This is a genomic window from Shimwellia pseudoproteus, from assembly GCF_016415625.1.
In the GTDB taxonomy this organism is placed as follows: Bacteria; Pseudomonadota; Gammaproteobacteria; order Enterobacterales; family Enterobacteriaceae; genus Shimwellia; species Shimwellia pseudoproteus.
Genome location: NZ_WBXP01000032.1, coordinates 1 through 44,072, shown reverse-complemented (window position 1 = coordinate 44,072; position 44,072 = coordinate 1). Strand labels below are relative to the sequence as shown.

The 44,072-nt window shown below is 56.9% G+C and carries 35 protein-coding genes and 2 pseudogenes; 27 read left to right on the top strand and 10 right to left on the bottom strand.

What is annotated here, in order from left to right:
- Positions 1–565 precede the first annotated feature (565 nt).
- The 12 genes and pseudogenes from F9C28_RS13955 (at position 566) to F9C28_RS13900 (ending at position 15,517) form a co-directional block, all read left to right on the top strand.
- Positions 566–1,702 carry an ABC transporter substrate-binding protein gene (locus F9C28_RS13955; RefSeq protein WP_233149080.1) on the top strand — a complete coding sequence of 379 codons (1,137 nt, stop codon included), beginning with the start codon at positions 566–568 and terminating at the stop codon, positions 1,700–1,702.
- A gap of 102 nt (positions 1,703–1,804) precedes the next feature.
- On the top strand, positions 1,805–2,704 hold the full coding sequence (locus tag F9C28_RS13950; protein WP_199015968.1) for a branched-chain amino acid ABC transporter permease: 900 nt from the start codon (positions 1,805–1,807) through the stop codon (positions 2,702–2,704).
- Complete coding sequence (locus tag F9C28_RS13945; RefSeq protein ID WP_199015967.1) at positions 2,704–3,753, top strand: branched-chain amino acid ABC transporter permease; 1,050 nt, start codon at positions 2,704–2,706, stop codon at positions 3,751–3,753. The genes F9C28_RS13950 and F9C28_RS13945 overlap by 1 nt, the downstream gene beginning before the upstream one ends.
- Complete coding sequence (locus tag F9C28_RS13940; protein WP_199015966.1) at positions 3,740–4,522, top strand: ABC transporter ATP-binding protein; 783 nt, start codon at positions 3,740–3,742, stop codon at positions 4,520–4,522. The genes F9C28_RS13945 and F9C28_RS13940 overlap by 14 nt, the downstream gene beginning before the upstream one ends.
- Positions 4,515–5,210 carry an ABC transporter ATP-binding protein gene (locus F9C28_RS13935; protein WP_199015965.1) on the top strand — a complete coding sequence of 232 codons (696 nt, stop codon included), beginning with the start codon at positions 4,515–4,517 and terminating at the stop codon, positions 5,208–5,210. Before F9C28_RS13940 ends, F9C28_RS13935 begins: the two co-directional genes overlap by 8 nt.
- A gap of 545 nt (positions 5,211–5,755) precedes the next feature.
- The gene (locus tag F9C28_RS13930) at positions 5,756–7,519 is read left to right on the top strand and encodes a hypothetical protein (RefSeq protein WP_233149079.1); all 1,764 of its coding nucleotides are present in this window, start codon (positions 5,756–5,758) and stop codon (positions 7,517–7,519) included.
- Between the two features lie 13 nt (positions 7,520–7,532).
- On the top strand, positions 7,533–10,946 hold the full coding sequence (locus tag F9C28_RS13925; protein ID WP_199015964.1) for a hypothetical protein: 3,414 nt from the start codon (positions 7,533–7,535) through the stop codon (positions 10,944–10,946).
- A 256-nt stretch (positions 10,947–11,202) separates the two neighbouring features.
- Positions 11,203–12,204 carry a D-cysteate sulfo-lyase gene (gene cuyA / locus F9C28_RS13920; RefSeq protein ID WP_199015963.1) on the top strand — a complete coding sequence of 334 codons (1,002 nt, stop codon included), beginning with the start codon at positions 11,203–11,205 and terminating at the stop codon, positions 12,202–12,204.
- Positions 12,201–12,918 (top strand): annotated as a pseudogene (gene cuyB / locus F9C28_RS20480) (cysteate racemase). Before cuyA ends, cuyB begins: the two are co-directional and overlap by 4 nt.
- Positions 12,919–12,978: 60 nt before the next feature.
- The gene (locus tag F9C28_RS13910) at positions 12,979–13,962 is read left to right on the top strand and encodes a taurine ABC transporter substrate-binding protein (RefSeq protein ID WP_233149082.1); all 984 of its coding nucleotides are present in this window, start codon (positions 12,979–12,981) and stop codon (positions 13,960–13,962) included.
- Positions 13,959–14,732, top strand: a complete 774-nt coding sequence (locus F9C28_RS13905) for an ABC transporter permease (RefSeq protein WP_199015962.1) — start codon at positions 13,959–13,961, stop codon at positions 14,730–14,732. Before F9C28_RS13910 ends, F9C28_RS13905 begins: the two co-directional genes overlap by 4 nt.
- Positions 14,729–15,517 carry an ABC transporter ATP-binding protein gene (locus F9C28_RS13900; RefSeq protein ID WP_199015961.1) on the top strand — a complete coding sequence of 263 codons (789 nt, stop codon included), beginning with the start codon at positions 14,729–14,731 and terminating at the stop codon, positions 15,515–15,517. Before F9C28_RS13905 ends, F9C28_RS13900 begins: the two co-directional genes overlap by 4 nt.
- Positions 15,518–15,554: 37 nt before the next feature.
- On the opposite strand, the gene F9C28_RS13895 is transcribed toward F9C28_RS13900, so the two are convergent.
- The gene (locus tag F9C28_RS13895; RefSeq protein ID WP_199015960.1) at positions 15,555–16,838 is read right to left on the bottom strand and encodes an MFS transporter; all 1,284 of its coding nucleotides are present in this window, start codon (positions 16,836–16,838) and stop codon (positions 15,555–15,557) included.
- 260 nt (positions 16,839–17,098) lie between these two features.
- Between F9C28_RS13895 and F9C28_RS13890 the strand changes: the two genes are divergently transcribed.
- Entirely contained in the window at positions 17,099–19,501 is a 2,403-nt protein-coding gene (locus F9C28_RS13890) for a DUF3772 domain-containing protein (RefSeq protein WP_199015959.1), read from the top strand.
- Between the two features lie 701 nt (positions 19,502–20,202).
- On the top strand, positions 20,203–21,483 hold the full coding sequence (locus tag F9C28_RS13885; RefSeq protein WP_199015958.1) for a citrate synthase: 1,281 nt from the start codon (positions 20,203–20,205) through the stop codon (positions 21,481–21,483).
- A gap of 52 nt (positions 21,484–21,535) precedes the next feature.
- Here F9C28_RS13885 and acuI read toward each other — a convergent pair whose 3' ends face one another.
- From acuI to F9C28_RS13860, 5 genes are all read right to left on the bottom strand, one after another.
- Entirely contained in the window at positions 21,536–22,516 is a 981-nt protein-coding gene (acuI, locus tag F9C28_RS13880; RefSeq protein WP_199015957.1) for an acrylyl-CoA reductase (NADPH), read from the bottom strand.
- A 33-nt stretch (positions 22,517–22,549) separates the two neighbouring features.
- On the bottom strand, positions 22,550–23,203 hold the full coding sequence (gene acuR, locus F9C28_RS13875) for an acrylate utilization transcriptional regulator AcuR (RefSeq protein ID WP_199015956.1): 654 nt from the start codon (positions 23,201–23,203) through the stop codon (positions 22,550–22,552).
- 88 nt (positions 23,204–23,291) lie between these two features.
- The gene (locus tag F9C28_RS13870; RefSeq protein ID WP_199015955.1) at positions 23,292–23,834 is read right to left on the bottom strand and encodes an NUDIX domain-containing protein; all 543 of its coding nucleotides are present in this window, start codon (positions 23,832–23,834) and stop codon (positions 23,292–23,294) included.
- 49 nt (positions 23,835–23,883) lie between these two features.
- Positions 23,884–24,543: a CatA-like O-acetyltransferase, family 1 gene (locus F9C28_RS13865; protein WP_199015954.1), complete on the bottom strand. Its 660-nt coding sequence runs from the start codon at positions 24,541–24,543 to the stop codon at positions 23,884–23,886.
- 132 nt (positions 24,544–24,675) lie between these two features.
- Positions 24,676–25,542, bottom strand: coding sequence for an oxidoreductase (locus F9C28_RS13860; RefSeq protein WP_199015953.1), 867 nt, complete (start codon positions 25,540–25,542; stop codon positions 24,676–24,678).
- 82 nt (positions 25,543–25,624) lie between these two features.
- On the opposite strand from F9C28_RS13860, the gene F9C28_RS13855 reads away from it, so the two are divergent.
- From F9C28_RS13855 to F9C28_RS13845, 3 genes and pseudogenes are all read left to right on the top strand, one after another.
- Positions 25,625–26,272: a TetR/AcrR family transcriptional regulator gene (locus tag F9C28_RS13855; RefSeq protein WP_199015952.1), complete on the top strand. Its 648-nt coding sequence runs from the start codon at positions 25,625–25,627 to the stop codon at positions 26,270–26,272.
- A 262-nt stretch (positions 26,273–26,534) separates the two neighbouring features.
- Positions 26,535–27,455: a DMT family transporter gene (locus F9C28_RS13850; RefSeq protein ID WP_199015951.1), complete on the top strand. Its 921-nt coding sequence runs from the start codon at positions 26,535–26,537 to the stop codon at positions 27,453–27,455.
- Between the two features lie 61 nt (positions 27,456–27,516).
- Positions 27,517–28,140 (top strand): annotated as a pseudogene (locus F9C28_RS13845) (oxidoreductase); the annotation flags it as partial.
- 140 nt (positions 28,141–28,280) lie between these two features.
- On the opposite strand, the gene F9C28_RS13840 reads toward F9C28_RS13845, so the two are convergent.
- The 3 genes from F9C28_RS13840 to prpR form a co-directional block, all read right to left on the bottom strand.
- Positions 28,281–28,694, bottom strand: a complete 414-nt coding sequence (locus tag F9C28_RS13840) for a type II toxin-antitoxin system HicB family antitoxin (RefSeq protein ID WP_199015949.1) — start codon at positions 28,692–28,694, stop codon at positions 28,281–28,283.
- A 39-nt stretch (positions 28,695–28,733) separates the two neighbouring features.
- Complete coding sequence (locus F9C28_RS13835) at positions 28,734–28,916, bottom strand: type II toxin-antitoxin system HicA family toxin (protein WP_199015970.1); 183 nt, start codon at positions 28,914–28,916, stop codon at positions 28,734–28,736.
- 79 nt (positions 28,917–28,995) lie between these two features.
- A complete protein-coding gene (prpR, locus tag F9C28_RS13830; protein ID WP_199015948.1) occupies positions 28,996–30,597 on the bottom strand; it encodes a propionate catabolism operon regulatory protein PrpR in 1,602 nt (533 codons plus the stop codon).
- A gap of 263 nt (positions 30,598–30,860) precedes the next feature.
- Between prpR and prpB the strand changes: the two genes are divergently transcribed.
- From prpB to prpE, 4 genes are all read left to right on the top strand, one after another.
- The gene (gene prpB / locus F9C28_RS13825; RefSeq protein ID WP_199015947.1) at positions 30,861–31,754 is read left to right on the top strand and encodes a methylisocitrate lyase; all 894 of its coding nucleotides are present in this window, start codon (positions 30,861–30,863) and stop codon (positions 31,752–31,754) included.
- 57 nt (positions 31,755–31,811) lie between these two features.
- Positions 31,812–32,978, top strand: coding sequence for a bifunctional 2-methylcitrate synthase/citrate synthase (gene prpC / locus F9C28_RS13820; protein ID WP_199015946.1), 1,167 nt, complete (start codon positions 31,812–31,814; stop codon positions 32,976–32,978).
- Between the two features lie 83 nt (positions 32,979–33,061).
- Entirely contained in the window at positions 33,062–34,513 is a 1,452-nt protein-coding gene (locus F9C28_RS13815; RefSeq protein WP_199015945.1) for a bifunctional 2-methylcitrate dehydratase/aconitate hydratase, read from the top strand.
- A 42-nt stretch (positions 34,514–34,555) separates the two neighbouring features.
- On the top strand, positions 34,556–36,442 hold the full coding sequence (gene prpE / locus F9C28_RS13810) for a propionate--CoA ligase (RefSeq protein WP_199015944.1): 1,887 nt from the start codon (positions 34,556–34,558) through the stop codon (positions 36,440–36,442).
- A gap of 38 nt (positions 36,443–36,480) precedes the next feature.
- Here the strand turns inward: prpE and F9C28_RS13805 are convergent, their stop codons facing one another.
- A complete protein-coding gene (locus F9C28_RS13805; protein WP_199015943.1) occupies positions 36,481–37,353 on the bottom strand; it encodes an AraC family transcriptional regulator in 873 nt (290 codons plus the stop codon).
- A gap of 230 nt (positions 37,354–37,583) precedes the next feature.
- Here F9C28_RS13805 and F9C28_RS13800 point away from each other — a divergent pair, with 230 nt between their 5' ends.
- The 6 genes from F9C28_RS13800 to F9C28_RS13775 form a co-directional block, all read left to right on the top strand.
- Complete coding sequence (locus tag F9C28_RS13800) at positions 37,584–39,422, top strand: DUF2264 domain-containing protein (RefSeq protein ID WP_199015942.1); 1,839 nt, start codon at positions 37,584–37,586, stop codon at positions 39,420–39,422.
- The gene (locus tag F9C28_RS13795; RefSeq protein WP_199015941.1) at positions 39,419–40,699 is read left to right on the top strand and encodes an oligosaccharide MFS transporter; all 1,281 of its coding nucleotides are present in this window, start codon (positions 39,419–39,421) and stop codon (positions 40,697–40,699) included. Before F9C28_RS13800 ends, F9C28_RS13795 begins: the two co-directional genes overlap by 4 nt.
- Positions 40,700–40,712: 13 nt before the next feature.
- The gene (locus F9C28_RS13790; RefSeq protein WP_199015940.1) at positions 40,713–41,903 is read left to right on the top strand and encodes a glycoside hydrolase family 88 protein; all 1,191 of its coding nucleotides are present in this window, start codon (positions 40,713–40,715) and stop codon (positions 41,901–41,903) included.
- A 20-nt stretch (positions 41,904–41,923) separates the two neighbouring features.
- Positions 41,924–42,487, top strand: coding sequence for a DJ-1/PfpI family protein (locus tag F9C28_RS13785; protein WP_199015969.1), 564 nt, complete (start codon positions 41,924–41,926; stop codon positions 42,485–42,487).
- A 151-nt stretch (positions 42,488–42,638) separates the two neighbouring features.
- Complete coding sequence (locus F9C28_RS13780) at positions 42,639–43,589, top strand: helix-turn-helix domain-containing GNAT family N-acetyltransferase (protein WP_199015939.1); 951 nt, start codon at positions 42,639–42,641, stop codon at positions 43,587–43,589.
- 379 nt (positions 43,590–43,968) lie between these two features.
- Positions 43,969–44,072, top strand: a 104-nt coding sequence (locus F9C28_RS13775) for a transposase (protein WP_199015938.1), incomplete at its 3' end; no start/stop codon positions are given.

The window sequence follows — 44,072 nt, the reverse complement described above, 5'->3', positions numbered from 1 at the left end:
TTTGAACTTTTGCTTTGTCACAGGATGTCGCTACAGGGTCAGGAGTGTGGTGATCTGATCCTAATTTCGGCTAAAAGTTCGATTTATTCAACAAAGCCACCCGCCGCTATAACACGGGGCGTTTTTTACCGGGATTGTTATGGATAATAACGGGCTAAAAGATAGCGTTCTCTGCCATTAATTTGGCTGTTCTCTGGTGTTATATACTGGGGCGGCGATTTTTTATTGTGATAAACACACTTTTTTGGCCGCTCCCTTCCGGTAATATTCCGTTATTTAGTGTTCCTGCCACCAGATACTGACTGCGCTAATGGTTTATCAGGGGCGTATTTTTATTTCCGTCTGGCTTTAGCGATTCAGGTATTAATTTTCTATTTTGCATAAGAATCCCCAATGGTAAACCGGTAACTATTAGTTGTTTTCCTGGCGCTTTTGGTTAATAAAAATAAAAAGGAAATGTTGCTGAAATAATTAACATTAACGGCGCTTCTGCACGTGGCCTTTATTATCCCTGTAAGTCATATGGGTAACCGTCATTACATAACAAGCACAGAGTGAGGTAATAATGAACAGCGTTTGCGGGAAATTGTCTGCCCTGGCAGTGTTGCTTTCCGGCGCAGTGAGCGCCTCGGGTGTTGCCGCGCAGGAGATTAAAATAGGGGTGGTGTTGCCCCTGAGCGGGGCGCTGAGCGGCTACGGCCAGCCCTCTCAGAAAGGACTGGAGCTTATCCAGAGCCTGACGCCGACCCTGAAAAATGGCGACACCATTAAGCTGATTATTATTGATGACAAAAGCGATAAAGTGGAAGCGGCCAATGCCATGCAGCGCCTGGTGTCCAGCGATAAAGTCGATGCGGTTATTGGTGAGGTCACCTCCACCAATACCCTGTCGATGACCAAAATTGCCGACGATACCCAAACCCCGTTAGTGTCGCCCACCGCTACCAATGACCGGGTTACCCGCAACCATCCGTATGTGAGCCGGGTATGCTTTTCGGACAGTTTCCAGGGGGTGGTGGGGGCCAATCTGGCCTCGCGGGATCTGAAAGCCAAAACCGCGGCGATTATTTTTGACAGCAGTAACGACTACTCCGTCGGGCTGGCAAAAGCCTTCCGTAATCAGTTTAAGAAGAACGGCGGTGAGATCCCGATTGAGGTTCAGGCCCCCACCGGCAGTAAAGATTTTAAAGCCCAGCTGGCCAGCGTGAAATCCCACAATGTGGATATGATCTATATGCCTATCTATTACACCGAAGGGGCGCTGGTGGCGGTCCAGGCCAAACAGATGGGCCTGCAAAAACCGGTGGTCGGGGGGGATGGCCTGGCAGCGGATCAGGTATTTTTTGATGTCGGTAAAGACGCCGTAAACGGTTATATGACCACCGATTATTATTCACCTAATGCCAAAGAACAGACCCCGGCCGGAGAGGCATTTATTAAAGCCTGGGAAGCTAAATATAAACAACCAACCCACACCTGGGGGGCCATGTCGGCGGACGCATATAATGTCATTGTTAACGCCATGAACCAGTGCAGTAATCCTAAAGATCGGGTGTGTGTGAATGATAAAATTCGCGCTACCAAAGATTTCCAGGGGGTGACCGGTACCCTGACACTGAATAATGGTGATGCGGTACGCAGTGCAGTAATTAATGAAGTACAGGACGGCAAGCTGGCATTTAAAACAGTGGTTAATCCTTAATAATACAAACTAATAATGGCCTGCTTCGGCAGGCTATTTTAGTTACCGTTCTGGCACGAACCAGAGCGCTTATAAATAATAACACCGGTGGGACATGCGCTAATGGATGTATCTCTGTTTTTACAGCAGGTGGTGAATGGCATGAGTCTCGGCGGAATGTATGCCCTGATCGCCATTGGCTACACCATGGTATATGGCGTGCTGCGGTTGATAAATTTCGCCCATGCCGATGTGATGATGGTCGGTGCTTTCGCCACCTTGTTTTTATTTTCTGCCGTGGGGTTACCCTTCTGGCTGTCCATTTTTTTGACCCTGTTACTGTGCGGCCTGGCCGGGATGTTGATTGACCGTATCGCGTACCGGCCACTGCGCCAGGCTTCGAAAATCTCCATATTGATCACCGCCATCGGGGTGAGCTTTTTCCTTGAGAACACCTTTAATGTGCTGTTTGGCGGCAGTACGCGCTATTTCTCTTCCCCGGATTTTTTTAACCAGACCCGGGATATTGCCGGGATCGTGGTCACCAATGTGGCGCTGATCATGCCGGTTATCACCGTGCTGTTGTTACTGGCGTTGCTGTGGCTGCTCTACCGCACCCGCTATGGTATTGCCATCCGGGCGGTGGCGTTTGATGTCAATACGGTGCGCTTGATGGGGGTGGACGCCAACCGGATTATTTCACTGGTGTTTGCCCTCGGCAGTAGCCTGGCGGCACTGGGCGGGGTGTTTTACGCCATCAGTTACCCGACGATTGATCCGCTGATGGGGGTGCTGATTGGGCTGAAAGCCTTTGCGGCGGCGGTACTCGGGGGGATTGGCAGTGTCACCGGCGCGGTGCTGGGGGGATTTATCCTCGGCTTTACCGAGGTGGTGGCGGTAGCGCTATTCCCGGAACTGGGGGGCTACAAAGACGCCTTTGCTTTTCTGTTTTTGATTCTGGTGCTGCTGTTTCGCCCGGTGGGCATTATGGGTGATGAACGTCTGGAAAGGAGCCGTTTCTGATGATAAACGCCACCACGACAATAACGGCACAGTTACGTAACCTGCTGATTATTATCCTCTGCATTGGGCTGCTGATGGCCATTAATGCGCTGTTTAATGACTATATTATTCGTGTCACCAGTACCATCTTTGTTTTTATGATCCTCGCGGTGAGCTACAACCTGATTAACGGGGTGACCGGGCAGCTCTCTCTGGAGCCGAACGGCTTTGTGGCCATTGGCGCTTATGTCACGGCTATCTTGATCCTCAGCAGCGACAGTAAGCTGGATATGTATGAAATGGCCACCCCCAGCGCCGTGGTGCTGGCGGTACATGCGTCATTTTTACCGGCACTGTTGCTGAGCGGGATCTGTGCGGCGCTGGTGGCGGTGTGCCTGGCGTTTCCGGTGTTCCGGGTGCGGGGGGATTATCTGGCGATTGTCACCCTCGGCTTCGGCTTTATTATTAAAATCCTCGCCATTAATAACCCGCAAATCACCAACGGGGCCATCGGGCTTAATGATATTCCCCAGCAACCGCATCTGCTGTTCTGGTGTGGGCTGAGTGCGCTGCTTGCCACGGGTCTTGTCCTGCAACTGGTGTGGTCCAAATACGGGCGGATGATGAAAGCCATTCGCGATGATGAAGACGCCGCCATTGCCATGGGGGTTAACACGTTCCGTATTAAAACCTGCGCCTTTGCCACCAGTGCCTTTTTTGAAGGTATCGGCGGTGGGCTGATGGCCTCCCTGCTGACCACCATCTCCCCGGGGCTGTTCGATTTTATGCTCACGTTCCAGTTGCTGATTATTATTGTGCTTGGTGGGCTGGGCAGTACTACCGGGGCGCTGCTGGGGACGGTACTGGTGGTGGGCAGTGCAGAGTGGCTGCGCTTCCTAGATCAGCCTTTGTCGCTGTTTGGTTACGATCTGGGCGCCTTCCCGGGGCTGCGGATGGTGGTGTTCTCACTGGTGCTGCTGATAATTATGCTGTTCGCCCGGGAAGGGCTGCTGGGTAAGAAAGAGGTGTGGCAATTACGCCGTAAAGGGGCCCCGTATGACAGTAAATAACCCGGTGTTAGCCATCGATAATATCGCCATGCAATTCGGCGGGCTGAAAGCCATCGACGGGGTGAGTTTTGAGATCCAGCCCGCGGAAATTTTCGGCCTGATCGGCCCGAACGGTGCCGGGAAAACCACTCTGTTTAACGTGATAACCGCCCATTACCGGCCTACCGGCGGTGAGGTACGGCTTAACGGGCGCAGTATGCGCGGGCTGAAGCCCCATAAAGTGGTGCACGCCGGGATCGCCCGGACGTTCCAGAATATCCGTCTGTTCCCCAGTATGTCGGTACTGGAGAACGTGATGATCGGCCTCGACAGCCGTAGCCGCTACTCCCTGCTGGAGGCGGCGCTGCACATCGGGCGCTACTTCCCGGCGGAGCGGGCGGCCAGGGCAGAGGCGCTGGCGATCCTCGACTATATCGGAATTGCCCAATTTGCCGATACCCCGGCCACCGGGCTGAGTTATGGCAACCAGCGGCGGGTAGAAATTGCCAGGGCGCTGGCCACCCGGCCCAACATCCTGTTGCTGGATGAGCCCGCCGCCGGGATGAACCCCAAAGAGACCGAGGATCTGGCGCGGTTAATTTTCCGTATGCGTGAGGATCACCAGTTGAGTGTCTTACTGATCGAGCACGACATGCCCTTTGTGAACACCCTGTGTGAGCGGGTGATGGTGCTGGAGTACGGTAAACCGCTGTTTAGCGGCTCAATGGCCGCCGCAATCAACGATCCGGCGGTGATTTCTGCCTATCTGGGGGACCTGAAGTATGCTTAATGCCCGGCAGTTAAACGTCTTTTATGGGGTTATCCAGGGGCTGAAAGGGGTCGATATTGAGGTGCGGGACCGGGAAATTGTCACCCTGATTGGCAGTAATGGGGCAGGGAAGACCTCCACCCTGCACGGGATTGTCAATCTGGTGCGCTCCACCGGGGAGGTGCGCTTTCTCAATGAGGATATTTCCCGCCGCCAGACCCACCAGATTGTCCGCCGGGGCCTGGCCCTGGTACCGGAAGGCCGCCATATTTTCACCAACCTGACCATTGAAGAGAACCTGCGTATGGGGGCGTACCATAATCAGGCGGGGTTCGGGCCCCTGCGGGACAAAATGTTCAGCCTGTTTCCGCGCCTTAAAGAGCGGCGCGGGCAGCTGGCGGGCACCATGAGCGGCGGGGAGCAGCAGATGCTGGCTATCGCCCGGGCGCTAATGAGCGAGCCGGTATTACTGATGCTGGATGAACCCAGCCTCGGGCTGGCCCCGCGCATTGTCGGGGAGTTGTTCGCCACCATTGAACAGCTCAGGAATGACAACATCACCATTTTGCTGGTGGAGCAAAATGCCAGCGCCGCCCTGCGGATAGCGGATCGGGCCTACGTGCTGGAGAACGGCAAAACGGTGCTCTCCGGCCCGGCCCGGGAGATGCTGGACAACCCGGAGATCAAACGCATGTACCTCGGGGGATAGTGGTTGCACACGGTGTGAGGGGGGTTGCCGCTTACACCGTGTTGCCTGCTAGTCGTTGCCCATATACTTGCCCGTAATGACGTTATCTTTCCTGTATTTATTTCCGGCTGGGGTTGTTGATTGTCTCTTGAGATTATATTCGCAACGGCAGCCACTGCTTGAATATTATTGTGGATAAGCCCCTGATCTATACTTGTTATTATCAATAATAACCCAGGCTAAAAAATAATCTTGTGTGTGAACATCCGGTGTTCTACACTTCATTTACCCGTTCAAATAACACTCAATGTGATGTTCACTGGTTTATTTTGATTTATATGGCATTATTTCTGTTTTTATGGAGCAAATTTTTATTTGTCTTCTTTTATTTTATTGGGTTTATTATGAAAATTATTTATACAAATCATATGTCTGCTATTTTATCTGCCCGATTTTATGGCGGATTTTTATTGTTATATACATGACTATTTTATAAACAAATCATGCGGTAATTGTTGGCGCCACAATTTATTGATTGTGAATTATGCTATTGCCTATTTTATGCAATGGCTATTTATTATCACTCCACAGCACGGCGCTCATTTTTTGACATTAGCGCTGAGAAGGTGTTTATAATGAGTTCAAATCAATCTGATTTATCCAATGCCCATTATGGTTATGATTTTGTGGTGGCCGCCACCCAGGCCAGTATTAATGCAACAATGAAAGAGTATTTATATAATTCGGTCTTCCCCACGGTCAGGATGTACTGGAATCAGGATGCGCAGGGCAATCCTGTTGCCATCTCTCAGGCGGATTTGCTTAAGCAAACAAATGGCGTTGACCCTTTGCTGGTACCCTCATGGAACGACAGTGAACCCATGACGCCAGATATTGAAAATATCAACCAGAGTGATTTTTATTTTGCCTTTGAAGCCGCGATAGGCATTCCTGCGGATATGCCAGCGCAAAACATTCCCGATATTGTTACGTTCCAGGCGGCCAGCCAGTCAGTTATTTTTAATCTTATCTGCGCACAGTTTACTGTCGTGACTTGTAATTTTGGCCGCCACGGGCTGACCAGTTTTTTTAGCGCCAGCCAGCCTGCGGATTCGCCCTGGCTATTTACCTCAATCGTTGCGCTGAGGCAAATTATTGATAACACCAACTTGCCTCCTGACGTTCAGGAGCAGTTAAACAACCTCGGACCTGCGGCATTCAGCGTTCAGCAGTTATTTTTTGACCTCGATAATGCCGCACTCGAATCAACCCCGACCATCAGTGGTATCCAGCCGGGCACGCCGCTGTATACCTTGCTGTCGTCAGTATTCCTGGGGGCTTACTTCTCAGCAATGAAGGCCAATGCCCAGCCGGTGCTTAACTATTCTATTTTGCAAAATGTGCCCGCTAATGATAGTTCGACCTTAACGTTAACCAAAATGGAACTGGAGGTTAGCCCTTATACGCCCGTATCTCCTGCCACCGATAGCTTTAATACCTTAAATTATTTGTGTGAGGTGAATGGCGGTAACCTTCCGCCACCGGTACCTTTCCCGTGGAACTGGCTGGAACCAGGCGACCAATCCAATTTTGATGGGGTAATTTCGATTAACCGAAATACGTTTGCCAACTATTTTAAAGACCAGTTAGCCGGTGCTGTGGCGAACAATTGTTATAAGCCGTGGGTACGGGTCTGGCTATCCGGGTTTCTGGATGCAACGGTAAATTATAGCTGGTCGATGACTCCCCGGCAGACGCCCACGGTCACCGTGACCGATAATGGCGATAATGTGCTGGTATTTTCATACAGCGGATCCGCAGAGGACGATGCCGGATTAAATGGGGATATGGGGAAAATGAGCATCAGCACTACTTATAATGCGACGGTGACATTTAGTGGTAGTACCATTGTTATTACGCAAAATTATCTGGTGGCCATTTATATCCGTATTATGCAATCTTCAGAAAGCTGGAATGCTATTAACAATACAATAACGGATACCTATACTCTGGCAATAGATCAAACCGGCCACCTGACCGCCAGCCTGAATACTGTCACAAAAGATAATTCGGATTCGACACCCAGTACCAACTGGTTTATCGAACTTTTTACCGGGCTAAATGATCTGGTTGGTGATGTTGCGGACTGGGCCAAAGATTTTGAGAAAACATCCTTTCACAGTATGCCGCTGAACGCCGCACAACGTTTTGTGTTCCCGGGCGGGAAAACATTTGCTTTTAACGATGTTGCGTTTTCTGACTACCAGGACATGGTGTCACATATTACCTATACCCAACCGGGGCTGAACTGCAAACCGGCACAATTCTGATGAGAGGCATATTATGTCTGCACCTACAATAAGCATCTCCGTTGAGTTAATGAAAAATTATAAACAGACACTATTAATGTCACCGGAAAAAGATTTTGAAGCATTGCAAACCAATAATGGCCATTCGCTGTTTTTTTCGATTGGCACCGATAATGTGTTCTATCTGACAAGTGAAGCCCCCGGGCACGATACCGGATGGGAGAAAAATGACCTGAGCAGTAAACAAATCGCCGCCAGCTTTCCGGGCCAGCAAAATATGGCCTGCAAACGGTTTGCCGTCGGGCAAAGCGTTGTTGATGGCACTATCGGGCTGGCCCTGGTGATCAGTGATGGCCATTACGATCACCTGTTTTTAAGTGTGGGCAACGCCAGTGGTGACACCGACTGGCGACAATCGCCGGTGTGGGTTCACTACCCCTTCGATAATCCAGCTAAAGATGTGGTTATCGAAGGGGTTTTTATCAGTGAGACGGCGAATAACACGCAATTTATTGTGGTGGATATTCTCCGGGACCCGGCCAGCGATGAGCCATTAATTTCTCGCTACTATATTGACCAGCAGCATACACCGGCCTGGCAACCTCATGATGTCGCGATCGATCTGGAGGCGAACCGTTATACCAGTTGCCTCGGGCGGCAATATCTACCAAACAGCCCACACCAGCCCACCATTGATGGCCTGTATACCTGTGGCCAGGTCGATGGGGCTGCCCAACTGATATTTCAGCCGCTGTATAACGTGTTCAATCCGGCCATCCCGGCAGCGGTGGCCCGCTTACAATTACCGGGAAATACCATTGCTGATTGTCTTGCCAGCTGTCGCAACAGCAATTTGTCCAGCGATTTGTACGTCTGCGGCGGCGGTGGGCTCTACTATTTTGCCAGCGCTAATCAAGCCGATAGCGCGACGGGGGTGTTGCTCATGCAAAATTCGCTGTTCAACGGCGTAAGAAAAATGTACGCCGCCCAGTCGAATCAGCGCACGGTGGTGTGGGGCCTGAACAGTAATAACCAGATATTTTATGTTTCCTGTCCGCAGGGGCAGGAGGCCGCGACCCCTCCGGCCTGGAGTTACCCATTGCCGATTGTGACCGGGGTGGACCTGTTCTCGCCGTATCTGAACCAGATAGATGACGGTAATACCTTTTTTGCCGTGGCCGGGGGCACGCTGCAGAAATGGATAAAATCCACCGACAGTACCTTGTGGAATGCCCAGTACATTACGCTACCGTCCCCGGATACGACGGATACCCAGCAATACAGCTCGTATACCACGCGGATCCAGCTCACCGATGACAGCAACCAGCCGCTCAGCCATTTACCGGTGGTGATCAGCGCCCCCGGCCGTACCGGTGTTTATATCAACCATCTCTATTACGTGATTGATGCGACTGGCGTGGAGGTGTGCTCCGATGATCTGGGCAGTATTACGGTCATTGAATGGGTTAATTCTCTTACCGGCACACGGCTGAGCGTGCGCGATGCGTCCGGTAATACAGCCGCAGTGGATCCGATGGCAAAACCGATGGCCAAACTTGCCCAGTTGAATAGCGTTTCCGGCTTGCGAAGTGCGGTTATCACCGGGGATGATGGCACAACAACGCCGCTGGTGAGCAGCAGCGTATCAGACGCTGACTTACAGGCGGTCGCCACCGCGAATGGGCAACTGGGGACAGTTTATCATTCACTGGCAGCGCGTTCGGTTGGCCAACCTCAGCGGCTGCTGGCCACCCCTGTGCCATCCGCGCTGCGGGTCGCGGGTATTGATGCGATTATTGTTGACCTTGGCGATCTGGTGAGTTGGCTGGCCTCCGGCGTGGAGGCGATTATTCAGATTGTTAAGGACGCCGCCACCGGGGTGTGGAACTTTGTGGCCCGTATTGCGGGCAGTGTTTACTCTGCGGTGCTGGATGTGGCAGAAAAAGTGGTGGCGGCGGCAGAGTGGATCTTTACTACGATTAAAACAGCGATTAAGGATCTGATCCTGTTCCTTGAATTTTTGCTCAATTTTAACGATGTGCTGGTGACGCATCGCGTAATGAAAAATGTGTATATTCAACTGGTGAAACACAGCATCGCCAGTATTGCCGATCTCAAGGCTGATGTTATTTCGACATTTACCACTTTACAGAATGATGTAAATAAATGGGCGGATATTCCCGGTTTTGCCCAGACCCCAAAAAGTACCGGTGCCGCCAGCCCACCACTGAGTGGCCAAAATAGCGCCCCGGCCCAGTTGGGTATCCACCATTTTCAGGGAAATATGAGTAACGCGGCGGCAACGGTGAATGCCCCTGCGGTGACAACGGCGTTATTTGATGATTTAGTCAATTTTCTGAATAACGAAGGGGAGACGTTCAGCGCCGCCTGTGGTGCCATCAAAACCGATATTATCGATAACTTTGATAACCTGTCGGTAACGCAAATTATCCAGAAGTTTACGGCGATTGTTGCCGATACGCTGCTACAGACGACGGAAAATATACTCTGTGCGGTGATTGATGTTTTTACCCAGCTGGCCGGAGGCTTTCTGGATCTGTTAACCACCACTATTGATATACCGGTTATTTCCTGGCTGTATAAAAAGCTGACCGGGGATGATTTGTCGTGTCTCGATTTATTCTGTTTTATCGCGGCAATACCGGCGACCCTGGTATATAAAATTATTAATGGCAAAACACCGTTCAGTACTGGCGATGGGTTTACCGACGGATTACTGGCCGCGCAGAATTTTGACCAGGTGCGCAGCCAGTTCTTCACCGGCACGATTTCATCTGCCAGGGGGGAGTTAATGCTGGCGGCTACGGCACCGGTGCTTGATGATAACCGCCTGAAAGTGTTTGGCTTCGCCTCGGGTTTCTTTGCCCTTGCCGGGAGTGTGGGGCTGATTGTTATCACCGCGATACAGCGGGTACTGGATCTGATCCCCGGGGATATTTTACTTGCCGGGCGCATCAGAATGCTGGCGCTTGCCGGGGCGGTGGCGAATATCGCCTATGTATCACCGAATATTGCCACGCTGATTAATGCGAAAACGGCCACCTGGTGGCAGCAAATGAATAATGCGCTGACCGGAATCAGTATCCTGAAAGGATTTGCTAATATCGCCCTGTCTTCGCAGTCGTCCACCCAGGTGCTGCCCAGAGTCTCCGCTTTTGTGGAGTCAACAATTAATATCGCATGGAATGTCCCTGTTATTTTAAATATTATTAATAATAAAAGTAAATGGAATACAACATATAAATCGCTGATCCCAGAGTCGATTGCCAATTTTTCATTTAATCTTGGCGGAACGCTGGAATTTCCCATCGCCATGACCCAGGATATCAAAGTGAAAGCTATCGAATGTGCCGTACAGTATGCGTTTATGCTGACCTATGGTGGGTTAATTGTTGTTGCCGGTAGTATTAATGAGGCCACCAACTGACGACTGATAACCGGTGATATCCCCCTCAATCGCGCCCCTGTGAGCCACAGGGGCGCGGGTGTTTTTATGGGGCGCGCCACAATAAAAAGCGATGCCGTAAGCAGATAATAACGCTGAATACCCGCTTAGATAATTTACGCAAATGGTTTTGCGGTTTAATTGGTTTATTGTCGGTGCCCGGCATCAGTATAGTAAATACCAGATTAGTTATAGCGAATAACTTTTAACTATATTGCGGCACTTTCAAGGAGCCCTTATGCATTTAGCGCGTTTCCCCCGGCTGCGGCTGGGCCATTTCCCCACGCCACTTGAACCGCTGGAAAATTTATCCCGCCTGCTGGGGGGCCCGGCCATCTGGATCAAGCGGGACGATGCCACCGGGCTGGCTACCGGGGGGAATAAAACCCGCAAACTGGAATTTTTGCTTGCCGACGCTCTGGCGCAGCAGGCGGATGTCATTATCACCCAGGGGGCGACCCAGTCGAACCATGTCCGCCAGACCATTGCCGCCGCCGCGGTGCTGGGCCTGCCCGCGAAGGTTTTCCTCGAACAGCGGGTTAGCGGATTTGGCGACGAATACCAACAGTCGGGCAATGTGCTGCTGGATAAATTGCTCGGCGGTGAGATTGTGGCCCACTTGCCTCCCGGCACCGACATGCAGCAGGTGATGGAGGATTACGCCGCCACGCTGCGCGCTCAGGGGAAAAATCCCTATGTTATCCCGGGTGGCGGCTCTAACCCCATCGGCGCACTGGGCTATGTGGCCTGTGCGCAAGAGCTGCTGTACCAGTCCTCCCAACAGCGGCTGCGAATCGACCACGTGATCCACGCCACCGGCAGTACCGGCACCCAGGCGGGATTAGTGGCCGGTTTCACCGCCACCAACAGCCATATTCCGGTACTGGGGATCAGTGTCCGGGCCCCCAAAGCGCGCCAGCAGGAGAATGTCTGGCAACTGGCTTCCCGCACCCGGGCGCTGCTCGGTGTCCCCGGGGAGCTGCCGCGCAGCGCGGTGGTGGTCAACAGCGACTATGTGGGGGATGGCTACGGTTTACCCACCCCGGCGATGCAGGAAGCCGTAGAACTTCTGGCCCGTCATGAAGGGATCCTGCTGGACCCGGTATACGCCGGTAAAGGTATGGCCGGGCTTATCGATCTGGTCCGCCAGGGGCAGTTCCGCCCGCAGGATAACCTGGTGTTTATTCACACAGGCGGTGCCGCCGGGTTATTTGGTTACCGCCAGGCACTGGCGCCATGAGCCAGCGGTTTCTACTCGGGGTGCTGGGCGGCATGGGGCCGCTGGCCACCCTCGATTTTTTGCAGGCGCTACTGGAGGCGTGCAGCGCGGCGACGGATCAGCAACAGATCCCCACAGTGGTGTGGAATGTGCCCCAGATCCCGGATCGCCAGGCGGCACTGGCGGGGCGGGGCCCGTCGCCGTTACCGGCATTACTGCACGGTATCCGCCAGCTCAACCAGGCCGGTGCCAGCCATATTGCCATCCCCTGTAATACCGCCCACCACTGGTATCAGGCGCTGTGCGACGCAAGCCGGGCCCGGGTGCTGCATATTGCCCATACCGCGCTGGCCGCCATTGCCGCCGGGCATCCCCCGGGGGGCAGTGATTGGCATCATCGCCACGGCGGGCACCCTGCAGGCAGGCTGGTACCAGCAGGGGCTGCGCCAGTTGGGGATGTCTGCGCTGGTGCCCGATGACGATGCGCTGGCGCGCTGGTTTGTGCCCGGCTGTTATGCGGTAAAGCGTGGGGATCTCTGCGCGGGCGGCGTGGCGTTAAGCCACCAGGCGACGCAGTTATTTGAACAGGGCGCCAGCCAGTTGATCCTCGCCTGTACGGAAGTGCCGCTGGCCCTGCGGGCGGTCAATGCCCCGTTTATGGCCCGCACCCTGGACCCCACCCGGCAGCTGGCGCGCCACTGTGCGCAATTGTGGCAGGAAGCCCGTCACCAATAACAGAAACAACAAGACAATCACCACAGGATAATGATGATGAATAGAATCACCGCCACACTGATGATCAGCGCGAGCTTATGGGCCATTGCCAGCCAGGCGGCAGTGCCGCCGGAAGTCCGCATCGCCTATAGCGGCGGCTCGCAGGTTATTATGCTGGCCAAAGCGGATGGCACCCTGGAAAAGGCCCTGCACACCAACGTGAAGTGGGTGCAGTTTGCCAGCGGGGCGGACGCGCTGAATTATTTCGCCAGTAATAGCATTGATATTGCTAATTTCGGCTCCAGCCCGGCCACGGCGGGGCTGGTGCGTAAGTTGCCGGTAGAGATTATCGGCATCTCCGGGGTGATTGCCACCTATGAGCGCCTGATTGGCCGCAGCGATATTAAAAATATTCACGATATTGAAGGCAAGCGGGTGGCGTATCCGCCGAACTCCACCGCCCAGTACGCGCTGGAAGCGGCTATCAGTGTCAACCACCTCGACCGCAGTAAAATCACCTTATTACCGCTGCGCCCGGCAGAAATGGTGGCGGCCTGGCAGCGGGGGGATATTGATGCGGGCTACGTCTGGGCGCCGTTTGCCCAGCAACTGGAGGCAGACGGTGGCCACCAGGTGTTTACCACCAGGGAGCTGCAAAAATCGGGCTATCTGATTTACAACAACTACGTGGTGCGCAAAGCCTTTGCGGAGCAGTATCCCGAGGCGGTGACCGCATTTTTAAACGTGCATCAGCAGAAAGTGGACGCCTTCCGTCAGGATCCGCAAAAAGCCGCGGAGATCGTCGCCCGGGAAGTGGGCGCGCCGGTGACCACCGCCACCAATACCCTTGCCGGGCTGGAGTACCCCAGCCTCAGTGAGCAGGGCACCGCCGCCTGGCTGGGTAACGGTAGCCAGACCACCCAAAGCGGGATTGGCCAGGCGTTGACCAAAACCGCCGGGTTCCTGGCGAGCATTGGCGAGCTGCGCCAGCGCGATATTCCGGCGAACTGGGATTCTGCCATCAATAGCCAGTTTGTCCGCCGCGCCGCGCAGAGCAAACCATGAAAGCCAGTCGCCATATTGCCATCAGCGCTGGCGCTGTCGCGGTGGTGTTGATCCTCTGGCAGGTGGCGGCGGTGCGCCAGTGGATCAACCCACTGTTACTGCCGTCGCTGACTGATATTGCCGAAACCGCCCGGGAGCTGATGGCCGAAGGTTATCGTCAGGTGCCACTGCTGGTGAATCTGTGGGTCAGCCTGGCCCGGGCGCTGAGTGCGTTCGCGGTGGCGATTGTGCTGGGTATTCCCCTTGGCCTGTTAATGGGGATGTCCCCGGAGCTTTCCGCGGCGCTTAATCCGTTTATTCAATTCCTGCGGCCGATACCGAAAATTGCCCTGATCCCGCTGGCGGTGGTGTGGCTGGGGATTGGTGAAGCGAGCAAATTTTTTCTGATTTTTATTGCCACCTTCCTGACGGTGGTGGTCGGGGCTAATGCCGCCGTTAGCCGTATTAGCGCCGCCCGGTTGCGGGTAGCCCAGACCCTGGGGGCCAGCCGCTGGCAGCTTTTTACCAGGGTTGTGCTGCCAGATGCGGCGCCGGAGCTGTTCACCACGGTGCGCCTGGCCATCGGTATTGGCTGGACCTCGCTGATTGCTGCCGAAATGGTGGCCGCCACCGCCGGCCTGGGGTGGATGGTGATGAATGCCAGCGCCTATTTACGCACCGATATCGTGATGCTCGGTATCCTGATGCTGGGCGCTGTCGGCTATTTACTGGATCTATTATTGCTTGGGGTACAGCGTCTGCTGGTGCCCTGGGCCGGGAGAGAGGCATGACGGCACAAATTGCTATTGAGGACGTTTCACTACGTTTTATCAGTAAACAGGGGCCGCTACAGGTGCTGGATAATGTCTCCTTAACCCTGCACCCCGGGGAGTTCGTGGTCCTGCTGGGGCCTTCCGGTTGTGGCAAATCCACCATTCTGAACATGGCCGCCGGGTTTCAGCAGCCGGATACGGGCCGGGTTAGCTGCAAGGGGGTACCGGTTTCCCGGCCTCATCCCTCCCGGGGGATGGTATTTCAGCAGTCGCACCTCTTCCCGTGGCTGTCGGTGCTGGAGAATGTCACCTTTGGCCCGCGGCTGGGCAAGCATGATAAAGCGCAGCTGGATAAACAGGCCAGAGAATGGCTGGCCCGGGTGGGGCTGGAGGGGTTTGAACATCACGCCCCCTGGCAACTGTCCGGCGGGATGAAGCAGCGGGTGGCGCTGGCCAGGGCCTGGTTACCCCAGCCGGATGTGCTGTTGCTCGATGAGCCGTTTGGTGCCCTGGATGCCCAGACCCGGATGATGATGCAGGAGTTGCTGCGCGGGGCCTGGCTTACCACCGGCACCACGGCGCTGTTTGTCACCCACGATGTGGATGAAGCCCTGTTCCTTGCGGATCGGGTGCTTATTATGTCGGCCCGGCCCGGGCGGATTGTGGATCAGGTGGTATTGCCTTTTGGCCGGGAGCGGGATATTGACACCCTTGCCCGGCAACCGGATTACCAGCAGATCAAACATCAGGTGTTACAGCGGGTGCGGGAAGAGGCGAAGCGGCACTGGCAGCCGGTGCTGTGATGTGTACCTGGCCCGGTGCCCGGGCCAGGTACATGGGCTATACCACCCGCTGTTTGACAATAAACAGGTAGCTCATTGCCCCGGCGAAGGTGACACAGGCGGCAATGACCAGCGCCAGGTTAAAAGAGCCGGTGCTGTCCACCACCCAGCCGGTAACGATCGGGGCGAAGGAGGCAAACACAAAGCTGCCGAAATTTTGAATTGAGGCCACGGACGCGACTTTGGCTTCCGGCACCATCATTTGCACCAGCCCCCAGCAGGCGGTACCGGCAAAGTGGACGCAAAACAGCGCCATGGAAATAAACGCGACGGCTTCGACAGAGGAACTGGACTGGACCACCAGCAACGTCCCCAGCGCGGACAGGATCAGCCCTGCCACAATAGCGGTTTTCCGGGTGCGGGCCGGGTCATAACCGGCTTTCACCAGCGCATCCATGACCAGGCCGTTCACCCACATCCCGATAGCTGCGGCGAGGAAGGGGATCGCCGCCACCCAGCCGGTTTTTGCCAGGCTGAACCCCTGCTGGGCCTGAAGGTAACCCGGTAACCAGGCAATATAGAGCCAGCCGGTGTAGTTAACCCCGGAGAACCCGAGGATCATGCCCCAGGTGGTGCGTTGTTTAAACAGCGCCAGCCATTCGCTCACCGGCACCCGGGGGCGGGGGGCGACCGGGGCACTCAGGTAGTGGCGCTCCTCATCGCTCAGGGGGAACTGGGCCCGGTTGCGATACCAGGCATACCAACAAATCCCCACCAGGATACCCGCCAGACCAATCACCACGAACATCGCCCGCCAGCCCCAGGCTAGCTGCATGACTACCAGCACCGGCGGGGCGACGGCCTGGCCGAGGGCGGTGGAGGAGTTCAAAATACCCATGGCCATACCGCGTTGTTTCTGGACAAACCACTCGTTAACCGATTTCACCCCGGCAGGCATAAAGGGCGCTTCGCCAATCCCCAGACCGATACGCAGCCAGATAAAGTGGCTGAAGCTGTTGACCAGCCCGGTCATGGCCTGCATCACCGACCAGAAAACCAACCCGGCCCCCAGCACGATGCGTGGGCCAAAACGGTCCAGCAGGAACCCGGCAGGCAGCTGCGAGAAACCGTAAGACAGGGAGAAGGCCGACAGCAGCACGCCAAATTCGGTGGCGGACAGGCCCAGCTCGCCGCGGATAGCTTCCCCGGCGACGCTTAAGGAAGAACGATCAAGAAAATTAACAATGCCGGCGATAAACAGCAGGGTGAGGGTTATGATTTGTAGCCGCCTGATACGCCCGGGTTTTTCCCCTGGGCGACTGTCCAGCATATCTGTAGTCATAATAATTGTCCCTATAATAAATAATGTTAATTATCATTGTATTAGCCACGGAAATCGGTGGCATACTGATAATAGATATACCAGCGTGACTACCATACAAGAAGTGCAGTTCAATTTAGTGGCCGGGATCACAACCTGTTTTTGGCAAGACAGTGGTGAGTAAAGGAAAACAGACCCCGTCGGGAGGCTGTCTATACTTAAGCGATAACGATGCCGCCAGTACAGGTGGTTGATGCACATGACGTTTTGGGAGTCGTTGAATGTTGATGTTACAGGGTGGTTTCTTGCGCTGGCTGACGGCGGTGGTGTTGCTGTTGGTCTGCCTGGGGGGGAATGCGGAGCAGACGACAGGCGCACCCTCTGCGGGTAATGCGTCGTTGACGTTACTCCAGGGGCAACTGGATGATCTAAAACAGCAGGTGGCCAGAACCACCAGCGATAAACAACTGGAGGAGTATGGCGCGGTAAATCAGCAGATTTTGCTGCGTATTGACGCACTGTCCGGGGATATTCAGCAGCAGTTAGTCCCCGTGGTTACCCAGTTAAATATCCTTGGGCCACCGCCGGAGCCCCAGGCGACCCCGGAAACCCCGGAAGTGGCGGCCCGGCGCCAGTCGCTGTCGGAAACCAAAGCCGCCCTTGAGGGGCGCCTGCAACAAACCAGCATTCTGCAAACCAGCGCCCAGCAATTGGCGGTGCAAATTTCCGGGGTGCGGCGCAATATTCTGACCAAAGAGCTGAGCCTGAATAACGGCAGTATCCTGATGCCCGGTTTCTGGGCGCCGCTGCTTTCTTTTTCTGACTATAACCGCGGCAGAGTGCTGCAATTTTGGTACGCCCTCCAGGATGCGGGCAGCATGGCAATGTCCCCGGCGCGGGTACCGGGGACCCTGATGTTGCTGGTGATAGCCATCTGCCTGCCGCTGTTTCGCAAGCGCCTGGAGCTGCCCATCACCCGGGCGACGGTAAGGTGGATCCCGGAAGGGAAATTTATCCGCAGCTTTTACGCTATGGCGCTGATCCTCACCAATACGTTGCTTATCAGTCTGGCGGCCTGGTCTTTTGCGTGGATATTTTTACGCTTACCGGTCCACGCCGGCATCCTCGGGGATTTTTTTGCGGACTGGCTTGATTTGTGTAGCCTGGTGGGGGTGATGCTGGGGCTGGGCAGGGCGCTTATCAGTAAACGCCAGCCGTCGTGGCGCCTGGCGCGGATTTCTGATTCTGTGGCCAAAGCGCTCAACCCATTCCCGCGTATTGTCGCCGGGTTGCTGTGGGTGTTTGGATCGGTTGAGATAATGAACAACACCATTGGGGCATCGGTCTCAACCAGTGTGGTGGCCTCCGGGTTAACCTCATTGCTTATCTTGATCTGTGTGATAGTCATGATTGTGCGGGTGAATAACGCCAAGACCGAAGAGGGCGATAAAGATAACAAACATCAGAACACCTCGGTGCACGGGGTGGTATATCTGCTGAGTGCGGTATTTGCGCTGGTGGAGCTGATTGCGTTGATCACCGGCTATATCGGCTTTGCGCGCTATCTGACCTATAAAATGATTTGGGCGTTTATCGTGATTGCCGGGGCGTTTTTCCTCACCCGGTTGTGGGATGGCATTTGCGATTTGCTGTTTTTCGCCAATAACCGGGCGGGGCGTTTTCTGGAGCGTTTTCTCAAACTCCAGGATAGCCACCTGTCGCTGCTGGCGATTATATCGTCGGCCATTGGCCGGGTGATTATTCTGCTGACCATGGTGCTGGCGCTGTTTTACGGCACCTTTGGCAGCAGTACCCCCACCGAGTGGCTGTCGCGCATTTATGCGTTGTGGTCAGGCAATGCCATTGGCCAGCTTAATATCGTGCCCTCCCATGTCCTCACCGCCCTGATGACGTGCCTGGTCTCTGCGTGGGTTCTGCATCAAATTAACCGCTGGCTGAGCGATACGCTGTTGCCGAAAACCCGCATGTCTCTGGGGATGCAGGCGTCAATTTGCGCGCTGTTTACCAACCTCGGCTATGTGGCGGTGATCATGATGACCCTCGCCAGCCTGGGGGTGCAGTGGAGCAATCTGGCGTGGATTGTCAGTGCGCTGTCGGTGGGGATTGGTTTTGGCTTACAGGAGATAGTGAAGAACTTTATTTCCGGCCTGATCCTGCTGACCGAGCGGCCGATCCGGGTGGGCGATTTAGTCAGCATCAGCGGGATTGAAGGGGACATTAAAAAGATAAGCGTGCGCGCCACCGAGATACAGTTAGGCGATCGTTCGACGATGATCGTCCCTAATTCGCAGTTTATCTCCCAGAATGTCCGTAACGTTACCCGGGGCAATACCCTGGGGGTGGTGTCGATAGCATTAACCTATCCGCTGGATTGTGACCCGAAGGCGATTCGCACCCTGTTGCTGGATATTTTTAATAACCACGAGCAGATCTACAGTAACCCGGAGCCGTCGGTGTCGTGCACCGGGCTGTCGGCGGAGGGGATAACCATTAGCGTGACCGGCTATGTCAGCTCTGCCCGGCAGATTTTCAGTACCAAAAGCGATTTACTGTTTGAGATCCTCCACCAGTTGCGGGAGAACAATATCACTATCTCGGTGCCCCATACCGTGATTCTGGAACGGGAAGAGCCGGTAGCTGAACCCCGCCCGGCGGGGGAGTAAGTAGCACCGGCCATAAAACCCCGCGCGGTAATAGCAGGCCCCCGGAGAATGAATTTACCCGGTGGCCTGCTGCGGGAGAATAACCAAAAGAAGCGCGGGGGGCGGGCAGCAATATAGCGGTGGGATGCCGGCGATAAGAAATAACCGCTATCTTCAGGCGCTATTAATAATAAAAATACTTTACGTCATATCATGATGGGCCGTCGGGGTGAGTGGCTAAATAACCTGTTCAGATATATCAATAATGCCCGTTGAAGGGCGGGAACCGATGACGCCAGAACACTGACATTCGGGTTTGACTTTTGGTGGTGAGAGTGTAGTTTTGTCTTGTGATGAAAATGATAATCATTCTCTTTTTTGTGGGGTAAAAGATAATGAAGCTTGTTTCAATCCGGTTTAAGAAAGCTGATTATTTTTCTACGATTAAGCCCGAAACGATGCTGTCTTTGATGATGGCAACGACGTTACTCGAATATTCGTTATCTGTGTTCTGATTGCGCCGCACTCCTCGCGGGGCTTTGTTGGGCGTGAGCATCTGCGCCGGTACCGCGCCACGCGGATCCGCACTGAATGGGATACTTTTTGCCCACAGCCGGTAGTGATATCAAAGAATGACGCCTGACTCATGGTTATGTTGGTGGTTACCCGCGGCGATTATCCCGGGTATTGACCACTTATCCGGCAGAAGGACAGTCAATATTATGACCAAACAGGTAGCGATTTCACTGGACGGCCAGACCATTCACGCCCCGGAGCTGGCATCCGCCACTTGCGGGCAGCCCGGGGTAAATATTGCCGGGCTTGATGTGCTGGGGCTCACCAGTTATGACCCGGGGTTTACCCACACCGCAGGGTGTAAATCCGCCATTTCCTGGATAGATCCCGACAACAGTTGCCTGCTGCACCGGGGGTTCCCGGTTGAGCAATTGGCCCGCCAGTGTGATTTTCTGGCGATGGCCTGGATACTGCTAAATGGCGAGGCGCCGGATGAGGCGCAGTACCAGGCCTTTAGCGATACTATCACCCGCCATACCATGGTCCATGAGCAGATGGCGCGGATGTGCCGCGGTTTCCGCCGCGATTCACACCCGATGGCGCTGATGTGTGCCCTGGTCGGGGCGCTGGCGGCGTTCTACCACGATGTGCTGGATGTCGGTAACCCGGAGCACCGGGCGCTGGCGGCAATACGGCTGCTGGCCAAAATGCCCACCCTGGCCGCCATGAGTTATAAATATTCCGTTGAACAACCGGCCAGTTACCCGCGCAACTCGCTCTCGTACGCGGACAATTTTTTACACCAGCTGTTTGCGATCCCCGCCGAACCCTATGTGGTGAACCCGATCATCGGGCAGGCCATGAACCAGATCCTGGTGCTACATGCGGACCACGGGCAGTGCGCCTCGACCACTACGGTACGGGCGGCGGCGTCATCGGGGGCGAATCTGTTCGCCTGTGTCGCCGCCGGGCTGGCGTCCCTCTGGGGGCCGCAACACGGCGGCGCCAATGAAGCCAGTATGCAGATGCTGGAGACCATCCGCCATGTTGACCAGGTACCGGCGTTTTTACGCCAGGCCACCCGGGACCCGGCGGCATTTCGCCGTCTCGGGTTCGGCAACTCCCGTTACCGGCACCGGGATCCCCGGGCGGCTATCCTGCGTGAAACCTGCCACCGGGTACTGGCGGAATTAGGCCTGTCGGATTCGTTATTGCAGGTGGCGATGGCGCTGGAAGAGGCCGCGCTGAAGGACGATTTCTGTATTGAGCATGGTCTGGCACCCAGTGTCGATTTTTACACGGCGGTATTACTCAGGGCGATGGGGCTGCCGTCCGCCATGTTTGTGGTGGTGGTGGCCGTCGGGCGTAGCCTGGGGTGGGTCGCCCACTGGAATGAGATGCACAGCGAGCCACTGACCCTTTACCGGCCGCGGCAGATCTATGTGGGCGAGCCGCGCCGGGATTATCGTTCCCGGCGCGGACAGTAGTCCCGACGCCGGCGCCACTGTCCTGGGCAGGCAGTGGCGCCGCCTACTGCGCTTAGCGGCAGCGGATCACGGCCCGGCCGCGGATCTCGCCGGCAAACAGTTTATCCGCCAGCGCAATGGTGTCGGCCAGCGGATAGGTGGTGGCCAGTGACGCCAGCAGCGGTGTATCCAGCAGATCCGTTACCCGCTGCCAGGCCTGCTGACGCTGAGCCAGTGGGATCATCACGCTGTCCACCCCGGCGAGGGTCACGCCACGTAAAATAAACGGTGCCACGGTGGACGGGAAATCCATCCCCTGGGCCATACCGCAGGCGGCAACAACGCCACCGTAGTTAACGCTGGCGCAGGCGTTTGCCAGGGTGTGGCTACCCACGGTATCGATAACCGCCGCCCAGCGCTCTTTTTGCAGCGGTTTGCCCGGTTGGCTTATCTCATTACGGTCGATTACTGCCGTGGCGCCGAGGGTTGTCAGCCATGGCTGTTCCGCGGTGCGCCCGGTGGATGCGGTAACGTCGTACCCGAGGCGGGACAACAGGGCAACGGCGAAGCTGCCCACGCCACCGCTGGCGCCGGTCACCAGCACGGTGCCGGATTGCGGGGTGATGCCGTTACGCTCCAGGGCATCCACACACAGCATGGCGGTTAATCCGGCGGTACCAATCGCCATCACCTGCCAGCCACTGGCGCCAGCGGGCAGGGGGACCAGCCAGTCACCATTGACCCGGGCGACCTGCGCCAGGCCGCCGGGGTGCTTTTCACCCACGCCCCAGCCGGTCAGCACGACACTGTCCCCGGCTTTCCAGGCGGGATGGGCGCTGGCGGTGACGGTACCGGTGAAGTCAATACCCGGCACCATCGGGAATTTACGCACGATGGGCCCTTTGCCGGTGATGGCCAGGGCGTCTTTATAGTTCAGCGATGAGTAATCTACGGCGACAGTGACATCGCCTTCAGTCAGATCCTGCTCCTGGCGTTCGCACAGGGTGGTGCGATAACCGTTGTCGTCTTTCTCAATCAATAATGATGTGTACATGCTGCGTCCTTAAAACGTTGACCGATAGTCTGATTAATCATCAAAAAGTGACCCCACCAGCAGCCGCAAATAGTGGCTGAGGAAGCTGTCCAGCGGCTGGCGGCTCTGCTCCAGACGGGCGCGCAGTACCGCACCTTCCCAGCCAGTCCAGAAAAACGCGGCCAGGCTGGCACAGTCGCTGTCGGGGGGGATTTGCCGGGCGGTTTGTGCCGCCCGCAGGCAGGCTTCAAACTGCTGTTGCCAGCCCTGCAGGATGTGGTTCAGGCGGCAGCGAAAGGGTGCTGCCAGCAGGCCCACTTCCGGGGCCAGATTGCCGACAATACAGCCGCGCTGAAAGTCATGGCGGGCCATGCCGGTGGCGGCGCTGTCCACAAACGCGCGAATGCGATCCAGCGGCGGGCGCTGGGTATCGCCGAGGATTTTCTGCAACAGGTGGCGAAAAAACGCGTCATAGGCGTCGAGGATAGCCATGCCGAAGGCGTCTTTACTGGCAAAGTAATAGTAAAAAGATCCTTTAGGGACACCGGCCCGTTTCAGGATGCTGTCGATCCCGTTGCCAGAGAAGGTCGAGGCGGTCAGCGCTTCAATACCGGCGCGCAGCAGGGCGGCGCGGACATCCTGGTGATCGCCGTCGGTTTTACGCGGCCGGCCCCGGGGGCGGGCCGTGGTTGTCGGGGTTGTGTTCATGGTGAAAATAATAGACCGATCGTCTAAAAATAACAATAGCCCGGCTGATAACAGGGATATCAATGGGCTGGCGGTGCTGCGGCGGGTATTAGATTAACCCTCTGGCTCTGGCCAGCAGAAAAGCCGCTACCGAGGTCGCATCTGAGATCTCGCCTGCAAGGATCAGCCCCAGGAAGGTGTCGACCGGCATTTTGCGGGCGGTTAATCCGTACTCTTCGGCATCCAGTTGCTGGCCGCGGTACTGTAAATCGGTGGCGAGGTAGATATGGTAGCCCTGGGCAGAGTAACCCTGAGCCAGCTTCTGGTACCCCACCCGGGTCAGGGTAGCGGCTTCCAGGCCGGTTTCTTCGCGTAACTCGCCTGCGGCCACGGTGTCCGGCGCGGCATCAGGCCGGTGCTCCCAACTGCCCTGGGGCAGTTCAAGGGTGGTTTTGCCCAGCGGATAGCGGTACTGCTCCACCAGATAAATCTGGCCATCCTCTACCGGGAGGATCACCACAAAGTCGGGTTTTTCCACCAGCGCGTAAATCCCTTCGCTACCGTCCGCCCGGCGCACCCGGTCTTCTTTCAGGGTCATCCAGGGATTGCGGTAAATTTCTGTTGAATCAAGCCTGGTAATAGCTGCACACATTGCGGTTCTTCCTGTTTTTTAGCGTATTTTCCCCCGACGTTACCGGCCATCAGGCCCCGGTCGGGAAGGTATCGACGGGCTCCCACAGCGTATGTGGGTTAGCGAAGCTGTGCGCCAGCAAGGCAAAAAAGCGGCTGACATGCAGGCCGTCGACCAGGGCATGATTAAATTTCCCCGCCACCGGAATAATGCCATTTTGCAGTTTTCCCCAGGTCATCGCCGGTACCGACTGGCCATAGTGGTATTCACCGTGAGTCATGCCGCTGAAGTGGGTCCAGGGCAGGCAACTGGCACAAAAAAAGTCATCACCGTGATCGAGCATCGGCGCCGGGGTGCCGTGCTGTGCGGCGCGGACGTGTTCCCGGGTAACCCGGGCAAAGCGGGGGAAGTCCGGCGCGTATTCACACCATATCTGGCGAAAGCTCTCCTGGTCCGTCATCACCGGGCTCATCACCGCGATCTGTTCAAATTCGATAACCTGGTCATTGAGCAGGCGCTGGCGCAACTGGGGGACCCCATTCGCGGCGCGCAGGATGGCGTACAGCGCCAGCAGAAAGAAGGATTCGCCCCGGGCGTTGGCGCAGTCATACAGCGGCTGCGCCGCCAGAGGGACAGTGATGTTGTAGCTGGGGTTATCAAAGGTCTGGTAGAAATGAAACAGCTCCCGGCGGGACCGGGTGTCCCGATCCAGAATACGATAACGATGCATTTACCCCTCCACGATGAATAACCAACGGGCCGTAACGAACGAGGTGACTGAAAGATAAAGTTTATCGCACCTGTCGGTAAACCGGGGGCGAAAATTTGCCCCCGGTGCCAGACGCCCGGTAAAAACGGAATATCACAGGGCCAGCTGGTCCAGGACGGCGATAGCATCCGCCGGCAGTATTAGCGCCCCGGCGGCCAGGTTCTCATGGAGATGGGCAACGGAACGGGTGCCCGGGATCAGCAGAATATTGGCTGAGCGCTGTAATAACCACGCCAGGGCTATCTGCATCGGGGCCGCCCCAAGGCGCCCGGCAATCTGCTGTAACGCAGAGGATTGTACCGGGGTAAAGCCGCCCAGCGGGAAAAACGGCACCCAGGCAATCCCCTGACGCGCGCATTCGTCGAGCAGGGCATCGTCATGGCGCTGAACAATGTTGTACCTGTTTTGCACACAGACAATCGGGGTTATCTTCTGGGCTTCAGCCAGCTGGCTGGCGGTGACGTTGCTTAGCCCAATATGGCGGATCAGCCCCTGCTGCTGAAGCGCCGCCAGGGCAGCCACCGGGGCTTCAATGGCGCCCCCGTCCGGGGGGATGCCGCCAGCCATGTAGCGAAAGTTCACCACATCCAGTACATCCAGCCGCAGGTTGCGCAAATTATCATGGACCGCCGCCGTTAACTGCGCCGCGGAGCACGCGGCATAAATGCCGCCATCGCCTGTGCGCAGGGCCCCCACCTTGGTGACGATGGTCAGAGTGTCCCGGTAGGGATATAGCGCCTCGCTGATCAGCTGATTGGTGATATGCGGGCCGTAAAAATCGCTGGTATCAATATGATTAACACCGGCGTCCACTGCGGCGCGCAGCACAGCCAGTGCCCCCTGACGATCGGCTGGCGGGCCGAATACGCCGGGGCCGGTTAGTTGCATGGCGCCGTAACCGATGCGGTTTACCGTGCGGCTGCCAAGTGAAAACGTCCCGCTGCGGTTGCTGTTGGTCATATTTACCTTTCTGAGGTTGCCTGATAAGGGTGTACAGTATATGAAGCATCCTTCAGGTTTAGAATTCGCATTCAGGAGACGTATGTCTGCACCTCTCAGGCCCCGTAAATCCCCGGTTCAGGCCCGGTCCGTTGCCACGGTTGCGGCCTTGCACACCGCAACGATTCAGATTTTAGCCCGCGAGGGGCTGGCGCGCTGTACCACCACCCGGGTTGCGGGCCGTGCCGGGATCGCCGTCGGCAGTTTGTATCAGTATTACCCCAATCGCGACGCATTGCTGGCGGCGGTACTTGAACAGCATCTTGACGGGGTCGCCAGTGCGGTAGAAGCCGCGGCGCAGGCGGCCAGGGGCAAGGGCGTTGCGCAGATGGCGGCGGACCTGGTGGCGGCGGTGGTGGCGGCGAAACTGGATAACCCACAGGTCTCGCAGGCGCTTTATCGCATTGCCGGGGAACGGGGCGGGGCGGCGATTGCCGCCAGAATACATCAGCGTATGGCGGTCGCGGTTTGCCAGATGCTGGAAAGCGCCGCCGATGCGCATTTTAGCGCGCCAGCGGTGACGGCGGAGATTGCGCTGGGGGCGATTGCCGGGCCGATACGGGCGCAGCTTGAAGGGCAACTTCCGCCGGCTGCCGGGCGGGCGCTGGTGGCGCAATTGACGTTGTTGCTGCAGGGGTATTTTTGCCATGGCCAGACGCAGGCCGGTGGTGGTGTATCCCCGGAAAAGTAACCAATGGTTAATAACCGCTGCAAAGCAATACAAGATCCCGGTGCGTTTTATTTTTACTGGTATTGTTGCGGCCGGTAGCGGCATTAAATGTCATTACCGGTTATTGTCGCGGGATTATTATCTGACAGCAGCGGATGTTGTGGTCATGGCGCAGCATGTGGGCGCTGAACCGTGCATGTCATGCGGCGGTTGGTATGGTTAATATAAATAATGTAGTGCCCGGACTCCCCGCGGGGTAGTCCGGGTTATCAGGGGCAGGAAGATGTTGGAAAAACTCTCAGGGCTTATTTGTGTGGCGCTCTGTTTTATTATTATGGGCGCCAGTTACCCTGTTGCAAAAGAAGCAATGGATTCGATACCAACCTGGACTTTTGCATTTATTACGCTGGTTATCGGGTTTATTTTCCTGCTGCCGCTGACAATTATTAAAGAGAAAACCAACTGGCGGCGTATCAGCCTGCGGGACTGGTTAATTGTCAGTATTCTGTCGTTCCTCGGGGCGGTGCTGTACACCGTCTTTTTGCTCTATGGGCTGGCCTCTACCACGGCGCTGACCGCCTCGGTGATTACCAGTGCCGCACCGGCTGCGGTGCTGGTGATTGCGGTGGTGTTCCTCGGGGATAAGCTGCGGCTCAATGCGGCGGTGTCGGTGGTTCTGGCGGTGATAAGCGTGGTGATTATGACCCTGCAACCCGCGCAACCGGGGGGGCATAATACCACCGGCGGATTGATCTTCCTGATGCTGTCGACCCTGGTGAACGCGCTGAACCTGGTGATAGCCAATAAAATCCACGCCAGCCTGAAACCGCTGACTATGTCTGCCGGGGTGTGCCTGACCGGGGCCATATTTAGCCTGCCGCTGGCGTTGCATGAATGGCAAACCTACCATTTGTCCAGCATTACCCACGGCGAAATCGGCATTATGATCTACTACGGTGTGGTTGTCTGGGCGCTGACCTATATCCTGTTTTTTATGGGGGTCCACAAAATATCTGCCGCCTCCGTCGGGATGTGCGTGGCGTTAATCCCCGTGGCGGCCATGCTGAGTGGCGCGCTGTTCTTCGGGGAGAGTATTAAATTGCGGGACGCCGTCGCGACGCTGATTATTGTGCTGTCGATTATTTTTTCAGAGCTGGATTTAGGGGCGATGCTGAATAAAAAACGCCGCCATAGGTCGGCGTAGCCCCCCGACAAGGCAGGAATGCGGCGCTCTACTCAGGGCTATTTGATACAGGAGAAATGGTATGAGCACGCTGTTTACCCCCATCCGGCTTGGTGGCCTGGCGCTGGACAACCGCATTGTGATTGCCCCGATGTGCCAGTATTCCGCTGAACAGGGCAAGGCCACCTCCTGGCACCGGATCCATCTGGGCAATCTGGCGCTATCCGGTGCCGGACTGGTGATTATTGAAGCCACGGCGGTGGAGCCCCAGGGGCGGATTAGCCCTTTTGACCTCGGGTTATGGGATGATGCCACCGGGCAGGCGCTGGGGACCGTTATCAACGATATCCGGGCCTGGTCACCGGCGGCAGTCGGTATTCAACTGGCCCACGCGGGCCGTAAAGCCTCGACGGCGGCGCCGTGGCAGGGCGGGCGACATCTGGACCCGGCCCAGGGAGGATGGCAGACCGTGGCCCCTTCCGCGCTGCCGTTCCATGAAGGCGACCCGGCACCGGCGGCGTTAACCCTCGCGCGCATTGATGAAATCAAGCGGGAGTTTGTTGCCGGCGCCCGGCGGGCCCACCAGTTGGGTATTGATTTAATTGAGATTCACGCGGCCCACGGCTATCTGCTGCACCAGTTTTTGTCACCGCTGGCTAACCAGCGGGACGATGAGTATGGCGGCAGCCTGGAAAACCGCATGCGGCTGCGGCGCTGGGGGATAAAATCCCGGTGGCGGAGCAGTATCTGCGCTGTGAGCCCCATGAGGTAAAAGGGCTGTTTAAGCCGTATCGCTGAGTGCGGCTGTTCCCGGGCAGCGCGCGTGTTCGCCGCTGCCGGGGACGCTCAATCCGATTTGTGGAGTTCGTTCCTTGCTGCAATGGCAAGAAAGGCGCTGCGGCTGCCGTACTCTGGTTTGTGCTTAACCGTTGAATCAATGCGCTCAAGAAGACGATGGGGAAGGGTTATGTTGATGCGTTCAGCGCGGCCGTCGAACTTATCCATGTTGACGTCAACGTATAACCAGCGGCCACCGCTATAAGTGCCCGGCTCATTCACAACATGCTCTTCCATAGGGTGAGCCCCGGGAATAGGCAGATCCTTTTCACTCAGCAACTCAAAGTGTGCATCTATGGCGCTGCGGGCATCGGCAAATGCGGCTTCCATATCGTCGCCGGCGAACAGGCATCCCGGGACGTCAGGAAACCAGCCACTGGCGGTACCATCTTTATCAACCTCAACGAATGCGGGATATAACATATCTACTCCTGTGTGAAAAATGCCGGTGCATCTTTCTGATCATTTTAGCTTCGCATTCTTCAGGATCTGACGGAGCGTTCCTGGCTTCACGTCTTTTCTGGGATGCGGAACAGTAATGACAATAGCGAAATCGGGGTGGGAGAACTGATGATGGCTGCCTTTGATGCGCGCCAGGATCCAGCCATTTTTCTCCAGTAGTGATATCAGTTCCGAGCTCTTCAGGCTCCCTCCTGGTCGCTATCCGTTAGTTAATTTATACACACTGTACACACTAACAGCAAGCCATCATATGGTATGAATACTATTTTTTTAGTCGCCGCCATAATGTGGTGCGGCTGATCCCCAGATGCTGTGCCGCGGCGCTGCGATCGCCGCCGTAGCGCGCCAGTACTTCCTGTAGCGAGGGGGCCGGCAGCGCGGGCGCTTCGTCGTTTACCGTGAACAGCTCCGGTACCAGAAGACGCAGATCGGCGTGATCCTTCACCATAGCGCTGCTGAGCAGCAACGCCAGCCGCTCAGTAATATTGCGTAACTCACGGATATTGCCCGGCCAGGCGTAACGCTGCAACAGGGGAATACAGCGGGACATCTGCTGGTGTAATGGCTCGTTGAGCGGTATGTTCAGCGCCGCCAGCGCCTGAGTCAGATAACGCCAGGCCAGCATACTGATATCGTCCCCGCGTTCGCGCAGGGCGGGCAACCGCAGGCGCAGTGCGCTCAGCCGGTAAAACAGATCGGCCCGGAAGTGCCCGCGGGCAATCGCCTGGCTCAGATCGCAGTGGGTGGCGCTGATCACCCGAAATTCCACCGCCACCGGCTGCTGGCCACCCACCCGGGTCACGCGTTTCTCTTCCAGCACCCGCAGTAACCGGGTTTGCAGATGAAGCGGCATTTCCCCAATCTCGTCGAGGAACAGCGTCCCGCCCTGGGCGGTTTCCAGCAGCCCGCTGCGGCCACCGCGCCGTGAGCCGGTAAAGGCTCCTTCCTCATAACCGAACGGTTCCGCTTCCAGCAGGGACTCAGCAATAGCGCCGCAGTTAATTGCCACAAATGGCGGGTGCGGCCGCCTGCTGTGACCGCCGCGGTGGGCAAAATATTCCTGATGCAGCGCCTGGGCGGCCAGCTCTTTACCGGTGCCGGTTTCACCTTCGATTAACACGGCCGCCGGGGAGCGGGCATACAGCATGATCGTGCGCCGCAGCTGGGCTACCGGGGGGCACTCGCCCAACAGATCCTCCAGCCCGTAACGCGGGCGCAGGGTGTCGCGGTGTAACGGATGATCCCGGCGCGTTGCCCCCGCCGCCAGCGCCAGACGGGTAACATCCAGCGCATCGCTGAAGGCGTCGCGCACCGTGGTGGCAGAGTAGATAAATATCGCCGCCAGCCCGGCTTCTTCGGCCAGTTCAGTGATAAGGCCTGCCCCCACCACCACCTTAATACCGGCGGCTTTAAGCTCGCTAATCTGGGCGCGGGCGTCTTCTTCGGTGACATAACTGCGCTGTTCCAGCGGTAGCTGGAAGGCGTGCTGAAATTCCTGTAGCGCCGGGAGCGGGGTTTTGTAGGTCACCAGGCCAATCCTGTCCGCCACCCGGCGGGCTTTACCCAGCGCCTGTAACAGATCAAACCCGCCCGGGCGGATCAGGATAACCGGTACGGACAGGCGGCTTTTCAGATAAGCACCGTTTGAGCCCGCCGCGATTATCGCGTCACAGTGTTCGGTGGCGAGTTTTTTGCGGATGTACTGCACGGCTTTTTCGAAACCGAGCTGGATCGGCGTAATAGTGGCGAGGTGATCAAATTCGAGGCTGACATCCCGGAACAGGTCAAACAACCGGGTGACGGAAACGGTCCAGATCACCGGTTTGGCGGTGGCAGAGGCTGGCGGGGAGAAGGTGCCGGTCATTATCGCGTAACTCAGGGGGAAGTGGTTTTATTGTTGTAATTGTGTTTCATAAATGTTTCAAGTAACGCCGTTGAAACGGTGCGTGAAACGTTAACTGGCGCACATCGCTGCCGCTCTGGGGTGGATACATTCAGTTTATAAGATTGATTTTATTGGTTTTTTTAAATTATGAAGTTGCTGGTGATGGCCGGGGGATTTTCTGGCACAGCCTTTGCTACCTATTGCGCTATGGAATCATTACGCAATAACCAGAGAGGTAACCCATGACCAGTCAGTCACCGGGGCGGGCATTCCGCCAGGCGCTGAGTAAAGAGACGCCGCTGCAAATTGCCGGAACCATTAATGCCAACCATGCACTGTTGGCCCAGCGGGCCGGTTTCCAGGCGATTTATCTGTCTGGCGGCGGTGTGGCCGCAGGCTCCCTCGGCCTGCCGGATTTAGGGATAACCACCCTCGACGATGTGCTGACCGATATCCGGCGTATTACCGATGTGTGCCCGCTGCCGCTGCTGGTGGATGTCGACAGCGGGTTTGGCTCCTCGGCATTTAATGTGGCGCGCACCGTGAAATCGGTGATAAAAGCCGGAGCCGGTGGCCTGCATATTGAAGATCAGGTGGGGGCCAAGCGCTGTGGGCACCGGCCCAATAAAGCCATTGTCTCCACCGCTGAAATGGTGGACCGCATCAAAGCCGCTGTGGATGCCCGCACCGATCCGGACTTTGTGATCATGGCCCGCACTGACGCGCTGGCGGTGGAAGGGCTGGAGGCCGCCATTGAGCGCGCCCGGGCGTATATCGCCGCCGGTGCCGACATGTTGTTCCCGGAAGCCATCACCGAGCTGGGGATGTATCGCCAGTTTGCCGATGCGGTACCGGTCCCGATCCTCGCCAACATTACCGAGTTTGGCGCCACGCCGTTATTTACCACCGACGAGCTGCGCAGCGCCCACGTGGCGATGGCGCTGTACCCGCTGTCGGCATTTCGCGCCATGAACCGCGCCGCCGAGCAGGTGTTTAACGTGCTGCGCCAGGCGGGGACCCAGCAAAGCGTTATCGACATAATGCAGACCCGCAACGAGCTGTACGAGAGCATTAACTACTACCAGTTTGAAGAGAAGCTGGATGCGCTGTTTGCCACCGGTAAGCGCGGCCAGTAGCGCCAGTTTGTCCGTATCCGGTTTTCCCCTACACCACACAATAACAACGAGGCCAGTATGAGCGAAACGACCATTTTGCAGAACACGAGCGCCAGTAAACCGAAAAAATCCGTTGCCCTGTCCGGGGTTGCCGCCGGGAATACCGCCCTGTGCTCGGTGGGCCGGAGCGGTAACGACTTACACTATCGCGGCTACGATATTCATGATCTCGCCCGGCATTGTGAATTTGAAGAGGTCGCCTACCTGCTGATCCACGGCAAACTGCCTAACCGCGATGAATTACACGCCTATAAAATGCGCCTGAAAGCGCTGCGCGGGCTGCCGGCTAACGTGCGTACGGTGCTTGAGTCCCTGCCGGCGGCCTCCCACCCGATGGATGTGATGCGCACCGGGGTATCGGCGCTGGGCTGTACCTTGCCGGAAAAAGAGGGCCATACCGTCTCCGGCGCCCGGGACATTGCCGATAAGCTGCTGGCTTCCCTGGGGTCTATCCTGCTGTACTGGTACCACTACAGCCATAACGGCGAACGTATCCAGCCAGAAACCGATGACGACGCCATTGGCGGCCACTTTTTGCATCTGCTGCACGGCCACCGCCCGGCCACCGGCCAGGTGCAGGCCATGCATGCCTCCCTGATCCTCTACGCCGAACATGAATTTAACGCCTCGACCTTTACCGGCCGGGTGATTGCCGGAACCGGCTCGGATATCTACTCCGCCATTATTGGTGCGATTGGCGCCCTGCGCGGGCCAAAACACGGAGGGGCGAATGAAGTGTCGCTGGAGATCCAGCAGCGCTATGAGACCCCCGATGAAGCAGAGCACGATATTCGCCGTCGCATTGACAATAAAGAGGTGATTATCGGTTTTGGTCACCCGGTATATACCCTTTCCGATCCGCGCCATCAGGTGATTAAAACCATCGCCCGGCAGCTCTCCCTGGAGGCGGGCTCGATGAAGATGTATGACATTGCTGACCGGCTGGAGTCCGTGATGTGGGAAACCAAAAAAATGTTCCCCAATCTCGATTGGTTCTCTGCGGTGTCTTACAACATGCTGGGGGTGCCCACCGCGATGTTTACCCCGCTGTTTGTGATGGCCAGGGTAGCTGGCTGGTCTGCCCATATCATTGAGCAGCGCCTGGATAACAAAATTATTCGTCCGTCGGCCAATTACACCGGGCCCGATGAGCGGCCATTCGTGACGCTGGAGCAGCGCCCATAACAAAGAATAAGTGGCGCTGGAGCAGCGCCTGGAACCGGTGAATACCGGCTTCTCACTGAATATAACCATAACGGGAAAACAACATGTCTCAAGCGATCTCTACCCAGCGCGCGCCCTTCGATCGGGAAATTGTCGATATTGTCGATTACGTCATGAATTACCGCATTGACTCTGATGTGGCCTACAACACCGCCCATTATTGCCTGCTGGACACCCTGGGCTGCGGGCTGGAAGCGCTGGAGTATCCGGCCTGTAAAAAACTGCTCGGGCCGATTGTGCCGGGGACCGTGGTACCCAATGGCGCCCGGGTACCGGGCACGCAGTTCCAGCTCGATCCGGTACAGGCGGCATTTAATATTGGCGCCATTATCCGCTGGCTGGATTTTAACGATACCTGGCTGGCGGCGGAGTGGGGCCATCCCTCTGATAACCTCGGCGGCATCCTCGCGGTGGCGGACTGGTTATCCCGTAATGCGGTGGCCAGCGGTAAACCGCCACTGACCATGGGCCAGGTGCTGACCGGGATGATCAAAGCCCATGAAATCCAGGGCTGTATCGCCCTTGAGAACGCCTTTAACCGGGTAGGGCTGGACCATGTATTACTGGTGAAAGTTGCCTCCACCGCAGTGGTGGCCGGGATGCTGGGCCTGACCCGGGATGAGATCCTCAATGCCGTCTCTCTGGCCTGGGTGGATGGCCAGTCCCTGCGCACCTATCGCCACGCGCCCAATACCGGCACCCGTAAATCCTGGGCGGCGGGGGATGCCACCTCCCGGGCGGTGCGCCTGGCGCTGATGGCGCGCACCGGGGAGATGGGCTATCCCTCGGCCCTGACCGCCAAAACCTGGGGTTTTTATGATGTTTCCTTTAACGGCGAGCGGTTCCGTTTCCAGCGCCCTTACGGCGCTTATGTGATGGAAAACGTGCTGTTTAAAATCTCTTTCCCGGCGGAGTTTCACTCCCAGACGGCGGTAGAAGCGGCCATGACGCTGCACCGGCAGATGCAGGCCGCCGGTAAGACCGCCGCAGATATCGCAAAAGTGACTATCCGCACCCACGAGGCCTGTATCCGCATTATTGATAAACACGGCCCGCTGAATAACCCGGCGGATCGCGACCACTGTATCCAGTATATGGTGGCGGTGCCGCTGCTGTTTGGCCGCCTCACTGCGGCAGACTATGAAGATAATATCGCCAGTGATCCGCGTATCGACGCCCTGCGGGATAAAACCACCTGCCACGAAGACCCTATGTTTACCCGGGATTATCATGACCCGCAGAAACGCTCTATCGCCAATGCCATCACCCTGGTGTTTAACGACGGCAGCCGCTTTGACGAAGTGGTGGTGGAGTACCCCATCGGCCACGCCCGCCGCCGGGATGAGGGGATCCCATTACTGATTGAGAAATTCACCACGAACCTGGCGCGCCAGTTCCCGGCCCGCCAGCAGCAGCGCATTCTGGAAGTCTCCCTGGACAGGCAGCGCCTGGAGCAGATGCCGGTAAACGAATACCTCGACCTGTACGTTATCTGACGCAGGCGGGGGCAGATCTGACGGTGTTATCAAGGAGATCCCATGTCTTATGCAGCGTTTTACCAGCGTTCCATTGATGATCCTGAAGGATTCTGGGGGGAGCAGGCCAGCCGCCTGGCGTGGCAGACCCCGCCCAGTCAGGTGCTTGACTATAGCAACCCGCCGTTTGCCCGCTGGTTCGGCGGCGGCACCACTAACCTATGTTATAACGCCGTTGACCGCTGGCTGACGAGCCAGCCAGAGGCCCTGGCGCTGATTGCCGTCTCGGCGGAGACCGGTGAAGAGCGGGCTTTTAGCTTCCGGGAGCTGCATCGGGAGGTGAACCGCACTGCCGCGATGTTGCAGGCCCTTGGGGTTGGCTGCGGCGATCGGGTGCTGGTTTATATGCCGATGATTGCCGAGGCGCATATCACCCTGCTGGCCTGTGCCCGCATTGGCGCCATCCACTCAGTGGTGTTTGGGGGTTTTGCTTCCCACAGCCTGGCGGCGCGTATTGATGATGCCCGGCCGGTGTTGATAGTCTCGGCGGACGCGGGCTCCCGGGCGGGGAAAGTGATCCCTTATAAAAAGTTGCTGGATGATGCCATTAGCCTGAGCCATAACCCGCCGCGCCACGTGCTGCTGGTAGATCGTGGCCTGGCGCGGATGGCGCAGGTCCCCGGGCGCGATGTGGATTATGCCCATTTGCGGGAGCAGCACCTTGAGGCTGAAGTGCCGGTGGTGTGGCTGGCATCCAGCGCGACCTCCTGTATTTTGTACACCTCTGGCACTACCGGTAAGCCCAAAGGGGTGCAGCGCGATGTCGGGGGCTATGGGGTGGCGCTGGCCACCACCATGGCGACCATTTTTGGTGGCCAGCCGGGCGGCGTTTTTTTCTGTACCTCGGATATTGGCTGGGTGGTGGGGCATTCGTACATTGTTTATGCGCCGCTGCTGGCCGGGATGGCAACGGTGGTGTTCGAAGGGACACCCACCTGGCCGGACTGCGGTATCTGGTGGCAGATTGTCGAGAAATACCGGGTCAGCCAGATGTTTTCCGCCCCGACGGCAATCCGGGTGCTGAAAAAATTCCCCACGGCGCAGATCCGCAACCACGATATCGCTTCCCTGCAGGCCCTGTACCTGGCGGGGGAGCCCCTGGATGAACCCACTGCCCGGTGGGTCACGGATACCCTGGGGATTCCGGTTATCGATAACTACTGGCAGACCGAGTCCGGCTGGCCCATTATGGCCCTTGCCCGGGCGCTGGATGACCGGCCGGGGCGGCTGGGTAGCCCCGGGGTGCCGGTGTTTGGTTATCACGTCCAGTTGCTTAATGAAAATACCGGCCAACCCTGCGGGGCCAATGAAAAGGGCATGGTGGTTATTGAAGGCCCGCTGCCGCCGGGCTGTATTCAGACCATCTGGGGGGACGACGCGCGTTTTGTACAAACTTACTGGTCGCTGTTCGACCGCCCGGTATATGCCACGTTCGACTGGGGGATCCGGGATGAAGACGGTTATTACTTTATCCTCGGGCGCACCGACGATGTGATTAATGTCGCCGGGCACCGGCTGGGAACCCGGGAGATTGAGGAGAGCATCGCCGGCCACGGTAATGTGGCGGAGGTGGCGGTGGTTGGCGTGAAAGATGCGCTGAAGGGCCAGGTGGCGGTGGCGTTTGTGATCCCCAAACAGGGGGACAGCCTGCTGTTGCAGGAGGTGGCCCGGGAGGAGGAGCAGGCCATCCAGCACCGGGTAGACCATCAGCTCGGCCATTTTGGCCGTCCGGCGCGGATTTATTTTGTCTCCCAGTTGCCCAAGACCCGCTCCGGCAAGATGCTGCGCCGGGCGATGCAGGCCATCTGTGAAGGCCGTGATCCTGGGGATTTGACCACCATTGACGATCCCGGGGCGTTACAGGAGATCCAGCGGGTGCTGGGATCGTAGCGGGCTACCCGTGAACTGATATCTGGCGATATGTCAGGCTACTGCCCGGTATGGTCAGTAGCCTGGTTGCTGTTCTGGCTGCCCTTGCGGTACTGAAGCGGGGTCTGGCCCATCATTTTGCGAAAGCAGGTAATAAAGTATGTCACCTCGCTAAACCCTACCTTGACGGCAATATCATCAACACTCCCGGCGGTGTGGCGTAGCAGCTCACAGCTGCGCTTTATTCTGCGGGTCAGCAAATATTCATGGATGCTGCCGCCGGTCTGCTGGCGGAAGATCCTAGAAGTGTAGCTGCGCGACAGGCCGAGGTCGCAGGCCAGGGCCGCCAGCGAAAACTTATGCTGATAGCTGGCCTCCACCCAGCCCATGATCCGCGCCGCGGCGGTCTGCTGGCGGGGCATGGTGTGCTGTGGCTGCCCGGGCAGCACCCCCATTATCTGCATCAGCAGGAAGGCCACTTCACTGGCCGGCACCGGCCCCTGGCTGTCCAGCGCGGCAAATTGCGCCAGGATCCGCTCCATAAACGGCCCCTGGGTGCTGAGATCGTAAATCTGGGCAGGGACGTTACTGGCGGACAGCGCGGCAAACTGCGCCTGATGGCGGGGGAAGCCGTTCAGGGCGCTCTCCACCGCCGATTGCTCAATATGCATGGTGGTGCGGTGGTAGGGATTTTTTTCATGGTGATCGACCTGGACTTTATGCAGGCGGAAGGGTGGGAAAATAAACAGCCTGCCGGGCCGGGCGGTGTAGTGCTGATTATCCACCACCACAATGCCGTAGCCGCTGGAGATATAGAGTAATTCAACGCACTGGTGCCAGTGGTAGTAAACCGCGCTGGTGGTGCGCATCCGGTTAAATGAGATGGGCCGCTTATCCAGGGTGATTCGTTCAAGTAATTGGGGTGCGCTCATTTTCACTCCAGGGCAATGGATTTAAATTTTTACGCCATCATTTGCAATTTATTCCCTTCTCTGTGGCAAAAACAGCATGAAAATGAAATGGCGGTTTAAATATGTGAACCTGCTCACTCAGCCCGCGGAATAAAAGCGGCTACTCTGTATCCCGGTAGAACATGCATTAGCGTTATAAAACCTAAATAACAATAACTTAAATAATTCTCGTGTCATAACGGGAGGACCTCGTGCAACCTGAAAATATTGATTTGGCAAATCCGCTACGCACCCGGAACGATATTCAGCAGCTGGTCAGCGAACTGCTGAATGCCGTTACGCCGTATTTTAAAAATGAGACCAGCCGTGTCGATCTGGCTAACTTTACGGCCCATTACGGGCAGCATGTGGCGGGTATAGAAGCATTTTCCCGGCTATTGTGGGGGGCAACCCCCTTGCTGGCGGGCGGGTGTGAGCCACCGCAGTTTGCGTTTTATTTACAGGCGATAAAAAACGGCACTGATCCACAGCACCCGGATTACTGGGGGCCGGCAGGCCCTTATGATCAGCGGATTGTGGAGATGGCCGCCTATGGTTTGTTGCTGGCCCTGGCGGGGGATACGGTGCTGGCCCACTTTACGGCGCGTGAAAAAGCCAACCTCCGGGACTGGCTGGCCCAGAGCGAACACCAGGCAATACCGGACAATAACTGGCATTTCTTTCCTATCCTGGTCCAGGTTGGGTTTTCTTACTGCGGCATGGCGGTTGATAGCGACGTGCTGGAGACGCATTTTGCCGCCATGGAGTGCTATTACCTCGGGGATGGCTGGTATTCCGACGGCCCGGATCGCCCCCGGGACTATTACATTTCGATGGGGTTCCATTTCTACGGGCTGATTTACGCCCAGTTAATGGCGGATATCGATCCGCTGCGTTGCGCCGAATTACGCCGCCGCGCCCGGCGTTTCGCTGAGGATTTTATCTACTTCTTTGCCGATGACGGTGCCGCTATCCCGTTTGGCCGCAGCCTGACCTACCGCTTTGCCGAGGCGGCATTCTGGAGTGCCGCGGCCTTTGCCCGGCTGGACGTATTCTCGCCGGGGGTCATCAAAGGGATCGTGCTGCGCCATCTGCGCTGGTGGCTGAAACAGCCAATGTTTGATAGGGACGGGGTGCTGAGCGTGGGGTACAGCTACCCGAATCTGGTGATGGCGGAGGATTATAATGCGCCGGGCTCCCCCTACTGGGGATTAAAGACCATGCTGGTGCTGGCGCTGGGGGAGGATGACCCCTTCTGGCAGGCCACTGAGCAAGCGCTGCCACCGCTGGCGGCCCGCCATAGCATCCCCCGGGCGGATCAGCTCGTGGTGCGCCAGCCAGGCCACCTGTGGATGCTGACCGCCGGCCAGATCGAGCGCAATAACTTTGTTAATACCGAAGCGAAATACTGCAAGTTTGCCTATTCCAGCCGTTACGGTTTTACCTGTGAACGCGGGCGCTATGGCCTGGATCACAGCGCGGTGGACGCCATGCTGCTGCTGTCTGAAAAGGACAATTACTGGCGCGGGCGGCGCGATTGCGAAGCAGTAGCCACCCGGGAGGGCTTGATCTACAGCCGCTGGCGGCCGTGGCATGACGTCACCATTGATAGCTGGCTGCTGGCGCTGGGTGTGTGGCAGTTGCGGGTGCACCGGATCGATAGCGCCCGGGAGCTGGATTGCGCCGAAGGGGGATTCAGCCTGGTAAACCGTCCCCAGCCGGAAGTTTTCCAGACATCGGGGGGCTGCCGGCTGCGTAGCGCAACGGATATCTCCACTATCCACTGTTTAAGCCCGCAACTGAGGCAGGGGGCGCTGGTGCTGACACCGCCAAACAGCAACCTGCTCTATGCCGAGAGGGCGGCGGTGCCGGTGTTGCGCGGGGCGTTATCCCGCGGGCAGCACCTGCTGATCACGGCGGTCTGGGCCGGTGATGCGGCAGACTTTATCCCCGAAAGTTGCCCACAGGTTGCTATTGACGGTGACCAGTTGCGCATTGTGGCGGCAGAGGCGTCTCTCAGCCTGGCGTTGATCCCGGAGATACCATTATGAGTACATCATCCGCTGTACGTGGCGCGCAGTTGAAAATGAGCAGTTTTATTTTCCTCTATTTCTTTACCTGGTCCTCCAGCTTTGGGCTGTATGCCTTGTGGCTCAGCCAGAAAGTGGGGCTCGACAGCATGACCATTGGCAGTGTGTTTGCCATTAACGGGGTCTTTGCGGTGGTCCTGAAGCCGGTATATGGCTACATCATGGACAAAATCGGGATGAGCAAATGGCTGCTCTATTTTGTCTGTGTGATATCCGCCCTGATGGCGCCGTTCTTTGTCATCGTCTATCAGCCTTTGCTGCAAAGCCATACCACGCTGGGGATCATTGCCGGTGCGCTCTATTTGAGCCTCGGCTGGTATGCCGGGGTGGCGGCGTCCGAGTCCTATACCGACCGTTTCAGCCGCCTGTATGGCCTGGAGTTTGGCCGTATCCGGATGTGGGGCTCCCTCGGCTGGGCGATGGCGGCGTCGGTATCTGGCCTGCTGTTTAATTTCACCCCGCTGGCTAACTTCCTGCTCAGTAGCGGCACGTCAGTAGTGATGTTGCTGGTGTTGATCAGCCTGAAGATCGGCACCGGGCAGCTGAGGGATAACAACGTCCTCAGCGAAAGCAAAATTGTGTTTGCTGATGTGATAGCCCTGTTGAAAAACCGCAAGTTCTGGATGTTCAGCCTGTATGTGGCCGGGGTGGCGTGGATGATGTTTATCGCGGAGCAGCAGTTCCCGCGTTATTTCGTGTCGTTCTTCGCCACCCGGGAGCAGGGCAATGCCTGGTATGGCTACCTGAGCACCGTACAGTCCGGCATGGAATTTATGATGATGATGGTGATTCCGTGGCTGGTTAACCGCTATGGCGCTAAACGCGGCCTGCTGATGTGCGGCTGTGTGGTGGGGGCCAGGCTGCTGGCCTGCGGGCTGACCAGCGATCCGCTGATGATCTCCATTATCAAGCCGTTCTATGGTGTTGAAATCGCGCTGCTGCTGATCTCGGTATTCAAATATATCGCCGAGCATTTCGATAAGCGGGTCAATGCCACCATGTATCTGCTGGGCTACCAGGCGATGATTTATGTGGGCTCCATCGTGGTTGCCCCACCGGCGGGCTACCTCTACGACAAGATAGGCTTTGCGCATACCTACCTGCTGATGGGCTGCTGCGCCTTGCTGTTCACCGTGCTCTCTGCTTTTACGCTGTCGCGTTGCCGCTCAACCTATGATGCGCAGCGTTCCCTTTCCCCGGTGCTGGATACCACGCCAGCAGAACCGGCTAAACCATAATTCAGGAGTTGTTATGACCCGTGCTGTTATTACCGAAGCCTTGCGTCCGGTTGAACTGTACCAGACTGACCGGCTGGCTCTGCGCCAAAAACTTGACCACGCGCTGACGCGAGTAACCCGCAAACTGGACCGCAATATTGACGCTTTTGGCGATAAATTCCCCGGTGAAGCCTGTGAGAATGGGGTCTGGCCGCGTACTGAGAATGTGGAATGGACCACAAGTTTCTGGCCCGGTCAGTTATGGCTGGCCTGGGAGATGACCGGTGACGATAAATACCGGGCCGCCGCCGAGCGCTACCTGCCGTCTTTCGCGCAGCGTATTGAGCAGCGGATCGATACTGCCACCCATGACCTTGGATTTCTGTATACCTTGTCTTGTGTCAGCGCCTGGCGGCTCACCGGGAACCAGGCCGCCCGGGCCACCGCGCTCCAGGCGGCGGATCAACTGATGGAGCGCTTTAATCCGGTTGCCGGTATTATCCAGGCCTGGGGGGATTTGCAGGACCCGGAACAGCAGGGGCGGATGATTATCGACTGCAATATGAATTTGCCGCTGCTTTACTGGGCCAGTGAACAGACGGGTAACCCGCGCTACGCCCGGGCGGCGACCGCTCACGCTCGGCAGGCGGCCAAATATATCGTCCGTGAGGATGCCTCTACCTACCATACCTATTATATGGATGTTGTCAGCGGCGAACCGCGTTTTGGCAACACCCACCAGGGGTATAGCGATACCTCATGCTGGTCCCGGGGCCAGGCCTGGGGCATTTACGGCTTCCTGCTCAGTTACCAGTACACCGGTGACAGCAGCATGGTGGCGCTGTCGCGCAGCCTGGCGCATTACTTCCTCAACCGGCTGCCGGAAGATGACGTTTGCCACTGGGATCTGGCGCTGCTGGGTAGCGACGCGCCCCGGGACAGCTCGGCGGCAGCCATTGCCGCCTGTGGCCTGCTGGAGCTGGTAAAAGCGCTGCCGACCCTTGATCCGCACCGGGCCCATTATGAGGAGATGGCGTTGCGTATTGTCGGCTCCCTGACCGACAACTATCTGGCCTGCGACAGTGACCCTACCGAGGGGCTGCTGAAGCACTCGGTTTACCATATGGCCAGCGGTAAAGGGGTCGATCAGTGCTGTAGTTGGGGGGACTATTTTTATCTGGAGGCGCTGGCCCGCCTGCGCCAGGTCTGGTACCCCTACTGGTGATGCGCCGCAAGGAGGCGATGATGAAAACCGCAGCTGTGCTATTGGCCCCGGGGTTTGAGGAGGGGGAAGCCATCGTGGTGATTGATATTTTACGGCGGCTCGATATTCAGGTGCAGACCGTGGCCTGTGCCGATAACCGGACGGTGGTCAGTTATCACGGCATTCCGCTGGTGGCCGATATGCTGCTCAGTGAATGCGGGGCGACCCTGTTTGATGCGCTTATTTTACCCGGCGGGCCGGAAGGTAGCCTGAATCTGGCGCAACATGCCGGGGTTATCGGGATGATTGGCCGCCATGATAACGCGGGGCGCTATATCTGCCCGCTGTGTTCTGCCGCCGCCCGGGTTTTAGGCGGCAACCGGCTGCTGAAGGGGCGGCGCTATGTATGCTCCAGGGCGTTATGGCAGCAGGTGAGCGATGGGGTCTATGTGGATGCCGATGTGGTGGAGGACGGTAATCTGATTAGCGGCCGGGGGTTGGGTAAGGTGTTTGATTTTGCCCTGACGGTGGCCGCGCGTTTACGGGGGGACGAGGCCCCGGTGCGTGACCATGCGCAACATATCTATTATCCGTGGCCCGGGTAAGCAAATAAGTGGCAATACCGGCCTTCATGCTCTGGTGTGGGGGCCGTTTTTTTTAGTGCTGCCTGGGCGTGATGCTGAATAAAGGGCGCAGATTGACAGCGGGCCAGGCAATATGGTTGTATTATGCAACCATATTACTTAGGTCATCGTCATGAACACTGAATCATCCATGGTTAAACAGATCCGTGTAGCATCGCGTTTGATGGTGCGGGAGCTGGGTTTTATGAACCAGACCCTGGCGACAACGGATTATTCGCCGTCTGCCGTGCATACGTTGCTCGAAGTGGAAAGACAGGGGGCGATGACTGCCGCCCAACTGGTTCAGATTTTAGGCCTTGAGAAATCCAGCGTTAGCCGCATGCTGGCAAAGCTTATTGACGCCGGAGAAGTCGCCGAGATCCCTTCCCCGGAAGATGCCAGAACAAAACGGCTGGCGCTTAGCGAAAAAGGGAAGGCGACGGTGCGGGCGATTAATAAATACAGTAACGAGCGCGTTGCCGCCGCGCTAAACAAGCTCGACCCGTTTAGGCAACACGCGGTTTCCCTGGGGCTGACGTCTTATGCCAGCGCGCTGCAAGCCTGCCGGGAGAATAGCGACCTTACTGCGCAGAGCGGGTGTGATATCGTCACGGGGTATCGCCCCGGTATGATTGGCCGTATCGCCGAGATGCACGGCAACTATTATGCCAGGGAGCATCATTTTGGCAGCTTTTTTGAAGGTAAGGTGGCTGCCGGTCTGGCGGAGTTTGCCGGCCGGCTGGATAAACCGTGTAACCAGATTTGGTTAGCGATGGCCAACGATCGTATTGTCGGCGCTGTTGCCATTGATGGCGAGGACCTGGGAAATAACGACGCGCATCTGCGCTGGTTTATTCTCGATGACGGGTGCCGGGGGAGCGGGGTGGGCAGAAAGCTAATTGCGCAGGCCATGCACTTTTGCGATGCCCGGGAGTTCTCTGCCGTTCAGTTATGGACATTTAATAAGCTGACGGCGGCAAGACGGCTGTATGAATCATTCGGTTTTGCGTTGTCGAAAGAGTGGCAAGGGGACCAGTGGGGCAGCACGATGACCGAGCAGCAGTTCACCCGCAGGCGGGGTTAACCAGCCAGCTTATATGGGGAAGGGGCAGCGTATATAGGCGGAAATATTCTGCGGCGTACTTATTTTTGACTGTGCTGTGACGAGAGTAAGTTGAAACGCTGTTAAATAAAAAATCCACGCAATCGCGTGGATTTTATGATTTTTTAAGATTCTTATGAGATTCGTTAAAACCTCATGAGATAACAAATTTTATTTAGACTGGACTGACCCCACCCGGGTAGACGATCCTGCCCTATAGTTGGACTGACCCCACCCGGGTAGACGATCCTGCCCTATAGTTGGACTGACCCCACCCGGGTAGACGATCCTGCCCTATAGTTTGGACTGACCCCACCCGGGTAGACGATCCTGCCCTATAGTTTGAGCATAGGGGGAGCATATGGGCACACCACGATTTACACCTGAATTTAAGGAAGAGGCCGTCCGTCAGATAACGGAACGCGGTTATTCCGTTGCCGAAGTATCTGACCGTCTGGGCGTTTC

Coding starts and splice junctions, on each gene's coding strand:
- F9C28_RS13890 (WP_199015959.1), top strand. CDS start 17,099: ATGTTGATGTTACAGGGTGGTTTCTTGCGCTGGCTGACGGCGGTGGTG.
- F9C28_RS13805 (WP_199015943.1), bottom strand. CDS start 37,353: ATGAGCGCACCCCAATTACTTGAACGAATCACCCTGGATAAGCGGCCC.
- F9C28_RS13790 (WP_199015940.1), top strand. CDS start 40,713: ATGACCCGTGCTGTTATTACCGAAGCCTTGCGTCCGGTTGAACTGTAC.
- F9C28_RS13945 (WP_199015967.1), top strand. CDS start 2,704: ATGATAAACGCCACCACGACAATAACGGCACAGTTACGTAACCTGCTG.
- F9C28_RS13935 (WP_199015965.1), top strand. CDS start 4,515: ATGCTTAATGCCCGGCAGTTAAACGTCTTTTATGGGGTTATCCAGGGG.
- prpR (WP_199015948.1), bottom strand. CDS start 30,597: ATGACCGGCACCTTCTCCCCGCCAGCCTCTGCCACCGCCAAACCGGTG.
- F9C28_RS13840 (WP_199015949.1), bottom strand. CDS start 28,694: ATGTTATATCCCGCATTCGTTGAGGTTGATAAAGATGGTACCGCCAGT.
- F9C28_RS13940 (WP_199015966.1), top strand. CDS start 3,740: ATGACAGTAAATAACCCGGTGTTAGCCATCGATAATATCGCCATGCAA.
- F9C28_RS13860 (WP_199015953.1), bottom strand. CDS start 25,542: ATGACCAACAGCAACCGCAGCGGGACGTTTTCACTTGGCAGCCGCACG.
- F9C28_RS13950 (WP_199015968.1), top strand. CDS start 1,805: ATGGATGTATCTCTGTTTTTACAGCAGGTGGTGAATGGCATGAGTCTC.
- F9C28_RS13895 (WP_199015960.1), bottom strand. CDS start 16,838: ATGACTACAGATATGCTGGACAGTCGCCCAGGGGAAAAACCCGGGCGT.
- F9C28_RS13905 (WP_199015962.1), top strand. CDS start 13,959: ATGAAAGCCAGTCGCCATATTGCCATCAGCGCTGGCGCTGTCGCGGTG.
- F9C28_RS13780 (WP_199015939.1), top strand. CDS start 42,639: ATGAACACTGAATCATCCATGGTTAAACAGATCCGTGTAGCATCGCGT.
- acuI (WP_199015957.1), bottom strand. CDS start 22,516: ATGTACACATCATTATTGATTGAGAAAGACGACAACGGTTATCGCACC.
- F9C28_RS13885 (WP_199015958.1), top strand. CDS start 20,203: ATGACCAAACAGGTAGCGATTTCACTGGACGGCCAGACCATTCACGCC.
- F9C28_RS13815 (WP_199015945.1), top strand. CDS start 33,062: ATGTCTCAAGCGATCTCTACCCAGCGCGCGCCCTTCGATCGGGAAATT.
- F9C28_RS13910 (WP_233149082.1), top strand. CDS start 12,979: ATGATCAGCGCGAGCTTATGGGCCATTGCCAGCCAGGCGGCAGTGCCG.
- F9C28_RS13795 (WP_199015941.1), top strand. CDS start 39,419: ATGAGTACATCATCCGCTGTACGTGGCGCGCAGTTGAAAATGAGCAGT.
- F9C28_RS13865 (WP_199015954.1), bottom strand. CDS start 24,543: ATGCATCGTTATCGTATTCTGGATCGGGACACCCGGTCCCGCCGGGAG.
- F9C28_RS13870 (WP_199015955.1), bottom strand. CDS start 23,834: ATGTGTGCAGCTATTACCAGGCTTGATTCAACAGAAATTTACCGCAAT.
- prpE (WP_199015944.1), top strand. CDS start 34,556: ATGTCTTATGCAGCGTTTTACCAGCGTTCCATTGATGATCCTGAAGGA.
- cuyA (WP_199015963.1), top strand. CDS start 11,203: ATGCATTTAGCGCGTTTCCCCCGGCTGCGGCTGGGCCATTTCCCCACG.
- F9C28_RS13900 (WP_199015961.1), top strand. CDS start 14,729: ATGACGGCACAAATTGCTATTGAGGACGTTTCACTACGTTTTATCAGT.
- F9C28_RS13850 (WP_199015951.1), top strand. CDS start 26,535: ATGTTGGAAAAACTCTCAGGGCTTATTTGTGTGGCGCTCTGTTTTATT.
- F9C28_RS13785 (WP_199015969.1), top strand. CDS start 41,924: ATGAAAACCGCAGCTGTGCTATTGGCCCCGGGGTTTGAGGAGGGGGAA.
- F9C28_RS13955 (WP_233149080.1), top strand. CDS start 566: ATGAACAGCGTTTGCGGGAAATTGTCTGCCCTGGCAGTGTTGCTTTCC.
- F9C28_RS13930 (WP_233149079.1), top strand. CDS start 5,756: ATGGCTATTTATTATCACTCCACAGCACGGCGCTCATTTTTTGACATT.
- prpB (WP_199015947.1), top strand. CDS start 30,861: ATGACCAGTCAGTCACCGGGGCGGGCATTCCGCCAGGCGCTGAGTAAA.
- F9C28_RS13855 (WP_199015952.1), top strand. CDS start 25,625: ATGTCTGCACCTCTCAGGCCCCGTAAATCCCCGGTTCAGGCCCGGTCC.
- acuR (WP_199015956.1), bottom strand. CDS start 23,203: ATGAACACAACCCCGACAACCACGGCCCGCCCCCGGGGCCGGCCGCGT.
- F9C28_RS13925 (WP_199015964.1), top strand. CDS start 7,533: ATGTCTGCACCTACAATAAGCATCTCCGTTGAGTTAATGAAAAATTAT.
- prpC (WP_199015946.1), top strand. CDS start 31,812: ATGAGCGAAACGACCATTTTGCAGAACACGAGCGCCAGTAAACCGAAA.